Source organism: Halomonas sp. PGE1, from assembly GCF_013000985.1.
In the GTDB taxonomy this organism is placed as follows: Bacteria; Pseudomonadota; Gammaproteobacteria; order Pseudomonadales; family Halomonadaceae; genus Halomonas; species Halomonas alkalicola.
In genome coordinates, this window is record NZ_CP053032.1 from 781,953 (window position 1) to 837,326 (window position 55,374).

Annotated in this window: 55 protein-coding genes and 1 pseudogene (2 of these 56 running past the window's edge); 42 read left to right on the plus strand and 14 right to left on the minus strand. The window is 66.5% G+C overall.

The features are described from left to right. Positions 1–8, minus strand: partial view of a LysR family transcriptional regulator gene (locus HIR79_RS03755; RefSeq protein WP_169957193.1) — the beginning only. It extends 898 nt beyond the left edge of the window; the window shows 8 of its 906 coding nt (coding positions 1–8); the start codon lies at positions 6–8; its stop codon lies beyond the left edge, outside the window. 191 nt (positions 9–199) lie between these two features. Between HIR79_RS03755 and salA the strand changes: the two genes are divergently transcribed. The 5 genes from salA to HIR79_RS03780 all read left to right on the plus strand — a co-directional run bounded on the left by salA (position 200) and on the right by HIR79_RS03780 (position 5,357). Continuing rightward, the gene (salA, locus tag HIR79_RS03760; protein ID WP_169957196.1) at positions 200–1,519 is read left to right on the plus strand and encodes a salicylate 1-monooxygenase; all 1,320 of its coding nucleotides are present in this window, start codon (positions 200–202) and stop codon (positions 1,517–1,519) included. A gap of 352 nt (positions 1,520–1,871) precedes the next feature. Beyond that, positions 1,872–2,906, plus strand: a complete 1,035-nt coding sequence (locus tag HIR79_RS03765; RefSeq protein ID WP_169957199.1) for a TRAP transporter substrate-binding protein — start codon at positions 1,872–1,874, stop codon at positions 2,904–2,906. Between the two features lie 14 nt (positions 2,907–2,920). Continuing rightward, positions 2,921–3,445, plus strand: a complete 525-nt coding sequence (locus tag HIR79_RS03770) for a TRAP transporter small permease (RefSeq protein WP_169957201.1) — start codon at positions 2,921–2,923, stop codon at positions 3,443–3,445. Next, positions 3,438–4,724, plus strand: a complete 1,287-nt coding sequence (locus HIR79_RS03775; RefSeq protein ID WP_169957205.1) for a TRAP transporter large permease — start codon at positions 3,438–3,440, stop codon at positions 4,722–4,724. Before HIR79_RS03770 ends, HIR79_RS03775 begins: the two co-directional genes overlap by 8 nt. A 180-nt stretch (positions 4,725–4,904) precedes the next feature. Continuing rightward, positions 4,905–5,357, plus strand: a complete 453-nt coding sequence (locus HIR79_RS03780) for a hypothetical protein (protein WP_169957208.1) — start codon at positions 4,905–4,907, stop codon at positions 5,355–5,357. Between the two features lie 29 nt (positions 5,358–5,386). Here HIR79_RS03780 and HIR79_RS03785 read toward each other — a convergent pair whose 3' ends face one another. Then, complete coding sequence (locus HIR79_RS03785; protein WP_169957210.1) at positions 5,387–6,313, minus strand: helix-turn-helix domain-containing protein; 927 nt, start codon at positions 6,311–6,313, stop codon at positions 5,387–5,389. Positions 6,314–6,482: 169 nt separating this feature from the next. Here HIR79_RS03785 and pobA point away from each other — a divergent pair, with 169 nt between their 5' ends. Next, a complete protein-coding gene (pobA, locus tag HIR79_RS03790) occupies positions 6,483–7,667 on the plus strand; it encodes a 4-hydroxybenzoate 3-monooxygenase (RefSeq protein WP_169957212.1) in 1,185 nt (394 codons plus the stop codon). Between the two features lie 95 nt (positions 7,668–7,762). On the opposite strand, the gene HIR79_RS03795 is transcribed toward pobA, so the two are convergent. The 4 genes from HIR79_RS03795 to HIR79_RS03810 form a co-directional block, all read right to left on the minus strand. After that, positions 7,763–9,055: a TRAP transporter large permease gene (locus tag HIR79_RS03795; RefSeq protein WP_169957214.1), complete on the minus strand. Its 1,293-nt coding sequence runs from the start codon at positions 9,053–9,055 to the stop codon at positions 7,763–7,765. Beyond that, positions 9,052–9,552, minus strand: coding sequence for a TRAP transporter small permease (locus tag HIR79_RS03800; protein ID WP_169957216.1), 501 nt, complete (start codon positions 9,550–9,552; stop codon positions 9,052–9,054). Before HIR79_RS03800 ends, HIR79_RS03795 begins: the two co-directional genes overlap by 4 nt. 32 nt (positions 9,553–9,584) lie before the next feature. Continuing rightward, positions 9,585–10,613 (minus strand): TRAP transporter substrate-binding protein, encoded by a 1,029-nt coding sequence (locus HIR79_RS03805; protein WP_169957219.1) that lies wholly within the window; start codon positions 10,611–10,613, stop codon positions 9,585–9,587. A gap of 86 nt (positions 10,614–10,699) precedes the next feature. Further along, positions 10,700–11,926 (minus strand): M20 aminoacylase family protein, encoded by a 1,227-nt coding sequence (locus tag HIR79_RS03810; RefSeq protein WP_211620925.1) that lies wholly within the window; start codon positions 11,924–11,926, stop codon positions 10,700–10,702. Between the two features lie 115 nt (positions 11,927–12,041). Here HIR79_RS03810 and HIR79_RS03815 point away from each other — a divergent pair, with 115 nt between their 5' ends. After that, a complete protein-coding gene (locus HIR79_RS03815) occupies positions 12,042–12,947 on the plus strand; it encodes a LysR substrate-binding domain-containing protein (RefSeq protein ID WP_169957222.1) in 906 nt (301 codons plus the stop codon). On the opposite strand, the gene HIR79_RS03820 is transcribed toward HIR79_RS03815, so the two are convergent. Then, a complete protein-coding gene (locus tag HIR79_RS03820) occupies positions 12,938–13,840 on the minus strand; it encodes a LysR family transcriptional regulator (RefSeq protein WP_169957225.1) in 903 nt (300 codons plus the stop codon). The two genes, HIR79_RS03815 and HIR79_RS03820, sit on opposite strands and share 10 nt — an antisense overlap. A gap of 104 nt (positions 13,841–13,944) precedes the next feature. Here HIR79_RS03820 and HIR79_RS03825 point away from each other — a divergent pair, with 104 nt between their 5' ends. The 10 genes from HIR79_RS03825 (at position 13,945) to HIR79_RS03870 (ending at position 22,765) form a co-directional block, all read left to right on the plus strand. Beyond that, complete coding sequence (locus tag HIR79_RS03825) at positions 13,945–15,063, plus strand: muconate/chloromuconate family cycloisomerase (protein ID WP_169957227.1); 1,119 nt, start codon at positions 13,945–13,947, stop codon at positions 15,061–15,063. A 31-nt stretch (positions 15,064–15,094) separates the two neighbouring features. Next, the gene (gene catC / locus HIR79_RS03830; RefSeq protein ID WP_169957230.1) at positions 15,095–15,385 is read left to right on the plus strand and encodes a muconolactone Delta-isomerase; all 291 of its coding nucleotides are present in this window, start codon (positions 15,095–15,097) and stop codon (positions 15,383–15,385) included. Between the two features lie 66 nt (positions 15,386–15,451). After that, on the plus strand, positions 15,452–16,426 hold the full coding sequence (gene catA / locus HIR79_RS03835; protein WP_169957233.1) for a catechol 1,2-dioxygenase: 975 nt from the start codon (positions 15,452–15,454) through the stop codon (positions 16,424–16,426). Between the two features lie 121 nt (positions 16,427–16,547). Then, positions 16,548–17,927, plus strand: coding sequence for a Rieske 2Fe-2S domain-containing protein (locus HIR79_RS03840; RefSeq protein WP_169957237.1), 1,380 nt, complete (start codon positions 16,548–16,550; stop codon positions 17,925–17,927). Positions 17,928–17,941: 14 nt separating this feature from the next. Further along, the gene (benB, locus tag HIR79_RS03845; RefSeq protein WP_169957242.1) at positions 17,942–18,430 is read left to right on the plus strand and encodes a benzoate 1,2-dioxygenase small subunit; all 489 of its coding nucleotides are present in this window, start codon (positions 17,942–17,944) and stop codon (positions 18,428–18,430) included. A gap of 23 nt (positions 18,431–18,453) precedes the next feature. Then, a complete protein-coding gene (gene benC, locus HIR79_RS03850) occupies positions 18,454–19,479 on the plus strand; it encodes a benzoate 1,2-dioxygenase electron transfer component BenC (protein WP_119023254.1) in 1,026 nt (341 codons plus the stop codon). Further along, the gene (benD, locus tag HIR79_RS03855) at positions 19,476–20,273 is read left to right on the plus strand and encodes a benzoate diol dehydrogenase BenD (protein ID WP_119023253.1); all 798 of its coding nucleotides are present in this window, start codon (positions 19,476–19,478) and stop codon (positions 20,271–20,273) included. Before benC ends, benD begins: the two co-directional genes overlap by 4 nt. A 94-nt stretch (positions 20,274–20,367) precedes the next feature. Then, complete coding sequence (locus HIR79_RS03860; RefSeq protein ID WP_086511940.1) at positions 20,368–21,618, plus strand: benzoate/H(+) symporter BenE family transporter; 1,251 nt, start codon at positions 20,368–20,370, stop codon at positions 21,616–21,618. A 257-nt stretch (positions 21,619–21,875) separates the two neighbouring features. Continuing rightward, positions 21,876–22,325: an Hsp20/alpha crystallin family protein gene (locus tag HIR79_RS03865; protein ID WP_119023252.1), complete on the plus strand. Its 450-nt coding sequence runs from the start codon at positions 21,876–21,878 to the stop codon at positions 22,323–22,325. 47 nt (positions 22,326–22,372) lie between these two features. Then, on the plus strand, positions 22,373–22,765 hold the full coding sequence (locus HIR79_RS03870; protein ID WP_119023251.1) for an Hsp20/alpha crystallin family protein: 393 nt from the start codon (positions 22,373–22,375) through the stop codon (positions 22,763–22,765). A gap of 67 nt (positions 22,766–22,832) precedes the next feature. On the opposite strand, the gene HIR79_RS03875 is transcribed toward HIR79_RS03870, so the two are convergent. The 6 genes from HIR79_RS03875 to HIR79_RS03900 all read right to left on the minus strand — a co-directional run bounded on the left by HIR79_RS03875 (position 22,833) and on the right by HIR79_RS03900 (position 29,241). After that, positions 22,833–24,056, minus strand: a complete 1,224-nt coding sequence (locus HIR79_RS03875) for an ABC transporter substrate-binding protein (RefSeq protein ID WP_086511941.1) — start codon at positions 24,054–24,056, stop codon at positions 22,833–22,835. A gap of 31 nt (positions 24,057–24,087) precedes the next feature. Next, entirely contained in the window at positions 24,088–24,711 is a 624-nt protein-coding gene (locus HIR79_RS03880; RefSeq protein ID WP_240407708.1) for a MarR family winged helix-turn-helix transcriptional regulator, read from the minus strand. Beyond that, the gene (gene aliB / locus HIR79_RS03885; RefSeq protein WP_119023250.1) at positions 24,708–25,847 is read right to left on the minus strand and encodes a cyclohexanecarboxyl-CoA dehydrogenase; all 1,140 of its coding nucleotides are present in this window, start codon (positions 25,845–25,847) and stop codon (positions 24,708–24,710) included. The genes HIR79_RS03880 and aliB overlap by 4 nt, the downstream gene beginning before the upstream one ends. Before the next feature lie 112 nt (positions 25,848–25,959). Then, a complete protein-coding gene (locus HIR79_RS03890) occupies positions 25,960–26,751 on the minus strand; it encodes an enoyl-CoA hydratase-related protein (protein ID WP_119023249.1) in 792 nt (263 codons plus the stop codon). Positions 26,752–26,783: 32 nt separating this feature from the next. Continuing rightward, positions 26,784–27,551, minus strand: coding sequence for an SDR family NAD(P)-dependent oxidoreductase (locus tag HIR79_RS03895; protein ID WP_086511944.1), 768 nt, complete (start codon positions 27,549–27,551; stop codon positions 26,784–26,786). A 43-nt stretch (positions 27,552–27,594) separates the two neighbouring features. Further along, a complete protein-coding gene (locus tag HIR79_RS03900; RefSeq protein WP_169957248.1) occupies positions 27,595–29,241 on the minus strand; it encodes an AMP-binding protein in 1,647 nt (548 codons plus the stop codon). A 240-nt stretch (positions 29,242–29,481) separates the two neighbouring features. Here HIR79_RS03900 and HIR79_RS03905 point away from each other — a divergent pair, with 240 nt between their 5' ends. The 24 genes from HIR79_RS03905 (at position 29,482) to HIR79_RS04020 (ending at position 53,591) form a co-directional block, all read left to right on the plus strand. After that, the gene (locus tag HIR79_RS03905) at positions 29,482–30,255 is read left to right on the plus strand and encodes an enoyl-CoA hydratase (protein WP_086511946.1); all 774 of its coding nucleotides are present in this window, start codon (positions 29,482–29,484) and stop codon (positions 30,253–30,255) included. A gap of 44 nt (positions 30,256–30,299) precedes the next feature. Next, the gene (locus tag HIR79_RS03910; RefSeq protein WP_169957253.1) at positions 30,300–31,196 is read left to right on the plus strand and encodes an enoyl-CoA hydratase/isomerase family protein; all 897 of its coding nucleotides are present in this window, start codon (positions 30,300–30,302) and stop codon (positions 31,194–31,196) included. Continuing rightward, the gene (locus tag HIR79_RS03915; RefSeq protein ID WP_086511948.1) at positions 31,193–32,389 is read left to right on the plus strand and encodes an acyl-CoA dehydrogenase family protein; all 1,197 of its coding nucleotides are present in this window, start codon (positions 31,193–31,195) and stop codon (positions 32,387–32,389) included. Before HIR79_RS03910 ends, HIR79_RS03915 begins: the two co-directional genes overlap by 4 nt. A 9-nt stretch (positions 32,390–32,398) precedes the next feature. Then, a complete protein-coding gene (locus HIR79_RS03920; protein ID WP_086511949.1) occupies positions 32,399–33,541 on the plus strand; it encodes an acyl-CoA dehydrogenase family protein in 1,143 nt (380 codons plus the stop codon). Between the two features lie 42 nt (positions 33,542–33,583). Beyond that, positions 33,584–34,765: an acyl-CoA dehydrogenase gene (locus tag HIR79_RS03925; RefSeq protein ID WP_086511950.1), complete on the plus strand. Its 1,182-nt coding sequence runs from the start codon at positions 33,584–33,586 to the stop codon at positions 34,763–34,765. Positions 34,766–34,809: 44 nt separating this feature from the next. Beyond that, the gene (locus HIR79_RS03930) at positions 34,810–35,571 is read left to right on the plus strand and encodes an electron transfer flavoprotein subunit beta/FixA family protein (protein WP_169957256.1); all 762 of its coding nucleotides are present in this window, start codon (positions 34,810–34,812) and stop codon (positions 35,569–35,571) included. A gap of 28 nt (positions 35,572–35,599) precedes the next feature. Further along, a complete protein-coding gene (locus HIR79_RS03935) occupies positions 35,600–36,550 on the plus strand; it encodes an electron transfer flavoprotein subunit alpha/FixB family protein (protein WP_169957258.1) in 951 nt (316 codons plus the stop codon). 11 nt (positions 36,551–36,561) lie between these two features. Then, positions 36,562–38,076: a 3-hydroxyacyl-CoA dehydrogenase gene (locus HIR79_RS03940; RefSeq protein WP_254914262.1), complete on the plus strand. Its 1,515-nt coding sequence runs from the start codon at positions 36,562–36,564 to the stop codon at positions 38,074–38,076. Positions 38,077–38,335: 259 nt separating this feature from the next. Beyond that, on the plus strand, positions 38,336–39,106 hold the full coding sequence (locus HIR79_RS03945; protein WP_169957260.1) for an ABC transporter ATP-binding protein: 771 nt from the start codon (positions 38,336–38,338) through the stop codon (positions 39,104–39,106). Then, positions 39,103–39,849, plus strand: a complete 747-nt coding sequence (locus HIR79_RS03950; RefSeq protein ID WP_086511954.1) for an ABC transporter ATP-binding protein — start codon at positions 39,103–39,105, stop codon at positions 39,847–39,849. Before HIR79_RS03945 ends, HIR79_RS03950 begins: the two co-directional genes overlap by 4 nt. 26 nt (positions 39,850–39,875) lie before the next feature. Then, entirely contained in the window at positions 39,876–40,763 is an 888-nt protein-coding gene (locus HIR79_RS03955) for a branched-chain amino acid ABC transporter permease (RefSeq protein ID WP_086511955.1), read from the plus strand. A 2-nt stretch (positions 40,764–40,765) separates the two neighbouring features. Continuing rightward, a complete protein-coding gene (locus HIR79_RS03960) occupies positions 40,766–41,749 on the plus strand; it encodes a branched-chain amino acid ABC transporter permease (RefSeq protein WP_169957264.1) in 984 nt (327 codons plus the stop codon). Between the two features lie 27 nt (positions 41,750–41,776). Continuing rightward, complete coding sequence (gene pcaF / locus HIR79_RS03965; RefSeq protein WP_169957267.1) at positions 41,777–42,985, plus strand: 3-oxoadipyl-CoA thiolase; 1,209 nt, start codon at positions 41,777–41,779, stop codon at positions 42,983–42,985. Beyond that, positions 42,982–44,040, plus strand: a complete 1,059-nt coding sequence (locus HIR79_RS03970; protein ID WP_211620929.1) for a zinc-binding dehydrogenase — start codon at positions 42,982–42,984, stop codon at positions 44,038–44,040. Before pcaF ends, HIR79_RS03970 begins: the two co-directional genes overlap by 4 nt. 77 nt (positions 44,041–44,117) lie before the next feature. Then, positions 44,118–44,603: a MaoC/PaaZ C-terminal domain-containing protein gene (locus HIR79_RS03975; RefSeq protein WP_169957269.1), complete on the plus strand. Its 486-nt coding sequence runs from the start codon at positions 44,118–44,120 to the stop codon at positions 44,601–44,603. A gap of 512 nt (positions 44,604–45,115) precedes the next feature. Then, on the plus strand, positions 45,116–46,090 hold the full coding sequence (gene catA / locus HIR79_RS03980) for a catechol 1,2-dioxygenase (RefSeq protein ID WP_169957272.1): 975 nt from the start codon (positions 45,116–45,118) through the stop codon (positions 46,088–46,090). Between the two features lie 172 nt (positions 46,091–46,262). Further along, on the plus strand, positions 46,263–47,630 hold the full coding sequence (locus tag HIR79_RS03985; RefSeq protein WP_169957274.1) for a Rieske 2Fe-2S domain-containing protein: 1,368 nt from the start codon (positions 46,263–46,265) through the stop codon (positions 47,628–47,630). 32 nt (positions 47,631–47,662) lie between these two features. Further along, complete coding sequence (benB, locus tag HIR79_RS03990; RefSeq protein WP_169957276.1) at positions 47,663–48,151, plus strand: benzoate 1,2-dioxygenase small subunit; 489 nt, start codon at positions 47,663–47,665, stop codon at positions 48,149–48,151. Positions 48,152–48,271: 120 nt separating this feature from the next. After that, positions 48,272–49,447, plus strand: coding sequence for an ABC transporter substrate-binding protein (locus tag HIR79_RS03995; RefSeq protein WP_169957279.1), 1,176 nt, complete (start codon positions 48,272–48,274; stop codon positions 49,445–49,447). 66 nt (positions 49,448–49,513) lie between these two features. Then, positions 49,514–50,374 (plus strand): branched-chain amino acid ABC transporter permease, encoded by an 861-nt coding sequence (locus tag HIR79_RS04000; protein WP_086511520.1) that lies wholly within the window; start codon positions 49,514–49,516, stop codon positions 50,372–50,374. A gap of 12 nt (positions 50,375–50,386) precedes the next feature. Further along, entirely contained in the window at positions 50,387–51,466 is a 1,080-nt protein-coding gene (locus HIR79_RS04005) for a branched-chain amino acid ABC transporter permease (RefSeq protein ID WP_169957281.1), read from the plus strand. A gap of 3 nt (positions 51,467–51,469) precedes the next feature. Beyond that, a complete protein-coding gene (locus HIR79_RS04010; RefSeq protein WP_169957283.1) occupies positions 51,470–52,249 on the plus strand; it encodes an ABC transporter ATP-binding protein in 780 nt (259 codons plus the stop codon). Then, positions 52,246–53,007 carry an ABC transporter ATP-binding protein gene (locus tag HIR79_RS04015; protein WP_249322245.1) on the plus strand — a complete coding sequence of 254 codons (762 nt, stop codon included), beginning with the start codon at positions 52,246–52,248 and terminating at the stop codon, positions 53,005–53,007. The genes HIR79_RS04010 and HIR79_RS04015 overlap by 4 nt, the downstream gene beginning before the upstream one ends. Positions 53,008–53,039: 32 nt before the next feature. Beyond that, on the plus strand, positions 53,040–53,591 hold the full coding sequence (locus tag HIR79_RS04020; RefSeq protein ID WP_283241851.1) for a benzoate/H(+) symporter BenE family transporter: 552 nt from the start codon (positions 53,040–53,042) through the stop codon (positions 53,589–53,591). On the opposite strand, the gene tnpC is transcribed toward HIR79_RS04020, so the two are convergent. Further along, on the minus strand, positions 53,548–54,996 hold the full coding sequence (tnpC, locus tag HIR79_RS04025; RefSeq protein ID WP_154487592.1) for an IS66 family transposase: 1,449 nt from the start codon (positions 54,994–54,996) through the stop codon (positions 53,548–53,550). The two genes, HIR79_RS04020 and tnpC, sit on opposite strands and share 44 nt — an antisense overlap. A 104-nt stretch (positions 54,997–55,100) precedes the next feature. Between tnpC and HIR79_RS04030 the strand changes: the two are divergent. Continuing rightward, a pseudogene (locus HIR79_RS04030) lies at positions 55,101–55,374 on the plus strand (benzoate/H(+) symporter BenE family transporter) (its annotated part continues 431 nt past the right edge of the window); the annotation flags it as partial.

Genomic DNA, 55,374 nt, shown 5'->3' on the forward strand with positions numbered 1-55,374 from the left:
CGCAGCATGCCCTGCCTCGCCTAATTAACTGTATTCAATGCAATATTACTTCTATTTATTCAGAATATGAAGGTGATTGTGTTGTGTGAATATCGAGGGGGCTCTAGCCTGCGCCTCATCAGCTGACGCCATGCCAATAACGACGTCATTCCAACAACGACGCCATTCCAATAACAGTGTCCCTGACGGAGCTCGCATCATGCCCAATCACACTACTGCGTCCCCCTCTGCTTCTCGCCTGTCCGTCGCCATCATCGGCGGCGGCATCGGCGGCGTGGCCTTCGCCGTGGCCCTCTCCCGCCATGCCGACCTCGACGTGCAGCTCTTCGAGGCGGCGCCGCAGTTTTCCGAGATCGGCGCCGGGGTCTCCTTCGGTCCCAACGCCGTGCGCGCCATCCAGCGGCTCGGCCTCGAGGCGGCCTACCGTCGCATCGCCGATTCCTCGCCGGCACCCTTCGAGGACGTCTGGTTCGAGTGGCGGCGCGGCAGCGACGACGGCTACCTGACCGCCACCCTGGCCCCCGGCTGCGGGCAGTCCTCGGTGCACCGGGCGGATTTCCTGGACGCCATCGTGGCCCAGCTGCCCGCCGGCATCGCCCATTTCGGCAAGCGCTGCGTCGAGGTCACCCAGCAGGGTGATAGCGCCACCGCCCACTTCGCCGACGGCACCTCCTTCACCGCGGATATCCTGATCGGCTTTGACGGCATCAAGTCGGTGGTGCGCGCCAACGTGCTGCCGGCCGAGACCTTCGGCGAGATCGCGCCCTTCTGGAGCGGCACCTACGCCTATCGCGGCATGATCCCCACCGCCCAGCTGGAGGAAGCGCTGGAAGCCAGGGGCGCCGACCGGCGCCTGGCCCTGGTGCCCCAGATGTACCTGGGCCACGACCGCCATATCCTCACCTTCCCGGTCAAGCAGTCGGAGCTGATCAACGTGGTGGCTTTCATCACCGACCGCTCCACCCCCGAGCCGAAACTTCCCGAGGGAGAGGAGTGGGTCCAGGCGGTGACACAGCAGGAGATGCGGGAAGTCTTCGCCGGCTGGGGCGCGGCCTCCCAGGCGATCCTCGCGTGCATTCCCGAGCCAACCCGCTGGGCGCTGCACGAGCTGCCCGAACTGCCGCGCTACCACCGCGGCCGCGTGCTGCTGGTGGGCGATGCCGCCCATGCGCTGGTGCCCCACCAGGGCGCCGGTGCCGGCCAGGCGCTGGAAGACGCCTACGTGCTGGCCAGCCTGCTGGGCGATGAGGCCTGCACCAGAGACAGCGTGGAGCAGGTGCTGGCGGCCTTCGAGGCGGTCCGCCATGCGCGCACCTGCCGGGTGCAGCGCACCTCCCACGAGGCGGGGAACGTCTACGAGTACGCCGGTGAAGGGATCGGTGACGACGAGGCGAGGCTCATCGAGAACCTCGAGACCCGCTTCGACTGGCTCTGGAACCACGATCCCGTGGCGGATGTGGTGGCAGCTCGGAGGCTTCTGGCCGGGGAGAACGCCACGGTGGAGACAGCCGCCGGCTGATGGTGCGGACGCCACCCTCGGGGGTCACGACATCATCCAGCACTTCCCTCACGAGGGCGGCCTCGCCCTTCATGCGTTTCCCCCTCTCGGCCCGGAGCACGCCAGCGTGCCCGGGCTTTCTTCGGCGTGCCGTCAGGAAAGTTGTGAATAGTCCAACTTTCCAGCTGCTTTGTCCTGATTCGTGGCGAGGAGGGATGGGGCCGGCCGGTGATGGCGTGCTGCCGCCTCTGCCATAGACCAATGTCCATTGTTCAGGCCTTCGGGAGTGGGGTAGCTTTGCACGTATCCGAACTCGTATTCGGATGCCGAACTTTCGATAAGTCCATTACAACGACACCCCCGGAGGCTCCCCATGAACCGCACCCTGTCACGCTGCCTGCTCGCCGCTTCCATTGCGGGCCTGACCGCGGCCTCCGCCGCCCAGGCATCCACCACCCTGCGCATGTCGCACTTCTGGCCCGACGGCTCCGGCATCAACCAGGAGATCTTCCAGGCCTGGGCCGAGACCATCGAGGAGCAGTCCGGCGGCGAGCTGCGCGTCGAGAACTTCCCCTCCCAGACCTTGACCCGCGCCGATCAGGCCTATCAGGGGGCGGTCAACGGCATCTCCGACATCGCCATCACCGCCCAGGGCTATACCGCCGGGCGCTTCCCACTCTCCCAGATCGTCGAGCTGCCCGGGGTCTCCGACACCGCAAGCCAGGGCGCCTGCATCCTGCAGAGCCTCTATGACGACGGCCATATCGCCGGCGAGTACGACGACACCCGGGTGCTGTTCATGTTCACCACCGGCCCCGGTTACCTGCACACCGCGGATCACGACATCCAGTCGCCGGACGACCTCGCCGGCCTGCGCATCCGTCGCCCCACCGCGGTGGCCGGCGAGATGCTCGAGCGCCTCGGCGCCCAGCCGGTGGGCATGCCGGCCCCGGACATCTACACCTCCCTGCAGCGCGGCGTGATCGACGGCCTGAGCTTCCCCTGGGAGGGCATGAAGGTCTTCCGCCTCAACGAGCTGGCCAACTACCACACCCAGGTGCCATTCTACTCGCTGATCTTCGTCGCCACCATGAGCCAGCGCAGTTTCGACCGCCTGAGCCCCGAGCAGCAGGCGGTGATCGAGGCCAACAGCGGCATGCAATGGAGCGAGGTGGCGGGCCGGGTCTTCGACGGCCTGGACGAGGCCGGCAAGCAGGAGGCCGAGGAGGCCGGTCACACCATCCGAGTGATCGACAATCCCCTCGAGCACGATGACTGGGCCGGCCCCCTCAAGGAGGGGATCGAGAACTACCTGAGCGAACTCGAGGGGCGCGGCCTGGATAACGCCCGCGAGATCTACGAGGCGGCCATGGCGGCGCGCGACGCCTGCCCGGCCGAGCAGAGCTGAGCGAGAGCGATTTCATGCAAGCCTTGTCGTTCGTGAGCCGCCTGCTGGCACGCCTGTGCCTGGTGGTGGCGGGGCTGGCGCTGCTGGCCATGATGGGCGTGACCATCGCCGATGTGCTGCTGCGCCTGGTGTTTCGCCTCTCCGGGGGCGCCCTCAACTGGAGCGTGGTCGGCAGCGTCGAGCTGGTGCGCTACCTGCTGATGTTTTCGCTGCTGGCGGCCATGGCGGCCAGCGTCGAGCGTTCCCAGGTGGTGGTGGAGGCCTTCAGCCACGGCCTCTCCCCGGTGTGGAAGGAGCGCCTGGGCGGGCTCTTCCTGGCTGGCTTCGTGGTGCTGGGTGCGGTGATGGCGATCGGTCTCTGGCAGGAGGCCGGCGTGGCCGCCCTGCGCGGCCAGGTCACCCAGGACCTGCGCCTGCCCATGGCCCCCATCTACCAGTTCGGCGCGCTGCTGTGTGGCCTGCTGGCGCTGCGCAGCTTGCTGCACGCCCTGCTGGGCGCGCTCTTCGCCACCGATGCAGGGGGTGTCCATCATGAGTAGCGAGATGATCGGCGGCATCGGCCTGATCGGGCTGCTGCTGCTGCTGGTGCTGCGCGTGCCGGTGGCGCTGGCCATGCTGACCGTCGGGGTGGTGGGCTTCGCCCAGGTGATCTCCTGGGGCGCTGCCCTCTCCATGGTCAAGTCGGTGCCGGTGGACGTGCTCTCCAGCTACAACTTCAGCGCCATTCCCATGTTCATCTTCATGGGGGTGCTGGCCGCCCACTCCGGCATGGCGGGCATGCTGTTCAATTCCACCCGCACCATCTGCGGCGGCTGGAAGGGGGGCATGGCCATCGCCACCGTGGGCTCCTGCGGGGTCTTCTCGGCGATCTCCGGCTCATCGCTGGCCACCGCCAGCACCATGACCCGGGTGGCACTGCCGGAGATGGAGAGGCACGGCTACAAGCGCTCGCTGGCCACCGGTACCCTGGCCGCCGGCGGCACCCTGGGGATCATGATTCCGCCCAGCATCGCCCTCCTGATCTACGCGGTGATCACCGAGCAGTCGGTGGGCGACATGTTCGCGGCGGGCATCATCCCGGGGCTGATGGGGCTGGTCTTCTACGCCCTGACGGTGAGCGTGGTGATGCGGATCTGGCCCGACATGGCGGTACCGGGGGAGCCAACGTCGCTCGGCGAGAAGCTGCGCTCGATATCCGGGCTGGTGCCCTTCCTGGTCGTGTTCGTGATCATCATCGCCGGGATCTACCAGGGGATGTTCACCCCCACCGAGGGGGCCAGCGTCGGCGCCTTCTCCACCCTGCTCTATGCCCTCTACAAGGGCATGCGCCTGAAGGGGCTCTGGCAGAGCGCCCAGGAGACCCTGGCGCTCTCGGCAGTGGTCTTCTTCATGCTGGTGGGGGCCGAGACCCTGGGCTACTTCATCTCGGTATCGCGGATCTCCTTCACCATCAGCGCCTTCCTGGGCGGCCTGGATGTGCCGACCATGGTGGTCCTGCTGCTGATCCTGCTCATGTACTTCGTGCTCGGCATGTTCATGGACTCCATCGCCATGCTGGTGATCACGGTGCCGGTCGTCTTCCCGATCATCACCATGTTGGGCATCGATCCGATCTGGTTCGGCATCCTCACCGTGCTGACCGTGGAGCTGGGGCTGGTGACGCCACCCGTCGGCATGAACGTCTTCGTGATCAAGGCCATGGCGCCCCATGTGACGCTGGGCGAGATCTACCGGGGGGTAACGCCCTTCATCGTCGCCGACCTGCTGCGCCTGGTGCTGCTGATTGCCTTCCCCGTGCTCACCCTGTGGATGCTCTAGCCGACGAGGCGCCCCATCAGCAGAAGGCCCTGCCATGTGCAGGGCCTTTTCCATCGGGATAACCCTAGGGTTATGACCCCGCGCGAAAACCTCAATTGCCGCCCGCTCGCTCCTTCGCCACTCTGGGGGCATGCTCCTCGGCCGCTCGTCCTGGTCGAGCCACGACACTGGAGGTGCCGCATGCATGACCAAGCCCCGATGATTCCCCACTCTTCCCGTTCCTGGCTGCAGCGCCTGGGCGGCGTCTTCTTCGATGCCTCGATGCCGCGGCTGGTGCAGGAGCTGCGCCGCGAGGCGGGACCGACCTTCCAGGCCATGGTCCGTGACCTGAATACGCCCATGGCGCCGGCCTTCGAGCGCGAGGTGGCGCGTACCCTCAACCGAGGGGGCAGCGAGGACCTGATTCCCGTCGAGACCCTGATGCCGACGATGATGGAGCGCTTCGGCCTGTCGGTCGAGGATTTTGGCCCCGAGGAGAGCGTACATCTCCAGGAGCTGCAGCATGTCTGCAACCGCTGTCCGGTAGCAAGCCAGTGCTGGCGCGCCCTGCGCGCCGGCACCGGATGGGAGAAGTGTCGCAGCTTCTGCCCCAACGCCACGGCCTTCGAGAAGAGGGCGGCGGCTGCCGCCTGAACGAGCCGCCGCCGTCGACTCGCCCCCGCTCAGCTCGCCTGGTCGGGGGCGTCTTGTCTCTGGGCCTCGGTGGCATGCTGGCGCAGCCGGAAGTCACGTGGCGAGAACCCGGTGTTGCGCTTGAAGAAGCGGGTGAAGTAGGCCGGCTCCGAGAAGCCCAGGGAGTCGGCGATCTGGCTGATGGTCATGTTGGTGTAGGTGAGCTGGCGCTTGGCCTCCAGCAGCAGGCGCTCGTGGAGCAGCTGCAGGGCGCTGCGGTCGGCTAGGCGGCGGCACAGGGAGTTGAGGTGGGCGCTGCTCATGCCCAGCTGGGCGGCGAACTGCTCGACGCTCGGCTGGCGGCGAAACTGGGCCTCGATCAGTGCCTGGTAGTTCTCCAGATGCTGGTGGCCCCGGTCGTGATGGTGGTCAGAGGCCTTGAGACTCTGCCCGGCGGCGACCTGCAGGCGCGCCAGCTCCACCACCAGCGCCTGGATCAATGCCTCCAGCAGACGCGCCCGCCCGGGGGCCGGCTGGCGGTACTCCTCGTCGATCTGGGCCACCAGGGTGGCGATGCGGCGTTTGCTGTCGGGGTCGCGCAGCGCATGGAAGCCGGCGTGCTGCAGCAGGGTGCCGGCACTGCTGGCCGTCTCGGCCAGATGCTCCACCAGTGGTCTCGCCAGGGTGATGATGTGGCCGTCCACATCGGGAGAGAAGCGGAAGCCGTGAATGCTCATGCTCGGCACCACGATGACCAGCGGCCCCTCGAGCGGATGAAGGCTTCCCTCCAGCTCGAGGTCGACCCGGCCGCGGCTGATATGCAGCAGGTGAACCAGGTCGGCGTGGCGGTGGGGGCGAATATGCCAGTCATGCAGGGCGCTGCGCTCCGGGATCGACTCGCAGTGAAGCAGGTCCGGGGTCGGCCAGTGGTGCGTCTCGCCGTAGAGCTTGAAGACGGGAATGGTGCCGGTGGTCATGGGGGCTCCTCTCGGCTACGACCAAGGTCGAGTGCGCAGGCGTGGATAGTCCAAGTGATGAAGTGGATCATGCCTTATATCGGCGGCCGTTTCATTGAAAAATACAATTCATCAAGCGAACACTTGTGCGCAATGCCCCTGGTATCACAGACAACAACGGAGTCCCCTCATGAAGACACAGGTAGCCATCATCGGTGCGGGCCCCTCGGGCCTGCTGCTCGGCCAGCTGCTGAGCCGTCAGGGCATCGACAACGTCATCCTCGAGCGCAAGAGCGGCGAGTACGTGCTGAGCCGCATTCGCGCCGGCGTGCTGGAGCAGGGCATGGTCGACCTGCTGCGCGAGGCCGGGGTCGATGAGCGCATGAACGCCGAGGGCCTGCCCCATGATGGCTTCGAGCTGGCCTTCGACAACCGCCGGGTGCGGGTGGACCTGGCCGGCCTGACCGGCGGCAGCAAGGTCATGGTCTACGGCCAGACCGAGGTGACCCGCGACCTGATGGCGGCTCGCGAGGCGAGCGGCGGCACCACTATCTACGAGGCGGACAACGTCCAGCTCCACGACCTGGAGAGCGAGGCGCCCTGGGTCACCTTCGAGAAGGACGGCGAGACGGTGCGCCTCGACTGCGACTACGTGGCCGGCTGCGACGGCTTCCACGGCGTTTCGCGCAAGTCGATCCCCGAGGGCCGCATCAAGGAGTTCGAGAAGGTCTACCCCTTCGGCTGGCTGGGGATTCTCTCCGACACCCCGCCGGTGGCCGACGAGCTGATCTATGCCCGCCACGAACGTGGCTTCAGCCTCTGCAGCATGCGTTCCGAGACCCGCAGCCGCTACTACATCCAGGTGTCTCTGGACGAGAAGGTAGAGGACTGGTCCGACGAGCGCTTCTGGGAGGAGCTCAAGCGCCGCCTGCCCGACGACGTGGCCGCCAAGCTGGTCACCGGCCCCTCCATCGAGAAGAGCATCGCGCCGCTGCGCAGCTTCGTGGTCGAGCCGATGCAGTACGGCCGCCTCTTCCTGGTCGGCGACGCCGCGCATATCGTGCCGCCTACCGGCGCCAAGGGGCTCAACCTCGCCGCCAGCGACGTCAACACCCTCTATCGGCTGATGGTGAAGGTCTTCCAGGAGGGGCGCACCGATCTGATCCCCAACTACTCGCGCACCTGCCTCAAGCGGATCTGGAAGGCCGAGCGCTTCTCCTGGTGGATGACCACCATGCTGCACAAGTTCTCCGAGGAGGAGGACTTCGCCACCCGCATGCAGCAGGCCGAGCTCGACTACGTGACCGGCTCCGAGGCGGGGCTGACCACCATCGCCGAGAACTACGTGGGCCTGCCCTACGAATCTCTGGAGTAGCGCGGTAGCCGCACTTGAATTCCCTGCCCAGTCACAGCGACGGCCACCATAGTGGCCGTCGCTGTGTTCTTCTCTTGCCTCGCGGCGCGTCGTTGCTATCGCATCATCTGGACCAGGACCAGGGAGATGGCGGGGAAGGCGATCAGCAGCCCCAGCCGGACCAGGTCCGCGCCGATGAAGGGCACCAGCCCCTTGTAGATGCTGACCAGCGGGACATGGGGCAGGCTCGCCTTGATCACGAAGACGTTCATGCCGATAGGGGGCGTGATCAGCGCGATCTCCGTGACCACCACCACGATGATCCCGAACCACACCAGGTCGAAGCCGCCGGCGGCCAGGGTGGGGACGAACAGCGGGACGCAGATCAGGATGATGGAGAGCGAATCCATCACGCAGCCCAGCACCAGGAATACCAGCAGGATCATCAGCAGCGTCTGGTAGGGCCCCAGGCCCATGCCCTCGATCGCCTGGCGGATGCCTTCGCCCAGCCCGGAGAAGGAGATCAGGTGGGTGAAGAGCATCGCGCCGAACAGCACCGCATAGAGCATCACCGAGGTCGCCGCGGTCTCGACGAAGATGCGGCGCAGATGCCGGAGCCCGATGCGCCGCTGCAGCAGGGCGATGATCAGGGCGAAGCCGGCCCCCATGCCTCCCGCTTCGGTGGGTGTGAAGAGCCCCACATAGATCCCGCCGATGACCATCACGAAGAGCAGGGCGAAGGGCCAGACGCCGCGCAGCGAGGCGAGCTTCTCCTTGAGGGGCACGGCCTCTCCCCGGGGGGCGCTCTCGGGGCGCCAGCGGGCGACCAGCCAGACCACGACCAGGTAGAGACCCAGCCCCAGCAGGCCCGGCAGCACGCCGGCGATGAACAGGTGTCCGATATTGGTCTGGGTGAGGATGCCGTAGATGATCAGGATGATGGAGGGCGGGATCAGGATGCCGAGCGAGCCGCCCGCGGCGATGGTCGCCGAGGCGAAGGAGTCCGAGTAGCCGTAGCGCTTCATGCTCGGGTAGGCCACCTTGGACATGGTGGCGGCCGTTGCCAGGCTGGAGCCGGAGACGGCGCTGAAGCCGGCACAGGTCATCATGGTCGACAGCGCCAGGCCACCACGGGTCGAGCCCAGGAAGGCGTAGGCGGCGCGGAACAGGTCGTCGGCGATGCCGGAGCGGGCCAGGACGTTGCCCATCAGCACGAACATGGGCACCACGGCCATCTCGTAGGAGAACACCGCCTGGGTGATGGTCAGTGAGACCATGGAGCGTGTCACGTCCCAGCTGATCATGAAGGTGAGTCCGCCGATCGAGACGGCCATCAGCGCGAAGGCCAGCGGTACGCGCAGGAAGGCGAGCATCAGCACGCCGAGCAGGGAGACGATGCCGATCATCATGATGCATTCCCTTCCTGATCGTGGACGGAGCCCGCGGGGCTGAAGAGAGAGGCGGGCAAGAGCGAGGCCAGCCCTGCCAGGCAGGCGGTCAAGGACATGAAGGCATACATGTAGCTGCGCGGAATGTAGAGCGCCTGACTCGCCTCCTGGATCAGCACGGCCTGCCGGGCGGCCAGCAGGTACTGCCAGGCGATCAGGAAGAGGATGGCGGCCACGCCGATCGAGACCAGCGCATGCCACCAGCGCAGGCGAGGCGAGGAGAGCCAGCGGTCAAACAGGTCGACGACCAGATGGCCGCGGTCGGCGGTCACCAGCGGCAGGCCGCAGAAGATGATGATCACCATCAGGTGCTCGGTGATGTCGTGGGCGCCATAGATGGGGGTGCCGAACAGCCGGCGCCCCAGCACGTCGCAGAAGGTGAGAGCCACGATGGCAAGCAGTGCCGTGATCAGCACTGCCTCCACCCCCAGCCTCACGCGGTTGAGCGTGTGTCGCATGGGAATCTCCTGCCCCGCAGGGGCTGGCCGGGTTATTCGCTATCCAGGGCCTGATAGCGGCTCTCGTAGAAGTCGACGATGGCCATGGGGTCGTCATAGCCCATCTTGGCCATGTCCTCCGCCCAGGAGGCCAGCATCGCCTCGCGCATCTCGCGGGTCTTCTCGAGCAGCGCCTCGGTGGGCTCGTGGAACTGATTGCCGAGCTCCCTGAGCTGTGCCTCTGCGGACTGCGTCTGGTCATTGAACCGTTCACCCCAGTGACGCGAGAGGTGCTCTCCGGAGACGCTCATGATGGCCGCCTGGTCCGCCTCGGAGAGGCTGTTCCACTTGCGCTCATTCATGCCGATGAAGAAGCTGGCATCGTAGAAGCCGCCCGGGAACAGGGTGTGATGCCCCAGCTGGCTCTCCAGCCGGAAGCCGATCACCGACTCCAGCGGATGCAGCGAGCCATCGACCACGCCACTTTCGAGCATCTCGTAGGCGCGGGTCGCCGGCGCCGCCACGGGCACTGCGCCGAAGCTCTCGAGCAGCTCGCGCTGGATGGGGCCGCCCATGCGCAGCTTCTGATTGCGCAGGTCCTCGGGTGCCACCATTGGGCGGCTGCCGTGGTGCAGGGACCCACCGCCAAACAGGCCGGCACCCAGCAGCTTCACGCCCTGGAAAGCCGAGTCATCCACCAGATGCTCCTGCAGGGTCTCCCACAGGGCGACCGATGAGGCGACGGCGTTGGAACCGGTCAGGGGCAGTTCCGCAAACCACAGCGACTTGAAGCGAATCGGCTCGTAGGTGAAGTTGCCCCAGGTGATATCCGCCACGCCCATGCGTGCCAGTTCCCAGTGCTGCTCGGGCGAGCCGACGGCGCTCGGCAGCATCCGGATGCGAACCCGTCCCTCGGTCGCCTCCTCGACCTGCTCGGCCCAGGCGCCGAGGATCTCCGTGCTGACGAAGTGATTGGGCGGTACCCAGTTGGAGAGGGTCAGGGTGGTCTGGGCATGGCCGATGCCGCTGCCAAGGGTAAGGGCGATACCGACGGCCAGAGCGGTCTTCTTCGGGTGAGTCATGGGGAGTCTCCAGTCTTGTTGTTGTCCCGACTCGTTGTGATCCCGAGTCGGGTGCGGGGGGCAGCGATAGCCTGGCGCCATGGGGCTCAGGCAGGCTGAGGAACCTCAGAGAAATAACGTGATACCAGGCCGACCCAGAAGGCGGCGGCCGGTGTCAGGCACTCGTCATTGAAGTCGTAGTGGGGGTTGTGCACGCTGCAGGGGCCGAGATGCACCCCCTGCTCATAGCCGTTGTCGCCGTTGCCCACCATCAGATAGCAGCCGGGTACCCGCTCGAGGAAGAAGGCGCAATCCTCGCTGGCGGTAAGAGGTGCGGCGGGGCTCTCGACCCGCTCCTCGCCGAACAGCGCCCGGGCGGTATCGACGGCCAGCCGGGTCTCGGCGGGGGCGTTGATCAGCACCGGATAGCCGCGCTCGTACACCACCTCGCAGCGGCAGTCGAAGGCCTCGGCCTGGGACTGGGCGACGGCGCGGATGCGCCGCTCCAGGGTGTCGCGCACCTCGGGGTCCAGGGTCCTGACGCTCAGTTCGAGCTCGGCGCTTCCGGGGATGATGTTGTAGGAGTTACCCGCCTGCAGGCGGCCCACGCTGATCACCGATGCCAGGTTGGGGTCCACGTTGCGCCCCACGATGCTCTGCAGGGCCAGCACGGTGGCGGCGGCGGGCAGGGTCGGGTCCAAGGCCAGCTGTGGCATGGCACCGTGCCCGCCCTTGCCGACGAAGGTGAGCGTGACCTTGTCCGAGGAGGCCAGGAAGGCGCCCTCGCGGAAATAGAAGTGGCCGGTGGGCTTGCCGGGGTAGTTGTGCAGGGCGAAGAGGGCGTCACAGGGGAAGCGCTCGAAGAGGCCCTCCTCGATCATGCGCCGGGCGCCGCCGCCGCCCCCCAGCTCTTCGGCGGGCTGGAAGATCAGGGTCAGGGTGCCATTGCCCGGCAGGCCATTCGCGCGATGCAGGCGCGCCAGGGCCTCGGCGGCACCCAGCAGGATGGCGGTATGGCCGTCGTGACCGCAGGCGTGCATCTTGCCCGCGACTCGGCTGGCCCAGGGCAGGCCGGTCTCTTCATGGATGGGCAGGGCGTCCATGTCCGCCCGCAGCGCGAGTCGGGGGCCTGGGCCGTCGCCCCAGCGCAGCACGCCGACCACGCCGGTGTCGGCGATGCCGGTATGCACCTCGTAGCCCCACTCGGCCAGCCGCTCCGCCACCAGGCGGCCGGTGGCGATCTCCTCGAAGCCGAGCTCGGGGTATTGATGGATCTGGTGACGCCAGGCCTTCATGCTGTCGAAGTCCGGCTGAATCTTCAGGGGGGCTGTCATGAACTGCACCGTTCAGCGTTATTGTAATGTTGATAAATTGGATGCTGGCAGTGCTCCGGGACAACGTAAAGACGACATAATCTGCTTGGTGACAACCTGAGGTGTTCGTCTCGTCATGAAGGATCATCAACTCAAGGCCTTGGTGCAGGTGGCCGAGCAAGGGTCGATTCGCGGCGCCGCCAGGGCACTGCATCTGAGCCAGAGCGCCCTGACCAAGGCGTTGCGGGAACTGGAGGCCGATCTCGGGGCCGAGCTGCTGGTGCGCAGCTTCAAGGGGGTGGAGTTCACGCCGGCCGGCCAGGCGCTGCTGTCGCGGGCACGTCTGGCCCTCGCCACGCTGGACAAGGCCAGAGACGAGATTCGTTGGCTGAGAGGAGGCGCCGGCACTCAGGTCACTGCCGGCGTGACGCCGGCCATCGCCGCCACGGTCCTGCCCGGGGTGCTCAAGGCGTTCCAGCAGGAGCAGCCGGAGGCGAGCCTGACGCTGGTGGAAGGGATGCTGACCAACGTCTTGCCCGGGCTGATGGAAGGGCGGATCGACTTTGCGATCGCCGCCGCGGAACCGGAGGGGTTGCCCTACGAGATTGCCTTCGAGCCGCTGGCCCGGCTCCGGGTCGAGCCGGCCGCCAGGGTCGGCCATCCCCTGCTGGGAGCGACCTCCTGGTCACAGTTGGCCGACGCCCGCTGGGTGCTCAACCTCGCGACGGGCAGCATGGCGCATCAGCTGGTCAGCTGGCTCGATCGTCAGCGCATTCAGCTGTCGCACCCCGTAGTGAAGTGTGATTCCCCCGCGCTCATGACCGAGATGATGCGCCGCACCGACCTGATCGGCTTCGGCCCCCGCATCCTGTTCCAGGATCCCCTTTTCGGCCAGGGGCTGGCCTGCTTCGAGTCGCTCCCCCCGGTCCCTCTCAACACGCTGGGGTTGCTGCGGCTCAAGGGGGTGCCGTTGAACTCCGGGGCCCAGCGGCTGGTGACGCTGTTTCATCGCTACATCGCCGCGCTGCCCCCTCAGGGATAGCGCCCGCTGCGGCGGTTCCCCACCAGCACCTCGAGGATGGCGTTGGCCTCCTGCATGATCGGGGAGGGCTTCTCGCCGCGGCGGCGGCTGCAGATCACCGGGGAGGTGAGCGAGCGGTCCGCCAGGTAGATGTAGCTGATGCCGTCGCGGCGCAACCGGCGCACCTGCTCCGGCACCAGGGTGATGCCGATCTCCGAGGCCACCAGGCTCAGCGCCGTCTGCAGCTCGTTGGCCTCCTGGACCACCTCCACCTTGAGCCCCTGGCGGCGGAACATGCCCAGCATGATATCGGCCATGCTGGGGCGCGGCTTGGCGGGGAAGAGGATCAGCGGGTAGCGGGCGAGTTCGGCCAGGGTGGGCGTGGTGCCTTCCAGGGGGTGGCCGCAGGGCACCGCGGCCATGATCGGCTCGTCGAACAGCACCTCCTGCTCCACTTCCGGGTCGTCGATCCGGAGACGCCCGAAGCCCATGTCGATGCGTCCGGCCTTGAGGGCCTGGATCTGCTGCACCGTGGTCAGCTCGGCCAGACCCAATTCGACATTATCCTTTTGTCGTAAATCGCGCACCAGCAGCGGCAGCTGCCCGTAGAACACCGATGCCACGAAGCCGATGCCGAACATGACGCGCTTGCTGCGGGCCATGCGGCGGGTGGACTCCAGGGTGGCGTCCACCTTCTCGAGGATCTGCAGGGCATGCTGCTGGAAGAACTTGCCGGTGGCCGTCAGGCGCAGGCCGCGCGGTCCCCGCTCGAACAGCTCGGCCCCCACCTCCTGCTCCAACTGCTTGATCTGCCTGGATAAAGGCGGCTGCGACATGTGCAGCCGCTCGGCCGCACTGGTGAAGTTGAGCTCCTCCGCGACCACACAGAAGTACCTCAGATGGCGCAGTTCCATGATACCTCCTGGGTATGGAAGGGCACCCAAACAATATTGGTTCCGTCTTCCCGCTGCAATCAGACTGCCATGCAATCACCATACTGCCCGCATCGGGAGCCCCCATGAGCGCCACTATCCAGTCCATCGAGACGCTGCTGGTCGACCTGCCGACCATCCGTCCCCACAAGCTCTCCATGACCACCATGGCCTGCCAGACCATGGTCATCGTGCGGATGCGCCACAGCGACGGCATCGAGGGCCTGGGTGAGGGCACCACCATCGGCGGCCTGGCCTACGGCCCCGAGAGCCCCGAGAGCATCAAGTGCAACATCGACGCCTACCTGGCGCCGCTGCTGATCGGCCAGCCCTCCGGCAACGGCAACGCCCTGCGCGCCCTGCTCAACCGCCACGCCCGCGGCAACATGATCGCCAAGTCGGCGCTGGAGACCGCGCTGCTCGACGCCCAGGGCAAGCGCCTGGGCCTCTCCGTGGCCGAGCTGCTGGGCGGCGCCCGCCAGACCCACCTGCCGGTGCTCTGGACCCTGGCCAGCGGTGATACCGCCAAGGACATCGAGGAGGCGCAGCTGCGTCTCGAGCAGCGCCGCCACGGCGACTTCAAGCTGAAGATCGGCGCCAACCCGGTGAAGCAGGACGTGCGCCATGTGGCCGCCATCAAGGAGGCCCTGGGCGACCGCGCCAGCGTGCGCGTCGATGTCAACCAGGCCTGGGACGAGTCCACCGCCGTCTACGGCATCCAGGCCCTGCAGGACGCCGGCATCGAGCTGATCGAGCAGGCCATCCCCGCCCGTGAGCACGCCGGCCTGATCCGCCTGGCCGACCGCTTCAACGTGCCGATGCTGGCCGACGAGGCGGTGCAGGATGCCCGCGACGGCCTCGACCTGGCCCGCGGCGGCTTCAGCGGCGCCTTCGCCCTCAAGATCGCCAAGTCCGGCGGCCTGCAGGGGGTGCTGGAGCTGGCCCACGTGGCCCAGGCCGCGGGCATTGGCCTCTACGGCGGCACCCTGCTGGAGGGCACCATCGGCACCGCCGCCTCCCTGCACGCCTGGGCGACCCTGCCCGAGATGGCCTGGGGCACCGAGATGTTCGGCCCGCTGCTGCTCAAGGACGACATCGTCGTCGAGCCGCTCCACTACCGCGAGTTCGGGGTGGATCTGCCGGCCGGCCCGGGTCTCGGCATCACCCTCGACGAAGACAAGCTGGCGCACTACGCGCGCAAGTAAGCCCACGACACGACAACCGGAGGATCGAGCCATGCTGTTTCAGGTGGAAATGACCGTCAAGCTGCCCCCGTCCATGCCGGCCGAGCAGGCCGCCGAGATCAAGGCCACCGAGAAGGCCTACGCCCAGGGGCTGCAGCGCTCCGGCAAGTGGCGCCACCTGTGGCGCGTGGCCGGCAGCTACGCCAACGTCAGCATCTTCGACGTCGAGGACAACGCCGAGCTGCAGGAGATCATCTCCAACCTGCCCCTCTTCCCCTACATGGAGATCAGCGTCAAGCCGCTGTGTCGCCACCCGTCCTCCATCCGCGAGGACGACTCCTGAGTCACGGATGAATCACGCCAGCCCCGCCCCGGCGGAAGCAAAGAGATAAAGCAGAGGATACTTATCATGACCGTGAAGATTTTCGATACCCCCGAAGTCCAGGATTTCCTGAAGACCGTCGCCGGCTTCGACCAGGAAGGCGGCAACGAGCGCGCGAAGCAGATCATGCACCGCCTGCTCTCCGACCTGTTCAAGCTGATCGACGACTTCGACGTCACCCCCGAGGAGTACTGGTCCGCCGTCAGCCTGCTCAACGCCCTGGGCGGCCAGACCCAGTTCGGCCTGCTCTCGCCGGGGCTGGGCTTCGACCACTACCTGGACATGCGCCAGGACGCCATCGACGCCGAGGCCAAGCGCGTCGGCGGCACCCCGCGCACCATCGAGGGCCCGCTGTATGTCGCTGGCGCCCCGGAAGCCGAGGGCTTCGCGCGCATGGACGACGGGAAGGACCAGGACGGCGAGACCATGTGGCTGACCGGCCAGGTGCGTGACGTCGACGGCACCCCGATCGCCGGCGCCAAGGTCGAGATCTGGCACGCCAACTCCAAGGGCGGCTACTCCTTCTTCGACCCGAGCCAGTCCGAGTACAACCTGCGTCGCACCATCGTCACCGACGCGGAAGGCCGCTACACCGCGCGCAGCATCATCCCGTCCGGCTACGGCGTGCCGGAAGGCGCCCCCACCGACGTGGTGCTGAAGTCCCTGGGCCGTCACGGCGAGCGTCCGGCGCACATCCACTACTTCGTCTCCGCGCCGAACCACCTGCACCTGACCACCCAGATCAACCTGGCGGGCGACCCCTACACCTATGACGACTTCGCCTTCGCCACCCGCGAGGAGCTGGTGGTGCCGGCCGAGCGCATCGAGGATGCGGGCGTGATCGCCAAGCGCGAGCTGGACGGCCCCTTCTCCGAGGTGGTGTTCGACGTCGAGCTGGCCAAGACCGATGTGGCCGAGCTGCAGACCCGTCACGCCCGCCCGCGCGCCAAGGAAGACGAGCAGGACCAGCACAGCCAGCTGGCCGGCACCGCCAAGGTCTGAGCCCCATCTCCTGACCCCTGACATTCCGCCAGGAGCGCCGGGGGCAGGCCGAAGGAAAAAATCGACCCGCCCCCGGAACCGCTCCGAAGATAGATACGACAAGACATCGAGGACCTGGACCATGACCAGCAAACTTGACCAGCTCGAAGCGCGCGTCCGCGGCGCCGTCGTCGACGACGCCGAGAAGGGCATCTTCCGCTGCCACCGCAGCATGTTCACCGACCCGGCCTTCTTCGAACTCGAGATGAAGCACGTCTTCGAAGGCAACTGGCTGTTCCTGGCCCACGAGAGCCAGATTGCCGAGCCGGGCGACTACATGACCGTGACCATGGGCCGTCAGCCGGTGGTCATCACCCGCGACAAGGCAGGCGAGCTGCACGCCCTGATCAACGCCTGTGCCCACCGCGGCGCCACCCTGTGCCGCCGCAAGCGCGGCAACAAGGGCACCTTCACCTGCCCCTTCCACGGCTGGACCTTCAAGAACGACGGCAAGCTGCTCAAGGCCAAGAACGAGAAGGTGGGTGCCTACCCGGACAGCTTCAAGCAGGACGGCTCCCATGACCTCAAGCGCGTGCCGCGCTTCGAGAGCTACAAGGGCTTCCTGTTCGGCAGCCTGAGCGAGGACGTCAAGCCGCTGGACGAGTACCTGGGCGAGACCACCAAGATCATCGACAACATCGTCGACCAGGCGCCGGAAGGGCTGGAAGTGCTGCGCGGCACCTCCTCCTACACCTTCAAGGGCAACTGGAAGCTGCAGGCCGAGAACGGCGCCGACGGCTACCACGTCAGCACCGTGCACTGGAACTACGCCTCCACCATGGATCGCCGCAACTACGAGGCGGGCGGCACCAAGGCGGTGGACGCCGACGGCTGGTCGAAGAGCCAGGGCGGCTTCTACTCCTACGAGAACGGCCACATGCTGCTGTGGACCCGCCTGCTCAACCCCGAGGTGCGTCCGGTCTACCAGAACCGCGAGTGGATCGAGGAGCAGTTCGGCGCGGCGCGTGCCGACTCCATCGTCAACCAGACCCGTAACCTCTGCCTCTACCCCAACGTCTACCTGATGGACCAGTTCTCCACGCAGATCCGCGTGCTGCGCCCGATCAGCGTCGACGAGACCGAGGTCACCATCTACTGCTTCGCGCCCAAGGGCGAGTCTGCCGAGAACCGGCGCGTGCGCATCCGCCAGTACGAGGACTTCTTCAACGTCTCCGGCATGGGTACCCCGGACGACCTCGAGGAGTTCCGCGGCTGTCAGGACGGCTACCACGGCGCCCTGGCCGAGTGGAACGACCTCTCCCGCGGGGCCAAGCAGTGGATCGACGGCGCCGACGACAACGCCCGTGCCATCGACATGCAGCCGCTGCTCAGCGGCGCCTCGCCGGAAGATGAAGGCCTCTACGTGCTGCACCACAAGCACTGGGTCGAGGAGATGCTGCGCGCCATCGAGAAGGAACGCAGCCGGTTTATTCCAACTGAGCTCGCCACCGCATCGGTCTGAAGGGGAGAAGAGACATGAGCCTTAGCTATCAAGAGATCCAGGCCTTCCTGTACCGCGAGGCGCGCCTGCTCGACGACCGTGAGTGGGACGAGTGGCTGACCTGCTACAGCCAGGACGTCGAGTTCTGGATGCCGGCGTGGGACGACGACGACCAGCTGACCCGCGACCCGCACAGCGAGATCTCGCTGATCTACTACCCGAGCCGCGAGGGTCTGGAGGACCGGGTCTACCGGATCAAGACCGAGCGCTCGGGGGCGAGCACGCCGGAGCCGCGCACCACCCACCAGATCACCAACATCGAGGTGCTCAAGGAGGAGGGGGACACGCTGTCACTGCGCTTCAACTGGCAGACCCTGAACCATCGCTACAAGGAGACCCAGACCTTCTTCGGGACCTCCCTCTACACCCTGGACGTGTCGGGCGAGTCGCCGCTGATCACCCGCAAGGTAGTGCAACTCAATAACGACTATATCCACCAGGTCATCGATATCTATCACATCTGATCTGGTGCCGGAGGAGAACGACCATGAGCTACACCATTGCCCTCAACTTCGAGGATGGCGTCACCCGCTTCATCGGCTGCAAGGAAGGTGAAACGGTTCTCGATGCCGCCTACCGCCAGAAGGTCAACCTGCCGATGGACTGCTCCGACGGCGTCTGTGGCACCTGCAAGGGACACTGCGAGCAGGGCGAGTTCGACATGGGCGACGAGTACATCGAAGAGGCGCTCTCCGACGAGGAGGCCGCCGAAGGCATGGTGCTGACCTGCCAGATGGTGCCGTCTTCCGACTGCGTCATCCAGGTCCCCGTGGCCTCCACCCTGTGCAAGACCGAGGTGGGCAAGGTCGAGGGCACGGTAGCCGCGGTCGAGCAGCTCTCCGAAGACAGCATCGAGCTGGTGGTGGATCTGGATGACGGCGCCGAGATCGCCTTCCTGCCCGGCCAGTACGTGCATATCGACGTGCCGGGCACCGAGGTGCATCGCTCCTACTCGTTCAGCTCCCTGCCGGGCGAGCAGCGCGCCACCTTCCTGATCCGCAACATCCCGAACGGGGTGATGAGCGGCTACCTCGGCGAGCGGGCAGCGTCAGGCGATCGCCTGACCCTGACCGGCCCGCTGGGCAGCTTCTACATCCGCGAGGTGACCCGCCCGGTGCTGATGCTGGCCGGTGGCACGGGCCTCGCGCCCTTCCTCTCCATGCTTTCACAGCTGGTGGAGAAGGGCTGCGAGGCGCCGATTCACCTGATCTACGGCGTCAACAAGGATGATCACCTGGTCAAGGTGGACGCCCTGGACGAGTTCGCCGCCAAGCTGCCCAGCTTCTCCTACGCCACCGTGGTGGTGGACGAGGCCAGCGAGCATCCCCGCAAGGGCTACGTGACCCATCACATGGACGCCGAGGTGATGCACGACGGTGACGTCGACGTCTACCTGTGCGGCCCGCCGCCCATGGTCGATGCCGTGCTCAAGCACTTCGACGCCCAGGGCATCGTGCCGCAGAGCTTCCACTACGAGAAGTTCACCCCCAACGAGGCGGGAGCGAAGGCATGAGCCGGCGTTTCGAGGGCTCTCGTTTTCAGGACCGGGTGATGGTGATCACCGGGGCCGCCCAGGGCATCGGCAAGCGGGTCGCCGAGCGCGCCGGCGCCGAGGGTGCCCGCCTGGCCCTGGTGGACCGCGCCGACCTGATCCATGAGGTGGTGGCCGAGCTGACCGAGCAGGGCGTCGAGGCGATCGCGCTGCAGGCCGACCTGGAGACCTGGGCAGGCGCCGCCGAGGTGATGGCGAAGAGCGTCGAGCGCTTCGGTCGCATCGATATCCTGATCAACAACGTGGGCGGGGCGATCAACTTCAAGCCGTTCACCGAGTTCAGCGAGAGCGAGATCGCCGCCGAGGTGACCCGCTCGCTGATGCCGACCCTGTGGTGCTGCCGCGCCGTGCTGCCCACCATGGTGGAGCAGGGCGGTGGCGTCATCGTCAACGTCTCCTCGGTGGCGACTCGCGGCATCCACCGGATCCCCTACTCGGCGGCCAAGGGCGGCGTCAATGCGCTGACCGAGTCCCTGGCCTTCGAGTATGCTGAGCACGGCATCCGCGTGGCGGCCGCTGGGATCGGGGGCACCGAGGCGCCGCCGCGGAAGATCTCCCGCGGTACCCCGGAGCCCCGCAACGCGACCGAGAAGGCCTGGTTCCAGGCGCACATCGACCAGACCAAGCAGAGCTGTCTGATGAAGCGCTACGGCACCCTGGACGAGATGGCGGCGCCGATCCTGTTCCTGGCCTCGGACGAGGCGAGCTACATCACCGGCAGCGTGCTGCCGGTGGGTGGCGGCGACCAGGGCTAGTTCGTACGCGCCGATTCGGTCATCACCGGATCGGCGCGTTTCGTTCAACGCCCATGCCCATACCAACGATAACAACCCTCCCCTGGAGCTCACCGTGAAGCACATCGAGAAGGGCGTGAGCCTGAGGCACGCGCCAAGCGACTTCCTCCGCGACATGAACGTCGACAACGTCAGTACCGGACTTGTCGCGGGTATCCTGGGGCTCAGCGTCGGCGTCGTGCACATCAGTGCCGGCACCGCCGCCGGGCTCGACTCCTCCTTCATCATGATCTGGGTCATCAGCTACCTGATGATCAACGGCCTCTTCGGCATCTTCATGCCAGCCTACTACCGGCTGCCGATGCCCATGGCCAACTCCATTCCCGGTGCGTTGATGTTCGCAGCGGTGATTCCCGTGGTCGGCCTGGAGGCCGCGCTCGGGGCGACCCTGATCGCCGGGGCCATCTCCCTGGTGGCTGGCCTGGCCGGCGTCATGGGCATCGTCATGCGCCTGATGCCCATGCCCATCGTCATGGGCATGGTGGCGGGGATGCTGCTGAGCTTCGGCCTCAACATGGTGCGGCCACTTGAGAATGCCATCGTGCCGGCGGCCATCATGATCCTGGCCTTCTTCCTCTCGGCGCGGCTGCTGCGCAAGGTGCCGCCGTTGATCGTCTCCATGCTGGCGGGTGTCATCTACCTGATGGCCACCGGAGTGGACCTCTCCGGTATCCAGGCGACGATCCGCTTCCCCGAGTTCATCATGCCCCAGTTCACCCTGAACGCCTTCCTGGCCTACGGCCTGCCGCTGGCGATCATCCTGGTGGGCATGGAGACCCCGGCGGGCGTCGGCCTGATCAAGGGCATGGGCTACAAGGAAGTGCCGGCCAACGGCATCACCGCCGTGGGCGGCATCGGCACCATGGTCTCGGCCTTCTTCAACCTGCACAGCACCTGCATCGCCGCCCCCATGACCGGCATCTGTGCCTCGCCGGAGGCGGGCACCCATGAGAAGCGCTGGGTCGCCGCGGTGGTGGCCGGTGCAATCTTCGTGGTGGCCGCCCCCTTCTACGGCTATGTGGTGAGCCTGCTGGAGGCCACGCCGCGCTACTTCATCGCCATCATCGCGGGCCTGGCCCTGATGCGCGTGATCACCTCGGCCATGGCGATCGCCTTCTCCGGCAAGAAACACGAGATGGGGGCGCTGTTCGCCTTCCTGATCGCCGCCTCCGGCATCCAGATCCTGGGCATCGGCGCCACCTTCTGGGCCCTGGTGCTGGGCGTGGTGGTCTCGCTGATCTTCGAGACCAAGGACTTCGAGTTCGCCAGCAACGCCCATCCCCTGAAGAAGCAGCCGACCGACTGAGCCAGCCCGGCGCCGGTGACCCCACCGGCGCCCGACACGCTATCCTCCTTGGCCCGTATCCGCTTCGGCGATACGGGCCCTTTTTCGTTGCCTGGCGGGTGGGGATCGCCTCACCGCCGGCGCCGTTCGAGACATCGTCTCAAAGGCCTTGAAACCGGATCAACCGCACCTATCTTGCAGGTCATGGGGCCCTGTCAGCCGCGCGCCGCTCGGCCCCGTCCCGTCATCTGGCAGTTGAAGAGAAGGAGGTGTTCGATATGTTCGGAGATCTCAGGGGCCTGGATCCGGCCCGCGCCCAGGGCATGGAGTGGGTTCGCCAGCTGTTCGACGAGATGTTCCCCGGCGGGGGAGCGGCCGATATCCGCTCGGTGCCGTCCGGCAGCTTTCCGCTGATCAACGTCGGGCGCACCGACGAGGCGGTGCGCGTCTACGTCTTCGCGCCGGGGCTCGGGGCCGAGGACCTGGAGGTGAGCCTGCAGGACAACGTGCTCACCGTGGCCGGTCGCCGTGAGGCGCCCACGGGCGATCAAACGCGCACGCGCTTCCGCCAGGAGCGCTTCCATGGCGACTTCCGGCGAGCGGTGGCGCTGCCCGAGGGGCTCGACATCGATCGGGCCGAGGCGCGTTTCCAGGATGGCGTGTGCGAGATCGTGCTGCCCAAGCGCGATGAGCTCAAGCCGCGGCGCATCGAGGTGCAGGCGGCCTGAGGCCGCCCCGCGAGTACCGCGTTTCGAGACCGAAGGAGGTGAGAAAGATGAACGAGATCACCCGTCACGACGCCGACTCCCCCCGCTCTGCCGGGGAGAAGCGCCGGGAGGAGGCGCTGCTGCCGGCGGTGGATATCCACGAGGAGAACGACGCCGTGCATATCATCGCCGACATGCCCGGCGTGACCCGCGACTCGCTGGTCATCGAGGTAGATAATGGCGTGCTCACCCTGGAAGGCGAGGTGGCGATCCCGATGCCCGAGGGGCTGAGCCCGCTCTACGCCGAGGTGCGCGCCCAGCGCTACGCGAGGCGCTTCACCCTCAGCCACGAGATCGACAGCGAGGCGATCAGCGCACGGATCGACAGTGGTGTCGTCCACCTGACGTTGCCGCGGCGCGACACGCACCGTCGGCGGCGCATCGAGGTGCAGGCGGCCTGAGCCGTACTCGTCCAAAACGCAAGGGGGCGCGGCCGGCTGGCCGCGCCCCCTGTGTTGCCTGCTTGCCTCAGGGGTTGATCAGTGGGCAGCGACTCTTCTCCAAGGACTGGAAGGCCTGCTCCCCTGGGATGGTGCGCAGCACGCGGTAGAGGTCCCACTCGCCTTCGGAGTCCTCGGGCGACTTCACCTCCACCAGATACATGTCATAGACCATGCGGCCATCCTCGCGAATCACGCCATTGGTAGTGTAGATGTCGTTGACCGGGTTCTCGCCCATCCAGGCTCGCACGGTGCCTGCGTCATCGCTGCCGGTGGCCTCGATGGCGTTGAGGTAGTGCATAGTGCTGGAGTAGACTCCGGCCTGCACCATGGTGGGCATTCTGCCCATGCGCTCGTAGAAGCGCTGGGCCCACTCCCTTGCCTCGTCGTTCATGTCCCAGTACCAGCCGGTGGTCAGCTGCATGCCTTGGGTGGTCTCGAGCCCCAGAGCATGAATGTCGTTTAGGAACACCATCAGTCCGGCCAGCGTCTGGCCGGACTCCACTAGTCCGAATTGCCCGGCGGTGCTAATGGCATTGACGGTGTCGGCGCCGGCATTGGCCACGCCAACGATTTGTGCGCCAGAACCCTGGGCCTGCAGGATGAAGGAGGAGAAATCTTGGTTATTGAGCGGGTGGCGCACCGTGCCGACGACCTCGCCGCCCATTTCAGTGACCACGTTGGAGACTTCCTCTTCCAGTGAGTGGCCGAAGGCATAGTCGGCGGAGAGGATGAACCAGCGTTTGCCGCCCTCCTCGACGATGGCTCGGGCCGTACCGTTGGACATGGCATGAGTGTCATAGACCCACTGGATATGGTTTGGGCTACAGTGTTCATTGGTGATGCCAAGTGCGGCAGAGCCGGAGCTCAGGGCGATGCGGTCATGCTCGGCAATCAGGCGGGTGACGGCGATGGTCACCGATGAGGCGACCAGTCCTGCTACCATGTCGATATTTCTCTGATCAATCCACTCGCGCACGATGCTGGCGCCCACGTCGGCGCTGTTGCGGTCGTCGGCGCTGAATATCTCAATGGGGGCGCCGTGGATGCTGCTACCATGGTCCTCTACGGCCATTTGCAGCGCCTCCAGCCCGCCGGGGCCAGCCAGGTCGCGGTAAGGACCGGACATGTCGACGAGATAGCCAATGCGGATAGCGCCATCGCTGATTTCGGCCTGGGCAGTACCGGCGGCGAGCGCCATGGCCAGGCCCAGCAGGCCGCTCTTGAGAGTGAATTGGCGTTTTACGGACATACAATTTCTCCTTCCTCGTCGCATGACGAGGCTATTTGTTATTGGCATTGTAGGGTCGTGCGTCGTGCGTCGTGATCGGGTATGTTTGGGGTCTTGTTGGATCAGCTTTCTTCTCGCTCGGCGTTGGGGCGTCCTGCATGTTGATGGCCTCCAGCTCCTTCTGGAACTTGTTCAGATAGTGCAACAGGCTCACCGTCTCGTCGAAGGTGAAGTTGGCGAGCCCCTGGGCATAGAACTCATGGATCTTCGGTTGTAGGCTCTCCCAGAAGGCGCGGCCTTTATCGGTGAGCAGGATCAGCCGGGCGCGCTTGTCGTCGGGGTGGGGGATGCGCTTGACGTGGTCGTCCCGCTCCAGCCGCTTGAGCACGCCGTCGAGACTTTGACGGCTGACGATCAGGTACTCCGTGAGCTGATTGAAGGAGATGCCGTCCTCGTAGCCCTTGCGCGACAGGGCGCCCAGCACGGCCCACTGGACCGTGGTGAGGCCGACCTGGCCGACTGTCTGCTTCTGCAGGATGTTGCTGGCCTGGAAGAGACGGAAGAACAGCCGGTTGGCCACACTCTTGTCATCCTGAATCGCCATCGATGGCACTCCTTGGTCGAGTCGCGCCGCCGGGCGGTAATCAGGGCGTCCGGTCGCGATGAGGCTGGTCATCTGGGCACCGCCTGGCGAGCGATGATGTTCTTCATGATCTGGGCAGTACCGTCGCCGATCTGCAGGCCCAGCACGTCGCGCATGCGCTGCGAGAAGGGCATGTCCTCGCCCCAGCCGGTATGACCGTGGGCCAGCATGCACTGCTTGATTACATCGAAGGCAAGCTTGGGGCCCCACCACTTGTTCATGGCCGCCTCGCTGGTGTGTGGCAGTTTGTTGTCCTTCAGCCACAGCGCGTAGTAGCACTGCAGACGGGCGGCCTGAACGTAGGTCTGGCACTCCGCTAGCGGATGGGTCAGCCCCTGGAAGGCCGCCAGCGGTTGGCCGAAGGCCTCGCGCTCGGTGAGCCACTGCCAAGTTTCGTCAAGCGACTGCTGGGCCACCGCCAGGCACTGCAGGCCGATCAGCGCGCGGCTGTAGTCGAAGCCCTGCATCACCTGCTTGAAGCCCTGACCCTCGTCACCAAGCATGTGATCGGCCGGTACCGCGACATTGTTGAAGAAAATCGAGCCCCGGCCAATGGCGCGCTGGCCGGAATCCTCGAAACGGCTGGTGGTGATGCCAGGGAGGTCCATGGGTACCAGGAAGGCGCTGATGCCGCTGGCGCGCTGCTCCTGGGTGCCGGTGCGGGCGAAGACCACCGCCACGTCGGCCTGGTCGGCCATGGAGATGGAGGTCTTCTCGCCGTTGAGCACGAAGTGGCCGCCGTCGCGGGTCGCCTTCAGCTTCAGGTTGGCGGCGTCACTGCCGCCGTGGGGCTCGGTCAAGGCGATGCAGCAGATCTTCTTGCCTGAGGTGATGCCTGAGAGCCACTCCCGGGCCAGCTCGGGGCGGGCATGGTGGGCGATAATCTGGCCGTTTAGCGAGGCGAGTAGCGGCAGGTAGCCGACGTTGAAGTCGCCGCGGGCGATCTCCTCGACGATGATGCCGTTGGTTACGCAGTCCAGGCCGCTGCCGCCATACTCCTCGGGTAGCTCGCCGCCCAGGCAGCCCATCTCGCCCAGCATCTTGACGATCTCGCGCTCGATGAGCGCCTCTTCCTCGCGCTTCCGATAGCGGGGGGCCAGCCTGTCGGCGGACAGCTTGGCCACGCTCTCGCGAATCGCGTCCTGCTGCTCGGTAAAGGCAAAGTTCATGACCGTTTCCATCCTCTCTGGGGAGGCCGCCGGCCCGCTGGGGCGGCGGCAACTTGTCGTCAGTGCCCTTGATCAGCGCCTTGGGGCATCAGGCGTTGTAGAACTTGCGGAGCTAGAATTTTCGAAAATCCGGCTTGCGCTTCTCCTTGAAGGCCGCGACCCCCTCCTTGGACTCGTCGGTCGCGTAGTAGAGGCTCAGCGCTTGCATGCCCATGGCGCCAATGCCGGCAATGTTCTCGCTGTCGGCGTTAAAAGAGCGCTTGGCAATGGAGAGGGCGGTGGGGCTCTTCTCGAGGATCTCGTCGCACCACTGACGTACCTCCTCGTCGAGCTTGTCGGCGGGCACTACCGCGTTGCATAACCCCCACTCCAGCGCCTGGGCGGCGCTGTACTTGCGGCACAGGTACCAGATCTCACGGGCGCGCTTCTCGCCGATCACCCGCGCCATGTACGCGGTGCCGAAGCCAGGGTCCACCGAGCCCACCTTGGGGCCCACCTGGCCGAACACGGCGTTCTCCGAGGCGATGGTCAGGTCGCACACCAGCGCCAGCACGTGGCCGCCGCCAATGGCGAAGCCCTGCACTCGGGCGATCACCGGCTTGGGCACCTGGCGGATCAGCGTCTGCAGCTCCTCTACCGGCAGGCCGATGATGCCGCGGCCATCGTACTGACCTTCGTGGGCACTTTGGTCACCGCCGGTGCAGAACGCCTTATCGCCGGCTCCGGCCAGCACGATAACACCGACCGACTTGTCCCAACCGGCGCAATTGAAAGCATCGAGTAGCTCCATGCAGGTCTGGCCACGGAAAGCGTTGTAGCGCTCCGGGCGGTTAATGGTAATGGTCGCCACGCCATCGTTGACGTCATAGAGAATGTCTTCGTAATTCGGTGCCTGCAGTGTCATAAAAAATTTCCTTTTATTAAATAGTGTGGGGTTCATCCCGACATCGTGAGGCCGCCGGAAACGCTAATGACTTGTCCGGTGATAAAGTCGGCATCGTCGCTGGCAAGCAGGGCAATGATTCCGGGGTAGTCCTCGGGTTGGCCGATGCGACGCATGGGCACGGCGTTACGGAAAGCCTCGAGGAGCTTCTCTGGGTCGCGGGCGGTATCAGCCACACTCTTGAGCAGGGCGGTATCGGTGGGGCCGGGGCAGACCACGTTGAGGGTGACGTTCTTGCTGGCCAGTTCGCGGGCCAGAGTCTTGCTCAGGCCCAGCATGCCGGCCTTGCAGGCGGCGTAGACCGCCTCGCCGGAGGAGCCGACCCGGGCGGCGTCGGAAGCGACATTGATCACCTTCCCGCCGCCGGCCTCGACCATCTTCGGCAGCACCACGTGGTGCATATTGAGCGCACCGGTCAGGTTGACGGCGATCAGCGACTCCCACATTGCCGGCTCGGTCTTGAGGAACGGCATGAAGCGATCGAAGCCGGCATTGTTGATCAGTACCGAGGGCACGCCGAGCTCGGCCTCGATGCGTTCGACCGTGTCGACGATTGCGGCGTAGTCGGTGATGTCGGTGCCATAGGCGCGGGCCTGGCCGCCGGCTTCGGCGATTACCTCAACGGTGCGGCGGGCGGCGTCGAGATCACGATCGAGCACCGCCACCTTGCTGCCTTCCTCGGCGAAGCGTCGACACACCGCGCGGCCGATGCCGCCGCCACCGCCGGTAACGATGATGATCTTGTCTTGGAGTCCTCTCATGCAGCTCTCTCTCGTTGCGGATTGGGTAAAAGGTAGCCTCGCGTCATACCAAGCCCTGGGCGGCCTGCTCGCGCAGCTTGAATTTCTGAATCTTGCCCGAAGGCGTGCGCGGCAGCTCGTCGAGCACCACAAGGAACTCCGGCTGGTACTGTCGCGTCACCTTGCGCTCGTTCAGAAAGGCGCAGACCTCCTCAAGGGTCAGCGACTGATGCCCCTCCTTGAGGGCTACGTAGGCACATAGCCGCTCGCCTAGGCGTTCATCGGGTTTGCCCACCAGGGCCACGGCCTGGATCGCCGGATGTTGGTAAAGCGCGTTCTCGATATCGACGATGGGGATATTCTCGCCGCCGCGGATCACCACGTCCTTGGAACGCCCGGTAATGCGCACGTAGCCCTGCTCGTCGAGGCGCGCCAGGTCGCCGGTGGGAAACCAGCCCTCGTCATCCACTCCGTAGAGCTCCGGCTGCTTGAAGTAGCCGACAAAGAGGCTGGCGCCGCGCATGTAGAGGGAGCCCTCCTGGCCGGGGGGCAGGGGATTGCCCTCCATGTCGGTGACCTTGAGCTCGATATAGGGCAGCGGCGCGCCGTCGGTATGCACGGCACGCTTGGGGTCGTCCTCGGGCAGGGTGGTAGTCACCGCGCCGTTCTCGGTCATGCCCCAAGCGGAAATGATCCGCGTAGGCAGGTTGCGTGCGGCCTTTTCCACCAGGGGGCTGGGGATCGGTGCACCGGCGGACAGGAAGAGCGTCAGCGACTGCAGGTCCGGGCCGTGCTCGATGGCCTGCTCGGCGATATCGGCCAGGAAGGGGGTCGCACCGAGCATCAGGCTGGCCCGTTCGGCACGGATGATGGCCACGGCCTCTTCCGGCAGCCAGGTGTCCTGCAGAACGGCGGTGCTCTTGAGGTAGATGGGCAGCAGCAGGCCGTAGAGGAAGCCCAACTGGTGGGCCAGCGGAGAGGGCATGAAAATGGTGTCCGCCTCACCCAAGGACAGGCGTTCCGCCATAGGGCGGATATTGCTGAGCAGGGTGTTGGAGGTGTGCATCACTCCCTTCGGTTTCCCGGTGGTGCCGGAGGTGTAGAGGATTTGCACCACGTCGTCCCCGGAGGGGCGGCGCTCCTGAAACAGGGCGGCAGTGTCGATCTCGGTTTCCCAGGCGCGCTCCAGCAGCACCCGTTCGAAGCTGTCCTCCCCCTCGCTACCGATCACCAGAATATGCGCCAGCTTCGGTAGCGAGCGCTTGAGCTCATGGGCCATGGCGCCGTGGTCGAACTTGCGGAAGGTCTGTGGAACCACCAGCACCTTGCTCTCGGCCATGCCCAGCATGAACTCGAGCTCATGCTCGCGGAAGATCGGCATCAGCGGGTTGAGCACGGCGCCGATGCGCACGCAGGCGAGATGCAGCGCGGTCATCTGCCACCAGTTGGGCAGCTGGCAGGAGACGATATCGCCCTTTCTTACCCCCAGCTCAACCAGCCCCACTGCGATGCGAGTAACCTTCTCGTTCAGCTCGCGGTAGCTCAGTTCGACGCGGCTGCCGTCTGCCATGCGGTAGGTGATGATGGCGGCCTTCTCCCCGGCGGAGGTCACCGCCTCGTCCAGGTAGTCTGCAATGATCTTGTCGTTCCAGGCACCTAGCTCGACCATGGATTGCCTGCGCCCGGGCGTCAGATTCGTATGGATTGGCATGTAAGCTCCTGAAAATAAATTGTTTTTGGTCAATCTTTGTTTAAGAAAAGGCGCTGCCATCGCCGTACGCCTTGAGGAAAGCTAGATCACGATAAAAAATATGTCAATACATTGTCTTTTATTTTGGGGCTGGCTAGACTCGAGTCCAGATCGGGCCGTGTCCGGACCGAGTGATGCGACAACACGCTGTCATGAATCGCGCCGGGGAGCCCTTCCGGCCATGGCACTCTGGAGGCATCCATGTACGAGAATCTGCAGGTCGAGCGCACGGGCGCCGTCGGTGTGATTACTCTCTACCGACCCGACGCCCACAACGCCTTGAACGGAGCGCTGATGCGCGAGCTGGGCTGTGCGCTGCGCGCCTTCGAACAGGACGACGCCATCGGCGCCATGGTCATCACCGGCGGGGAGCGGGTCTTCGCCGCCGGGGCTGACATCAAGGAGATCCAGTCGCTGACCTTCTCCGAGACCTATCTCTCGGACCTCATCACCAGTGACTGGGAAGAGGTGACCCGCTGCCGTAAGCCGGTGATCGCTGCGGTGGCCGGGATGGCCCTGGGCGGCGGCTGCGAGCTGGCCATGATGTGCGACCTGATAATCGCCGCCGACACGGCCCGCTTCGGCCAGCCCGAGATCAAGGTGGGCACTCTGCCTGGCGCCGGCGGCACCCAGCGGCTGACCCGCGCCATCGGCAAGGCCAAGGCCATGGACCTGTGCCTGACCGGGCGCCTGATGGCGGCCGACGAGGCCGAGCGCAGCGGCCTGGTGAGCCGGGTGGTGCCGGCGGAGCGGCTGCTGGACGAGGCGATGACCGCGGCGGCCCAGGTCGCCTCGATGTCGGCGGTGGCGGTGCGGCTCAACAAGGAGGCCGTCGAGCGGGCCCAGGAGACAACGCTGGCCGAGGGCGTGCGCTTCGAGCGCCGGCTGCTGCACGCCAGCTTCGCCACCGAGGACCAGAAGGAGGGCATGCAGGCCTTCATCGAGAAACGCCCGCCGGTCTGGCGGCATCGCTGAGCCCCCTGGCTCGGCCGACAACAACCACCGGGAGAGAACACGCCATGTGCAACCCCGTCACCCTGACCCGACACGGAAACTGCGGCCTGATCACGCTCTTCAGCCCGCCGGTGAATGCCCTGAGCCAGGCCGTCCGGTCGGGGCTCGTGGCGGCCCTGGATGCTGCCCTGGAGGACCCCCAGGTGGCGTGGATCCTGCTGCAGTCCGGCGGGCGCTGCTTCTCCGCCGGGGCCGATATCAAGGAGTTCGGCAAGCCGCCCCAGTCTCCGGTGCTGCCCGAGGTGATCGATGCCATCGAGCGCTCTCCCAAGCCCGTGGTGGCCTGGCTCCACGGCGTCTCCCTGGGGGGCGGACTGGAGTTGGCCATGGCCTGCCACTACCGCCTCGCCGCGCCCGATGCGCGCTTCGGCCTCCCTGAGGTCAAGCTGGGGCTGATTCCCGGCGCCGGCGGCACCCAGCGCCTGCCGCGCCTCATCGGGCTGGAGGCGGCCCTCGAGATGATCCTCTCCGGGGAGCCCATCGGTACCCGACAGGCCCATGAACTGGGGCTGGTGGATGGCGTGGCCGACCAGGGGCATACCCCCGAGGCGGCGCGCCTCGCCATGGCGGCGGAGCTGGCCGGACAGGGCGTGCGCCCCACGCGGGAGCGTGAGCTCGTCGCTACCGGGCAGGCGCCGCTCGCGTGGCTGGCCGCCCAGCGCGAGTCGCTGGCGCTGCCCGCTTCGGGGGATCTCGCCCCCCTCAAGGCCGTCGAGGCCCTGGAGGCGGCCATGACCCACCCCTTCGACAAGGCGCTCGCCCGCGAGCGCGAGCTCTTCCTGGAGTGCCTGGCCTCACCCCAGCGCCAGGCCAAGGTCGAAGCCTTCCTGGCTCGCGGCCGCGACAGCCGCTCCCTCAACGCAGGCGGCGGCGGAGACACCACAAGAGGGACCACCGCATGAATATCCATTTCAGCGAACAGGAGCTGGCCTTCCGCGATGAGGTCAGGGCCTTCCTGGCGGCCGAGCTGCCCGCCGATATCGCCGCCAAGGTGCGGCTCGGCAAGAAGCTCACCAAGCAGGATCATCAGCGCTGGCAGGCGATCCTTCACCGCCGCGGCTGGTACGCCGCCAACTGGCCGGTAGAGCACGGCGGCACAGGCTGGAGCGTGGTGGAGAAGCATATCTTCGAGGAGGAGTGCGCGGCAGCGGGTGCGCCGCGGCTGATCTCCTTCGGTGTCAACATGGTGGCGCCGGTGATCATCCGGTTCGGCACCCCCGAGCAGAAGGCCCACTACCTGCCGCGCATCCTCGACGGCACGGACTGGTGGTGCCAGGGCTACTCCGAGCCCGGCGCCGGCTCCGACCTGGCCGCGGTGAAGACCCGGGCGGTGCGCGAGGGCGACCACTACATCGTCAATGGGCAGAAGACCTGGACCACCCTGGGCCAGCACGCCAACTGGATCTTCTGCCTGGTGCGCACCGACCCGGAGGCCAAGCCCCAGGCGGGCATCTCCTTCCTGCTGATCGACATGGAGAGCCCCGGCATCTCGGTGCGGCCGATCATCACCCTGGACGGCGCCCATGAGGTCAACGAGGTGTTCTTCGACAACGTCCGGGTGCCGGTGGCGAACCTGGTCGGTCAAGAGAACGACGGCTGGACCTGCGCCAAGTACCTGCTGACCCACGAGCGCACCGGCCAGGCCGGCATCGGCATCTCCAAGGCGGCCCTGGCCCACCTCAAGGAGGTCGCCCGCCAGGAGGTGATCGACGGTCGCCCGGCTCTTGAGGACCCGCTGCTGCGACAGCGCATCGCCGAGGTGGAGATGCGCCTGATGGCGGTGGAGATGAGCACCCTGCGCATCCTCGCCCGGGCTCAGGCAGGCGGTGTGCCAGGCGCGGAGAGCTCGATCCTCAAGATCACCGGCTCCGAGATCCGCCAGGCGATCAGCGATCTCGCCCGCCGGGTGCTGGGGCCCCACGCCCTGCCCTTCCTGGCCGAAGAGATGCAGCTCGAGCATGACGGCGAGCCGCTGCACGCTGACTACAGCGTGGCGCCAGCCGCCCAGTACCTGAACCTGCGCAAGCTGTCGATTTACGGCGGCTCCAACGAGATCCAGAAGAACATCCTGGCGAAGGCCCAGCTGGGCTTATAGGAGACCACCATGGACTTTTCCTTCAGTGACGAGCAGCAGATGCTGCAGGACATGCTGGCCCGGCTGGTCAGGGAGCACTACGGCTTCGAGCAGCGCGACCAGGTGCAGCGCAGTGCGCCGGGCTTCAGCGAGTCCTTCCAGGCCCAGCTGGCCGAGCTTGGCGTGCTGGCGGTGCCCATCGACGAGGCCTACGGCGGCATGAGCGGCAGCGGCGTCGAGAACCTGGTAGTGATGCAGGAGCTCGGCCGCGGCCTCTGCCTGGAGCCCTACCTGGAGTCGCAGATCCTCGGCGGCGGCCTGGTGCAGGCGCTGGGCAGCGAGGCCCAGCGCGAGGCCCTGCTGCCGGCCCTGGCCGCCGGCGAACTGCGGCTCGCGGTGGCCAGCGAGGAGCCGCGCACCCACTATCGGCCCGAGTGGACCGAGACCCGCGCCGAGCGCGTTGCCGACGGCTGGCGGCTCTCGGGCCGCAAGTCGGTGGTGATCGGCGGCCAGGCCGCCCACAAGGTGCTGGTGCTGGCGCGCACGGCGGGCGAGCCCGGCGAGCGCGACGGCCTCTCGCTGTTCCTGGTCGACCCGGCCGCCGAGGGCGTGCAGCGCCGTGTCTATCCCACCATGGCGGGCCCCTGGGCCTGCGACCTCACCCTCGATGGCGTGATGCTGGCCGATGACGCCCTGCTGGGCGCAGCCGGTGGCGCCTTCAAGGCCCTGGACCACCAGCTGGGGCGCGCCATGGCGGCCCAGTGCGCCGAGGCGGTGGGCAGCATGCAGCAGGCCTGCGAGCTGACCCTGGACTACCTCAAGACCCGCCAGCAGTTCGGCAAGCCTATCGGCCGCTTCCAGGTGCTCCAGCACCGCATGGTGGACATGACCACCGAGCTGGAGCTGGCCACCTCCATGACCATCCTCGCCGCCTGCGTGGCCGACGCGCCGGCAAGCCTCGAGCGCAGCCGACAGCTGATCGCCGCCCAGCACGTGGTCAAGCGCGCGGCCCAGTTCATCGCCGAAGAGGCGATCCAGCTCCACGGCGGTATCGGCATGACCTGGGAGTACAGCCTCGCCCATCATGCCCGCCATCTGGTGATGCTCGGCCACCGCTTCGGCGATGACGACCGTCACCTCAAGGCCTACGCCGACCTTCTCGAGGCCAGCTGACGCTGGTCTGCGCCCCTAACGACAACGACAGGAACCTTCGCCGTGTCCCAGAACCCCGCTTTCCATTGGCAAGACCCGCTGCTCCTCGACCAGCAGCTCACCGAAGAGGAGCGCATGGTGCAGCAGAGCGCTGCCCAGTTCGCCGCCGACAAGCTCGCCCCCCGCGTGCTGGAGGCCTTCCGCCACGAGCAGACCGACCCGGCCATCTTCCGCGAGATGGGCGAGACCGGCCTGCTCGGCGCCACCATCCCCGAGCAGTATGGCGGTAGCGGCCTCAACTACGTCTGCTACGGGCTGATTGCCCGGGAGATCGAGCGCGTGGACTCCGGCTACCGCTCCATGATGAGCGTGCAGTCCTCCCTGGTGATGGTGCCGATCAACGCATTCGGCAACGAGGCCACCAGGCAGAAGTACCTGCCCAAGCTCGCCAGCGGCGAGTGGATCGGCTGCTTCGGCCTCACCGAGCCCAACCACGGCTCCGACCCCGGCGCCATGGTGACCCGCGCCCGCCGGGTCGACGGCGGCTATCGCCTCACCGGCAGCAAGATGTGGATCACCAACAGCCCCATCGCCGATGTCTTCGTGGTGTGGGCCAAGGACGACGAGGGCGATATCCGCGGCTTCGTGCTGGAGAAGGGCTGGGAGGGGCTCTCCGCCCCGGCGATCCACGGCAAGGTGGGGCTGCGCGCCTCGATCACCGGCGAGATCGTCATGGACAGCGTCTTCGTGCCCGAGGAGAACATGTTCCCCGAGGTGCGCGGCCTCAAGGGTCCCTTCACCTGTCTCAACTCGGCGCGCTACGGCATCAGTTGGGGGGCGCTGGGTGCCGCCGAGGACTGCTGGCACACCGCGCGCCAGTACACCCTGGACCGTCAGCAGTTCGGTCGGCCGCTGGCCGCCAACCAGCTGATCCAGAAGAAGCTGGCCGACATGCAGACCGATATCTGCCTGGCCCTGCAGGGCTGCCTGCGGCTGGGGCGCATGAAGGACGAGGGCACCGCCGCGGTGGAGATCACCTCGATCATGAAGCGCAACAGCTGCGGCAAGGCGCTGGATATCGCCCGCCTGGCCCGCGACATGCTGGGGGGCAACGGGATCAGCGACGAGTTCGGGGTGGCGCGCCACCTGGTCAACCTCGAGGTGGTGAACACCTACGAGGGCACCCACGACGTTCACGCCCTGATTCTGGGTCGGGCGCAGACCGGCCTCCAGGCCTTCTGCTGAGCCCCGGCTCGGCGCACCCAACAACAAGCTACGGGAGATACGCCATGAAAGTCCTCGTCGCGGTCAAGCGCGTCATCGACTACAACGTCAAGATCCGGGTCAAGCCGGACAATTCCGACGTCGACCTCACCAACGTCAAGATGGCCATGAACCCCTTCTGCGAGATCGCCGTGGAAGAGGCGGTGCGCCTGAAGGAGAAGGGCGTGGCGACCGAGGTCGTCGCCGTGACCATTGGCCCCAAGGCCGCCCAGGAGCAGCTGCGCACCGCCCTGGCGCTGGGCGCTGACCGCGCCGTGCACGTCGAGACCGACGAGCGCGTCGAGTCGCTCGGCGCCGCCAAGGCGCTGGCCAAGCTGGTGGAAGAGGAGCAGCCGGGCCTGGTGATCCTTGGCAAGCAGGCCATCGACACTGACAACAACCAGACCGGCCAGATGCTGGCGGCCCTCACCGGCCTGCCCCAGGGCACCTTCGCCTCCGAGGTGAACATCAGCGGCGACGGGGGAGATAAAAAGCTTCAGGTGACCCGCGAGGTCGACGGCGGCCTGCAGACCGTCGAGCTGACCCTGCCCGCCATCGTCACTACCGACCTGCGCCTGAACGAGCCGCGCTACGCCAAGCTGCCGGACATCATGAAGGCCAAGAAGAAGCCGCTTTCCGTCACGACCCCGGCGGAGCTGGGCATCTCGGTCGCCAGCCGGGTCAAGCTGCTCAAGGTCGAGCCGCCGGCCGAGCGCCAGGGCGGCATCAAGGTGGGCTCCGTGGACGAGCTGGTCGATAAACTCAAGAACGAAGCCAAGGTGCTTTGATAACAGTGCTTTGATAGGAGCTGATCTCATGAGCATTCTGGTACTCGCGGAACATCACGACGGCGCCCTGGCCGGCGCCACCGCCCATGTGGTGGCGGCCGCCCAGGCCATCGGCGGCGATATCGACGTGCTGGTGGTTGGCGAGAATGTGGCCGCCATCGCCCAGGCCGCGGCCAAGCTGGACGGCGTCTCCCGCGTGCGCGTGGCCGACCACGCCGCCTACGCCCACCTGCTGGCCGAGCCCACCGCGGCGCTGATCAACGAGCTGGTCGGCGACTACACCCACCTGCTGGCCGCGGCCTCCACCACCGGCAAGAATGTGCTGCCCCGCGTCGCGGCCCTCAGGGACGTGGCGCAGATCTCCGAGATCATCGCGGTGGTGTCTCCGGATACCTTCAAGCGCCCGATCTTCGCCGGCAACGCCATCGCCACGGTGCAGAGCGAGGACATCCTCAAGGTGATCACCGTGCGCACCACCGGCTTCGATGCCTGCCCTGATAGAGGGACCGAGGGTGGCAGCGCCGCCGTCGAGGCGGTGGACCTGTCCTTCACGAAAGGGGCCGACAACGCCCAGTCCACCTTCGTCAAGGAGGAGCTGGCCAAGTCCGACCGTCCCGAGCTGGGTGCCGCCAAGGTGGTGATCTCCGGCGGCCGCGGCATGGGCAGCGGCGAGAACTTCACGCTGCTCGACGCCATCGCCGACAAGCTTGGCGCGGCCATCGGCGCCTCTCGTGCCGCGGTGGACGCCGGCTTCGTGCCCAATGACATGCAGGTGGGCCAGACCGGCAAGATCGTGGCGCCCGAGCTCTACATCGCCGTGGGCATCTCGGGGGCCATCCAGCACCTGGCCGGCATGAAGGACTCCAAGGTGATCGTCGCCATCAACAAGGACGAGGAGGCGCCGATCTTCCAGGTGGCCGATTACGGATTAGTTGGCGACCTGTTTGAGGTCCTGCCCGAGCTGGAAAGCAAACTCTGAGGAGGTGAGGCGTGGCGGAATCAGCCAAGGAGAGGATCGGCGTCGTCGGCAGCGGCGTGATGGGGCGAGGTATCGTCCAGCTGTTTGCTGTGGCGGGCCATCAGGTGTGGCTGCATGACAGTCGCGAAGGGGCCATCGAGGAAGCCCTGAGATTCATTGGCGAGCTGCTGGAGCGCTCGGTGGCCAAGGGGCGCCTCTCGGCGGAAGAGCGGGAGGCGACGCTTGCCCGTATCCGCCCCAGCGATGGCCTGGCCGGGCTCGCCGAGTGCGACCTGGTGATCGAGGCGATCGTTGAGAACCTGGAGGCCAAGCAGGCGCTGCTGCGCCAGCTGGAAGAGGTGGTCTCCCATGAGGCGATACTGGCCAGCAATACCTCTTCGCTGTCGGTGACGCGCCTCGCCAGCGCCTGCCGCCACCCCGAGCGGGTGGCGGGCTACCACTTCTTCAACCCCGTGCCGCTGATGAAGATCGTCGAGGTGGTGCGTGGTGAGCTGACCCGCCCCGAGGTAATCGCGCGGCTCGAGCGGCTGGCCCGGGAAGCCGGCCACTTCCCGGCGCTGACCCCGGACACTCCCGGGTTTCTGGTCAACCACGCCGGGCGCGCCTACGTTCCCGAAGCACTGCGCCTGCTGGACGAGGGGATCGCCACGCCGGCGCAGATCGACCGCATCCTCTGCCTCTCTCTGGGGTTCCGCATGGGGCCCTTCGAGCTGCTCGACCTCATCGGCCTCGATGTGAGCCATGCGGTGATGGAGTCGATCTACCGTCAGTTCTATGACGACCCCTACTACACGCCCTCCTGGCAGGTGCCGCGGCGCATCGCCGCCGGCCTACTGGGGCGCAAGGCCGGTCAGGGCTTCTATCGCTACGAAGAGGGCAAGCGGATCGAACCGGAGGTGACGCCACCGCCGGCGGTCCCCGTCACGCGCCCCTTCTGGCTGGATCGCCGGGAGCCCGGGTGGCGTGAGCGCATCGCCCGCCTGGCCGAGGAGGCCGGCTCGCGGCTGGAGGAGGGCGCGACCCCTTCGGCGGAGGCCATCTGCCTGGTGACGCCCATTGGGGAGACGGTGAGCGAGACCATCGCCGAGCGGGGCCTGCCGGCCGAGCGCACCCTGGCGCTGGAGACCCTGGCCGGCTTCGACGCCTGTCGGGTGCTGATGCGCCACCCCGCCATCGACGAGGAGGTGCTGGCCCAGGCGAGCGCGGCCCTCGGCGCCGATGGGGTGCCGGTGGAGGTGATCCACGACTCGCCGGGCTTCGTGGCCCAGCGCATCCTCGCCTTCATGGTCAATATCGGCAGCGAGATCGTGCGCCGCGGCGTGGCCGAGCCGGCCACCCTCGACCGTGCCGTCAAGCTGGCGCTGGGCTACCCGCAGGGCCCGCTGGCCTTCGGCGAGCGCTTCGGGCCCCAGACCTTCGCCCGGGTGCTCGGCTGTCTCCACGACCACTATGGCGAGCCACGCTACCGTGTCAGCCCCTGGCTGAAGCAGCGCATCGCGCTGGGGTTGCCCCTGGTCGTCGAGTAGAGGCGAGGAGCAGGGCAAGGAACCGGCTCTCCCGGGGAGCGTCGTCCGGGGGCTTGGACAGGCATCACTCTGCGTCTGCCGGAGGGGTGCCTGCCGCCCATTAAAGACAATATATTGTCATTTATCATGAATTGGCGCGCTTGATATCCGGCTATATCGAGGTGGTTAAAAAATTATATGTCTACACATTGATATATTTTCGGGCGGTCCTACACTCGACAGACAATCCTGCCGAACTTCAGACAATCACAAAGGTGGCATGATGGGCAGTGCAATACTCGAGGTACGCAACCTGACCAAGGAATTCCGCGGCTTCACCGCCGTGGACGATGTCAACCTGCAGGTCCAGGAGGGGCATATCCACGCCCTGATCGGCCCCAACGGGGCGGGCAAGACCACGGTCTTCAACCTGCTCACCAAGTTCCTGCCGCCCACCCGGGGCGAGATCCTCTACCGCGGCAAGCCGATCACCGGCATGAAGGCCAACGAGATCGCCCGCCTGGGCCTGGTGCGCTCCTTCCAGATCTCCGCGGTGTTCGGTCACATGACCGCGATGGAGAACGTGCGCGTGGCCCTGCAGCGGCCCATGGGCACCTCCTTCCACTTCTGGAAGTCCGAACGCACCCTCGACCACCTCAACGACCGCGCCATCGAGCTGCTCGAGGAGGTGGGCCTGCGCGAGTACGCCGACGTGCTCACCGTGGAGATGCCCTACGGGCGCAAGCGGGCGCTGGAGGTGGCCACCACCCTGGCCATGGATCCCACCATGATGCTGCTCGACGAGCCGACCCAGGGCATGGGCGCCGAGGACGTCGACCGCATCGTCGAGCTGATCCGCCGGGTGGCCCGCGGGCGCACCGTGCTGATGGTGGAGCACAACCTCAGCGTGGTCAGCCGGCTGTGCGATCGCATCACCGTGCTGGCGCGCGGCGCGGTGCTGGCCGAGGGCGACTACGCCACGGTCTCCGCCGACCCGCGGGTCAAGGAGGCCTACATGGGCAGTGACGCGGAAGAGGAGGCCAGCGCATGAACCAGCCAGCCGAGAGCCTGATGGAGTACCAGGACCGCGACGGCGCCGAGATGCTGCGCGTCCGCGACCTGCACGCCTTCTACGGCGAGTCGCACATCCTCCACGGCGTCGACTTCGACGTGAAGCGCGGCGAGCTGGTGACGCTGCTGGGGCGCAACGGCGCCGGGCGCAGCACCACCCTCAAGGCGATCATGAACATGGTCGGCCGGCGCACCGGCTCGATCATGATCAACGGCACCGAGACGCTGGGCATGGCGGCCCACCGCATCCCGCGGCTGGGGATCGGCTACTGCCCCGAGGAGCGCGGGATCTTCGCCAGCCTCGACGTCGAGGAGAACCTGCTGCTGCCGCCCACGGTGCGCTCCGGCGGGATGTCCATCGACGAGATCTACGAGATGTTCCCCAACCTCTACGAGCGGCGGCGCAGCCAGGGCACGCGGCTCTCCGGGGGCGAGCAGCAGATGCTGGCCATGGCGCGGATCCTGCGCACCGGGGCGCGGCTGCTGCTGCTCGACGAGATCACCGAGGGGCTGGCACCGGTCATCGTCCAGGCGCTGGGCCAGGTGCTGGTCAAGCTCAAGGAACGCGGCATGACCATCGTGCTGGTGGAGCAGAACTTCCGCTTTGCAGCACCCCTGGCCGACCGCCACTTCGTGATGGACCACGGCCTCATCGTCGAGGAGATCTCGGCGGCCGAGCTGCCGAGCAAGCGCGAGCATCTGCACACCCTGCTGGGCGTGTGAGCCGGGTCTAACAGGAGACTTTCGACATGACGATGATATTCGGGGTGCCGCTGGCGGTGTTCATGGGGCAGCTGCTGCTGGGCCTGATCAACGGCGCCTTCTATGCCCTGCTGAGCCTGGGCCTGGCGGTGATCTTCGGCCTGCTGAAGATCGTCAACTTCGCCCACGGTGCCATGTACATGCTGGGGGCCTTCGCCGCCCTGCTGGGGATGCGCTACCTGGGCATCAACTACTGGGCGGCGCTGCTGCTCGCGCCGCTGGTGGTGGGCCTGTTCGGCATGCTGCTCGAGCGGATCATGCTGCGGCGCATCGCCCACCTGGACCACCTCTACGGCCTGCTGCTGACCTTCGGCCTGGCGCTGATCTTCGAGGGCACCCTGGTCAACTTCTTCGGCGTCTCCGGGGCCCGCTACCCGACCCCCGAGGCGCTGCAGGGTGGCTTCCAGACGGGCTTCATGTTCCTGCCCACCTATCGTGCCTGGGTGCTGGTGGCGGCCATCGTGGTGTGCTTCTTCACCTGGTACATGATCGAGCGCACCCGGCTCGGCGCCTACCTGCGTGCCGGCACCGAGAACCCGGCGCTGATGCAGGCCTTCGGCGTCAACGTGCCGCTGCTGATCACCCTGACCTACGGCTTCGGCGTGGCGCTGGCCGCCTTCGCCGGGGTGCTGGCCGCGCCGCTCTACCCGGTGTCGCCCACCATGGGCTCCAACCTGTTGATCGTGGTCTTCGCCGTGGTGGTGATCGGCGGCATGGGCTCGATCCTCGGCGCCGTGCTCACCGGCCTGGGCATGGGCCTGATCGAGGGCCTGACCAAGGTGTACTACCCCGAGGCGGCCAACACCGTGATCTTCCTGGTGATGATCCTGGTGCTGCTGACCCGACCCGCCGGCCTGTTCGGCAAGGAGGCATGACCATGTCCGCAACCCAGACCCTGACGCCGTCCATGAAGCGCCAGCGCCGTGCCGACATGCGCCGCAACGTCTTCTACCTGGTGCTGATCGGCATCGGCCTGGTGGCGCCCTTCGTGGCCTACCCGGTGTTCCTGATGAAGGTGCTGTGCTTTGCGCTGTTCGCCTGCGCCTTCAACCTGCTGCTCGGCTACGCGGGGCTGCTCTCCTTCGGGCACGCGGCCTTCCTGGCCACTGGCGGCTACATCACCGGCTACCTGCTGGCCAGCTACCCGGCGCTCACGCCGGAGCTGGGCATCATCGCCGGGACCCTGGCCGCCGTGGCGCTCGGTGCGGTGTTCGGCGCCCTGTCGATCCGCCGCCAGGGGATCTACTTTGCGATGGTGACCCTGGCGCTGGCCCAGCTGGTGTTCTTCGTCTACGTCCAGTCGCCCTTCACCGGCGGCGAGGACGGCCTGCACGGGGTACCACGGGGCGACCTGTTCGGCGTGATCAGCCTGCGCAACAACCTGGCGATGTACTACTTCGTGTTCGCCATCTTCCTGTTCGGCTTCGCGGTCATCCAGCGCGCCGTGCACTCGCCCTATGGCCAGGTGCTCAAGGCGATCCGCGAGAACGAGCCGCGGGCGATCTCGCTGGGCTACAACGTCGACGCCTACAAGCTGGTGGCCTTCATCCTCTCCGCGGGGCTTGCCGGCCTGGCTGGTTCCACCAAGACGGTGGTGTTCCAGCTGGCCTCGCTGACCGACGCCCACTGGCACATGTCCGGCGAGGTGATCCTGATGACCCTGCTGGGCGGGGTGGGCACCCTGTTCGGCCCGGTGGTGGGGGCAGGCATCGTGGTCAGCCTGCAGCACCTGCTGGCCCAGTCGCCACTGGGCAACTGGGTGGGGCCGATCCTCGGGGTGATCTTCGTGATCTGCGTGCTGAGCTTCCGCAGCGGCATCGTCGGCGAGATCCTCAAGTCCTACAGCAAGAACTTTAAATAAACCGCCGAAAATAACTTGGAGCTAGTTATGAATAGTGTCTACCTCTGTCATCCACGCCGCAGCGGTATCGGCCGCTTCGGCGGCACCCTCTCGAGCGTGCGCCCCGACGACCTGGCGGCCACCATCTTCAAGGCGGTGCTGGCCGAGACGCCGAATCTCGACCCTGCCGCCATCGAAGAGGTCTTCATGGGTTGCGCCAACCAGGCCGGCGAGGACAACCGCAACGTGGCGCGCATGTCGCTGCTGCTGGCGGGCATGCCGGTATCCATCCCCGGCACCACCCTGAACCGCCTGTGCGGCTCCGGCATGGACGCGGTGGGCACCGCCTTCCGCGCCATCAAGGCCGGCGAGATGGAGCTGGCGCTGGCCGGCGGCGTGGAGTCGATGTCTCGGGCTCCCTACGTGATGGGCAAGGCCGACGGTGCCTTCTCCCGGGGCCAGCAGATCGAGGACACCACCATCGGCTGGCGCCTGATCAACCCACTGATGAAGAAGGCTCATGGCGTCGAGTCCATGCCGGAGACCGCCGAGAACCTGGCCGAGCAGTTCGCCATCTCCCGCGAGGACCAGGACGCCTTCGCCCTGCGCTCCCAGCAGAAGGCCGCCGCCGCCCAGGCCGCCGGTCGCTTCGCCTGTGAGATCACCGCCATCGAGATCCCGCGCCGCAAGCAGGAACCGCTGCGCTTCGACCAGGACGAGCACCTGCGCGCGACGACGCTCGAGAAGCTCGCCGGGCTACCGACGCCGTTCCGGGAAGGTGGCAGCGTCACCGCCGGCAACGCCTCCGGGGTCAACGACGGCGCCGCCGCCATGCTGGTGGCCAGTGCCGCCGCGGTGGAGCAGCACGGCCTCACCCCCATGGCGAGGATCCTCGGCATGGCCACCGCCGGCGTCGAGCCGCGCATCATGGGCATCGGCCCGGTGCCCGCGGTGCAGAAGCTGCTCGCGCGCACCGGCGTGTTGCTGGACGAGATCGACGTGATTGAGCTCAACGAGGCCTTCGCCGCCCAGGCGCTGGCCTGCCTGCGCGAGCTGGGGATCGCCGGCGACGACCCCCGGGTCAACCCCAACGGTGGCGCCATCGCGCTGGGCCACCCGCTGGGCATGTCCGGCGCCCGCCTGCTGCTGACCGCGGCCCATGAGCTGCAGAAGAGCGGCAAGCGCTACGCCCTGTGCACCATGTGTGTGGGCGTGGGCCAGGGCATTGCCACGCTGCTGGAGAGGACGGACTCGTGAACGAGAGCATGCAGGAGACCATGAAGACCGTCGTGATTACCGGCCACGGTGGCAACGAGGTGGTCGAGGTCAGGCAGGGCGAACGGCCCCGGCGACGGCCGGGCGAGGCGCTGGTGCGCCTGGAGGCGGGCACTCTCAACCAGGTCGACCTCTACATGCGCAACAGCGGTGCGGGCATCACCCATGAGCTGCCGTTGGTGATGGGGCTGGACGGCGCCGGCGTGGTGGAGGAGGTCGAGGAGGGCGAGACGCGCCTGGCGGCGGGCCAGCGGGTGGTGGTGTTTCCCAACCTGACCTGCGGGCGGTGCGAGTTCTGCCAGCGGGGCGACGACGTGCTCTGCACCCGCATGCAGCTGATGGGCGAGCATGTGGACGGCACCTTCGCCCAGTGGCTCAGCGTGCCGGTGGAGAACCTCTTCCCCATGCCGGCGCACCTGGACTTCGTGCAGGCCGCGGCCCTGGGGGTCAACTACCTCACCGCCTGGCGGATGCTCTTCACCCGGGCGCAGCTGAAGCCCTGGGAGACCGTGCTGGTGTTCGGGGTGGGCGGTGGCGTGTCGCTGGCCGCCATGCAGCTGGCCGCCAGCATCGGCGCCAGGGTGATCGTGACCTCCCGGGAGGACGAGAAGCTTCAGCGGGCCCTGACGCTGGGCGCCAACGAGGCGATCAACGGCAGGAGCGAGGAGGTGGCCCGGCGCGTCATGGCGCTTACCGACGGCCGCGGCGTGGACGTGGTGGTCGAGAACGTTGGCGAGGCCGTCTGGGCCTCGGCCATGAAGTCGCTGGTGCGCGGCGGGCGCCTGGTGACCTGCGGGGCGACCTCGGGGGACCAGCCTCCGGCTGACCTGAAGCGTCTCTTCATCCGCCAGCTGCAGATCATCGGCTCCACCAGCGGCAACGCCGCGGAGTTCCGAGAGCTGCTCGCCTATGTGGAGCGCCACGGGATCACCCCCGTCATCGACAGCGTCTATCCGCTGGAGGCCATTCACGAGGCGCTGGATCGCCTCGAGTCGGGGAGTCGGATGGGCAAGGTGGGGCTGGAGATGGGGCACTGACCCCCGCGGGCACCACGCCAGAGACCGCCCTGCTTTCCACCCCAAGCCTGCCCACCCCCTGACCACCGGAGGCCGCGATGAGCGCTACCCTGACGACCCTCGACAACATTCCCTACGACGAGTTGAAGGAGGGCGATGCCGCCACCTTCACCCGTACCCTGACCCGCGACGAGCTGGTGCTGTTCGCGGCCGTTTCCGGCGACGTGAACCCCCTGCACCTGGATGCCGACTTCGCCGCGGCGACCCTGTTCAAGGAGCGTATCGCCCACGGCATGTGGAGCGGCTCGCTGATCTCCGGGGCGCTCGCCACCGTGATGCCCGGCCCCGGCACCATCTACCTGGAGCAGAGCCTGGCCTTCAAGCGTCCGGTCAGGCTGGGCGACACCCTGAGCATCACGCTGACCGTGCTCAGAAAGGAGCCCCGGAACCGCGTGGTGCTTGGCTGCCAGGTCTGCAATCAGCGCGGCGAGCAGGTGGTCGTCGGGGAGGCGAAGGTGATCGCTCCCACTGAGAAGCTCTCGTTGCCGAGGCCGAGCCTGCCGGCCATCTCCATCGCGAGCTGAGCCCCTCTATCTCTCTCGGTCGATCGCGCGCGATCGGCGGCTTGGCGACGGACAACCCCGTCGCCTTTTTTGTCGGCGTCATCGCCCATTATGCTTTTGTCGCACCTTCCCTCCTCCGCAGGGTTGATGGAGCGTGACTTCTCCCCGCGCCGGTGCTGCCGGAGCGCCGCCAATCCCTTGATTTGAGGCCGTCGCGCCATCGGCCATGCCGACCCCGCCGCAGAGCGGCGGCGGCCCGGCGCCGTCGAGCCCGCGGTTCCCTTGGATAATTCACTGGAAAATCATGGACTTTTTGTCGCCATTCTGGACGGGGAAGGGCGAGATTGGGCAGGCCGCGCCGATACCCCAGGGGTATGGCGGGGTACCCATTCGATATTGGTTGGGACTTGCGGCGAGGGCCAGAATCACCTCGACATCCAGTAAAAGTGGACGCCAGAGCCACCCACACCATGGCCTTGCACTCCCCCTGACGCAGCGCAGGGCACAACGACAACGACGAGGAGACGACCAGCATGACCGTGAAGATTTTCGATACCCCCGAAGTCCAGGATTTCCTGAAGACCGTCGCCGGCTTCGACCAGGAAGGTGGCAACGAGCGCGCCAAGCAGATCATGCACCGCCTGCTCTCCGACCTGTTCAAGCTGATCGACGACTTCGACGTCACCCCCGAGGAGTACTGGTCCGCCGTCAGCCTGCTCAACGCCCTGGGCAGTCAGACCCAGTTCGGCCTGCTCTCGCCGGGCCTGGGCTTCGACCACTACCTGGACATGCGCCAGGACGCCATCGACGCCGAGGCCAAGCGCGTCGGCGGCACCCCGCGCACCATCGAGGGCCCGCTGTATGTGGCCGGCGCCCCGGAAGCCGAAGGCTTCGCGCGCATGGACGACGGGAAGGATCAGGACGGCGAGACCATGTGGCTGACCGGCCAGGTGCGCGACGTCGACGGCACCCCGATCGCCGGCGCCAAGGTCGAGATCTGGCACGCCAACTCCAAGGGCGGCTACTCCTTCTTCGACCCGACCCAGTCCGAGTACAACCTGCGTCGCACCATCGTCACCGATGCGGAAGGCCGCTACACCGCGCGCAGCATCATCCCGTCCGGCTACGGCGTGCCGGAAGGCGCCCCCACCGACGTGGTGCTGAAGTCCCTGGGCCGTCACGGCGAGCGTCCGGCGCACATCCACTACTTCATCTCCGCGCCGGGCCACCAGCACCTGACCACCCAGATCAACCTGGCGGGTGACCCCTACACCTTTGATGACTTCGCCTTCGCCACCCGCGAGGAGCTGGTGGTGCCGGCCGAGCGCATCGAGGCCCAGGACGTGATCGCCCAGCGCGAGCTGGACGGCCCCTTCTCCGAGGTGGTGTTCGATATCGAGCTGGCCAAGACCGACGTGGCCGAGCTGCAGACCCGTCACGCCCGTCCGCGCGCCAAGGAAGACGAGCAGGACGCCGCCAGCAAGCTGGCCGGCACCGCCAAGGTCTGAGCACCAGCCCCTGACCCCCGCGTCGGCCTCGGCCGACGCACCCCCCAGATTCGCAGAATGCATGTCTCGCCATGGCGGCTCGCCGCCATGGGTTGGGGGAGCCTTGGCTCCCGCCAGGACGAGACATGCCTGACCCAGACAGCGTCTCTCACGAGACCCAGGAGTTCCGATCATGACCAGCAAGCTTGATCAACTCGAAGCGCGCGTCCGCGGCGCCGTCGTCGACGACGCCGAGCAGGGCATCTTCCGCTGCCACCGCAGCATGTTCACCGACCCGGCCTTCTTCGAGCTCGAGATGAAGCACGTCTTCGAAGGCAACTGGCTGTTTCTGGCCCACGAGAGCCAGATCAGTGAGCCGGGCGACTACATGACCGTCACCATGGGCCGCCAGCCCGTCGTCATCACCCGGGACAAGCAGGGCGAGCTGCACGCCCTGATCAACGCCTGTGCCCACCGCGGCGCCACCCTGTGCCGCCGCAAGCGCGGCAACAAGGGCACCTTCACCTGCCCCTTCCACGGCTGGACCTTCAAGAACGACGGCAAGCTGCTCAAGGCCAAGAACGAGAAGGTGGGCGCCTACCCGGACGGCTTCAAGCAGGAGGGCTCTCACGACCTCAAGCGCGTGCCGCGCTTCGAGAGCTACAAGGGCTTCCTGTTCGGCAGCCTGAGCGAGGACGTTCAGCCCCTCGACGACTATCTCGGGGAAACGAAGAAGATCATCGACAACATCGTCGACCAGGCGCCGGAAGGCCTGGAAGTGCTGCGCGGCACCTCCTCCTACACCTTCAAGGGCAACTGGAAGCTGCAGGCCGAGAACGGCGCCGACGGCTACCACGTCAGCACCGTGCACTGGAACTACGCCTCCACCATGGACCGCCGCAACTACGAGGCCGGCGGCACCAAGGCGGTGGACGCCGACGGCTGGTCGAAGAGCCAGGGCGGCTTCTACTCCTTTGATAACGGTCACATGCTGCTGTGGACCCGCCTGCTTAACCCCGAGGTGCGTCCGGTCTACCAGCAGAAGGAGTGGATTGAGAAGGAGTTCGGCGAGGCGCGGGCCGACTCCATCGTTAACCAGACCCGTAACCTCTGCCTCTACCCCAACGTCTACCTGATGGATCAGTTCTCCACGCAGATCCGTGTGCTGCGCCCGATCAGCGTCGACAAGACCGAGGTGACCATCTACTGCTTCGCGCCCAAGGGCGAGTCCGCCGAGAACCGTCGCGTGCGCATCCGCCAGTACGAGGACTTCTTCAACGTCTCCGGCATGGGGACGCCGGACGACCTCGAGGAGTTCCGCGGCTGCCAGGACGGCTACCACGGCGCCCTGGCCGAGTGGAACGACCTCTCCCGCGGGGCCAAGCAGTGGATCGAAGGCGCCGACGACAACGCCAAGGCAATCGGCATGCAGCCGCTGCTCAGCGGCGCCTCGCCGGAAGACGAAGGCCTCTACGTGCTGCACCACAAGCACTGGGTCGAGGAGATGCTGCGCGCCATCGACAAGGAACGCAGCCAGTTTATCGCCACCCAGACCGCCTGAGTCCGGCCCGTACCGAGAAGGGGAGAAGAGAGATGAGCCTTAGCTACCAAGAGATCCAGGCCTTCCTGTACCGCGAGGCGCGCCTGCTCGACGACCGCGAGTGGGACGAGTGGCTGACCTGCTACAGCAAGGACGTCGAGTTCTGGATGCCGGCGTGGGACGACGACGACCAGCTGACCCGGGACCCGCACAGCGAGATCTCGCTGATCTACTACCCGAGCCGTGAGGGTCTCGAGGACCGGGTCTACCGGATCAAGACCGAGCGCTCAGGGGCGAGCACGCCGGAGCCGCGCACCACCCACCAGATCACCAACATCGAGGTGCTCAAGGAGGAGGGCGGCAAGGTGGAGCTGCGCTTCAACTGGCAGACCCTGAACCACCGCTACAAGGAGACCCAGACCTTCTTCGGGACCTCCTTCTATACGCTGGACGTGTCGGGCGAGTCACCGCTGATCACCCGCAAGGTAGTGCAACTCAATAACGACTATATCCACCAGGTCATCGATATCTATCACATCTGAGATATCTACCACGTCTGAGAGGGACGATGGCTGTGCGGCACGGACGCCGCCTCAATAACAAGCGACTCAGTAACAAGCAAAGGCTCCAAGCCTTCACCTCTGATCATCCGGAAAACCACAATGAAAACCACCTTCAAGAAGTGCGCCCTGACCTCCCTGATCGCCGCCGGCATGGCCGTGGGCAGCGCCGCCTACGCCAGCGAAAACGGCGCCGTCAAGCTCGGGCTGATGCTGCCCTATACCGGCACCTACAGCGCCCTGGGCGAGGCGATCACCAACGGCCTGGAACTGGCCATCGCCCAGCATGGCGACCAGCTCGGCGGCCGCGATGTCCAGTACGTGAAGCTCGACTCCGAGGCCAACCCCTCGCGGGCACCCCAGAACATGAGCCGCCTGGTGCGCGGCGACAACGTCGACTTCGTGATCGGCCCGGTGCACTCCGGCGTGGCCATGGGCATGCTGCGGGTGGCCCAGCAGACCGGCGCCATCACCATCATTCCCAATGCCGGGCTCGGCGCCGCCACCAACGAACTGTGCATGCCCAACGTCTTCCGCACCTCCTTCAGCATGTGGCAGGTCAGCTACCCCATGGGCAAGGTGGCCTACGAGATGGGCCATCGCCGCGTCGTGACCATCACCTGGGACTACGCTGGCGGCAAGGAAGACCTGGCGGGCTTCGAGGAGGCCTTCACCGAGGCCGGCGGCGAGATCGTGCGCCAGATCCTGGTGCCCTTCCCGAGCACCGAGTTCCAGAGCTACCTGGCCCAGATCGCAAGCGACAGGCCCGATGCGGTCTACACCTTCTTCGCCGGGGGCGGCGGCGTGAGCTTCGTGCGCGACTACGACGCGGCCGGGCTCAATGACTCCATTCCGCTGCTCGGCTCCGGCTTCCTGACCGACGGCAACCTGGCCGCCATCGGCGAGGCGGGGGAGGGCGTCATGACCACCCTGCACTACGCCGAGACCCTGGATACCCCCCAGAACCGCGCCTTCGTCGAGGCCTATCAGGAGGCTTACGGCCAGATGCCCGACACCTATGCGGTGCAGGGCTACGACACCGGCATGATGCTGGTCCAGGCCATGGAGGCCGTGGGGGGTGACACCTCCGACCGCGAGCGGCTGATCCAGGCGCTGGCCAATGTCCAGCTGGACAGCCCGCGGGGGCCGCTGAGTTTCTCCGCCTCCCACCACCCCATCCAGAACGTCTACCTGCGCGAGATCCGCAACGGCAAGCATGAGGTCGTCGGCATCGCCCACGAGAACCTCGAGGTGCCGGACGAAGCCTGCCGCATGTAACGGCTGCCTCTTGGATAACGGGGCGGGCGTCGCTCGCCCCTTCATCGCGACTCTTGGAGGGGTCCCATGGATCTCGCATTCTTCGGCGTGCAGCTGCTCAACGGGCTTCAGTACGGCCTGCTGCTGTTCCTGATCGCCAGCGGCCTCACGCTCATCTTCGGCATCATGGGCATCATCAACCTGGCCCATGGCGCCATGTACATGATCGGCGCCTACCTGGTCTACGACCTGACCTTTCGCCTCGGCAACTTCTGGCTGGCGATCCTGGTGGCGATCCCCATCGCCATCGCGCTGGGCCTGATCATCGAGCGGCTCTTTCTCGATACGCTCTACAAGCGTGACCACCTCTACCAGGTGTTGCTGACCTTCGGCCTGATCCTGGTGCTCAACGAGATGCAGCGCATCATCTGGGGGGGCGACGTGCACAGCGTGCCGATCCCGGAGCTCTTCAGCGGGCGCATCCAGCTCACCGACAACCTGCAGTATTCGCACTACCGGCTCTTCGTGATGGGCGTCTGCCTGGCACTGGCCGGGGTGATCTACTGGGTCATCCGCCATACCCGGCTCGGCATCATCATCCGCGCCGGTGCGGTCAATCGCGACATGGTGGAGGGGCTCGGCATCAATGTGCGCACCCTCTTCACCCTGATCTTCAGCGTGGGGGTGGCGCTCACCGCCTTCGCCGGGATGATCGCCGCGCCGCTCACCTCCATCGCCCCGGGCATGGGGGACAGCATCCTGATCACCTGCTTCGTGGTGGTGGTCATCGGGGGCATCGGTTCGATCAAGGGCGCCTTCTGGGGTGCGATCCTGATCGGCATGGCCGAGACCTTCGGCTCGGTCCTGATTCCCAGTCTGGCCAGCATGGTCATCTACCTGATCATGGCCGCCGTGCTGCTGGTCAAGCCACGCGGGCTGTTTGCCTGAGGGAGAATTGAGATGTTGCATCGCTATCCCAAGCGGGTCGTCATCATCATGCTGGTGATGACCGCCTTCGTTGCCCTCTTTCCGCTGTGGGGGCCCGCCGTCTTCGGCGCCCAGAGCGACTTCATGATGGAAAAGATGACCCTGATGCTGATCCTGGCGCTGTTCGCCATGAGCCTGGATCTGCTGGTGGGGATCGTCGGGCTGGTCAGCCTCGGCCACGCCCTGTTCTTCGGCCTCGGCGCCTACACTCTGGCGCTGGCCAGCCCCGCCTTCAGCCCCGCCGCCATCTGGTGGATGATGCCGCTGGTGATGCTGATCTCGGCCGTGGCCGCGCTGGTGGTGGGTTTCCTGGTGATCCGCACCAAGGGCATCTTCTTCATCATGACCACCCTGGCCTTCGGCCAGATGCTCTACTACTTCGTCAACACCTCGCGGCATACCGGGGGCACCGACGGGGTCTTCATCATGTTCCGGCCCAGCGTGGAGATCGGCGGCACCGTGCTGCTCGACCTCGACAACCCGCTGACCTTCTTCTATGTCTGCCTGGCCATGGTGGTGGCGGGCTACCTCTTCCTGCGCTGGCTGACGCGCTCCTTCTATGGCCAGGTGCTCGACGGCATCCATGACAACGAGCACCGCATGGAGGCGCTGGGCTATGCCACCAGCCACTACAAGCTGGTCGCCTTCGTGATCTCCGGGGTGATGGCCTCCATCGCCGGCATGCTGGCGGCCATGCAGTACGGCTTCGCCAACCCGGCCCAGCTCGGCTGGCACACCTCAGGCGAGGTGCTGATGATGCTGATCCTGGGCGGCATGGGCACCATCTTCGGCCCCATCCTCGGCGCCTTCGCCTACGAGATCCTGCAGCACACCTTCGAGCACATGACCACTCACTGGCCGATCCTGATGGGCATCACCATCATCCTCGCCGTGCTGGTGCTGCCCCGCGGCATCGCCGGGCTGATCATCGATCCGCCCAGCCGCGAGTCGCTGGCCAAGTCGCCGCTGCTCAAGTGGCTGAAGCGTGAGCCGACCGCCACGCCACCCGAGACGGCCAAGCCTGCCGTGTCTGCCACCAGCAAGGAGGGTTGAGCCATGAGTGCCACGACACATCACGACGTCCTGCTTGAGACCCGGGGCCTGACCCGCCGCTTCGGCGGCCTGGTGGCGGTCAACGACGTCGACTTCACGCTCCTCCAGGGCGAGATTCACGCCATCCTCGGCCCCAACGGGGCGGGCAAGAGCACCCTGATAAACCTGCTCTCCGGCGAGTTCCCGCCCTCCGAAGGCGAGATCCTCTTCCAGGGGCAGCCGATCCAGGGCAGGAAGGCGCGCCAGATCGCCCGGATGGGCATCGGCCGCAGCCACCAGAAGACCAACATCTTCCCGCGCCTCACCTGCCTGCAAAACTGCCAGCTGGCGGCGCGTATCCACCTGGGCGGCGTCTTCGGCAGCTGGCGCTCGCGCCATCGGGCCCTCGAGGTGGACCAGCGCGCCCAGGAGGTGCTGGAGACCTGCCAACTTACGCATCGCGCCCATACCCCGGCCTCGGCCATGAGCTACGGCGAGCAGCGCCAACTGCAGATCGCCATGGTGCTGGCCACCGCGCCCAAGCTGATGCTGCTCGACGAGCCCATGGCCGGCATGGGCCGCGAGGAGACGGCCCAGGTCACCGAGCTGCTCAAGGGGCTCTCGGATCGCTACCCGCTGGTGCTGATCGAGCACGACATGGACTCGGTGTTCCGCCTGGCCGACCGCATCACCGTGATGGTCGACGGCTGCGTGCTGGAGACCGGGCCCACCGCCCAGATCCGGGCCAGTGAACGGGTGCGGGATGTCTACCTTGGCCGTCACCATGAGGAGTCCGCCGCATGAGCGCTCTATCCATGACCAATCCGCGGGCTTCCGCCTCGGGGGCTTCGGCCCCGCTGATCGATGCGCGGGGCCTGCACACCTACTACGGCGAGAGCCATGTCCTGCATGGCGTCGACCTGCGCCTGATGCCCGGCGAGACCCTGAGCCTGATGGGGCGCAACGGCATGGGCAAGACCACCACCCTGAAGTCGATCCTCGGCTTCGTGCCGCCGCGAGAGGGGGAGGTCAGCATCAAGGGCAAGCCCACCGCCAGGCGGCGCCCGTGGCAGCTGATCCGCCAGGGCATCGGCTATGTGCCCGAGGGGCGCGGCATCTTCCCCGGCATCAGTGTGCGCGAGCACCTGATCATGGCGGCGCGCCCCAACGAGCGCGGCGAATCGCCGTGGACCCTCGAGCGGGTGCTGGATACCTTCCCGCGGCTCGGCCAGCGCATCAATCACGACGGCTCCTTCCTCTCCGGGGGCGAGCAGCAGATGCTCTCCATCGGCCGGGCGCTGACCACCAACCCCGACATGGTCATCCTGGACGAGGCCACCGAGGGCCTGGCGCCGCTGATCCGTGACGAGATCTGGAAGATCATCCGCGAGATCAAGGCCTCCGGCATCGCCAGCATCATCGTCGACAAGAACATCGACAACCTGCTGGAGGTGGCCGACAAGCACCTGCTGCTGGTCAAGGGCGAGGTGGTCTACAGCGGTGATTCCCAGGGGCTCAGGGAGGATCCGTCGATACTCGACACTCATCTGGGCGTCGCCTGACGCCTAACCTGCTACACAACACGGAGCCAATGATGCAACTACACAAGGACTGGTCGATCCCCGCCGTCACGGCGGGCTTCGTGGCGGTGCTGATCTCCTACGCGGGGCCCCTGGCGATCTTCTTCCAGGCCGCCCAGAGCGCGGAGATCTCGACCGCCATGATGACCTCCTGGGTCTGGGCGATCTCCATCGGCGCCGCCGCCTCCGGGATCCTGCTCAGCCTGTGGCTGAAGGTGCCGGTGGTGACGGCCTGGTCGGCACCGGGGACGGCGCTGCTGGTCACCCTGTTCCCGAGCCTGTCGCTCAATGAGGCGGTAGGGGCCTACCTCACCGCCGCGGCGATCATCTTTGTGGTGGGCATCACCGGCTCCTTCGACCGCATCGTTCAGGCGATCCCGCCGGGCATTGCCAGCGCCATGATGGCGGGCATCCTGTTCCAGTTCGGCGTGGGGGTCTTCGTCTCTCTGGAGTCGGTGCCGGCGCTCGCCGTCGGCATGGTGATCGCCTACCTGGCGTTCAAGCGGCTCACCCCGCGTGTAACTATTCAGCACCGGTTGGCTGAGTCGGGGCTTCTTGCTGCATGAAGGCTGGCACCTCCCCCGCAAACAGTTGCTCCAGTGCGGTATGCGCCGCTACCCCTTGCTTGACGGCGGTCGAGAGAAAGCTACGCATGCGGCAGAAGATCTCAGCACCCTCCCAGGAGCGGAAACAGCCCGAGATTTTCTGCTGGACCTTGGTCATTCGCAGATCGCGCTCCCCCTGGTTGTTGGTGAAGGGAGCGGCAGGGTCGTCGAGGAAGCGCAACACGTCGTCCTCGTACGCCTGGAGGCGTTCCAGGAGGTTGCGCGGCTTGGTGCGCTTGGCCCGGCCTCGCGTTCCAGGTGGCGGTTTCACCGGCGGGGGGCACTCGGCGTCCCCTTTCGCCAGGCAATCTCGATAGCGCTGCCGCCAGGCTCGGGTCTCATCGGCCGAGAGGCAGCCGTCGGCCACCTCCACGGCGCGATGCATCTCCAACAACAGGTCATGCAAGGCCTTGGCCCATGCCTGGCCATCGTTCTCCCAGGCCGCTGTCAGCTCCCGAAGGTGGTGCGCATTACAGAGCGCGTGCCGGCAATCCGGATAGCGGTAGTAGGGCTTCCAGTGATCATGCACCAGCACGCCACGCACGAAGGGCAATACGCCGATGGCGTCCATCGCTTCCTGGCCGCGCTTGGGGTGCGGGGCCAACCAGGTCAGGGCCTCGTTGGAGGCGCTGTGTAGCCAGTAGCGTTTGCCACCGACCTGCATTCCGGTTTCATCGGCATGGACGGTGGCTGCTTCACGTAGCGCCGGGATCACCCACTCGGCGAACGCCTCGGCCCGCTGGTAGGCCTCCTGGTTGAAGGCGAACAGGGTGCCGGTGCTCAGCGACAGGCCGCACTGCGAGGTGAGCAACTCGCGGATACGCGCATAGGGCAACAGCTGATACTGGGAGAGATAGACGACATGCGCCTTGAGGCGAGGGCCATACTGGATGGGGCGAGTCACGCCCTCGGGGAATGGCGCCACGTAGCGTTGCCCCTGATCATCTTCGAGGACCTCAGCCTGATATTCGGTGACCACGGCCTGGATTACGATGTCCTGCACTTGGCGCGTTTCGACGCCGACCGGGCGGTAAGAACGCCCCTTGGGGAGTTGCCGACGATCGACACGGAGCTTGACCACCTCGTCGGGGTCCGTCACCGGCGCCAACGTCTTACCCTCATGCCCTGGCTGTCCGCCGGGGCGCCGCTCGCCTTTGGCGCGCGAGCGGCGCTGGCGATTGGGATCCTGGGACGGTGGCTTGCTGCTGTTGCGGCTACTGGTGGCCAGGCGATCGGCCATGAGCTTGACCAGCAGCATCAGCACATCGATGGCGGCACGCAGCGACGGCGAGACCGTCTGGTCTTCCTTGAGCTGCTGCCGGACCCGCTCCAGGGCCTCGTCGACGTTGATATCGCTGATGGTCATATCACCGCATAGGTGTGCCGAATGATGCTGTGCACTATGCCAGAAAAATCAGCTGGTTGGCGATATCCCATCCGCAGCCACCTGAATAGTTACCCCCGCGTTACAGCCTGATCTTGCTGCTGATCGTCGGCGTGGCGCTGGCCGTGGTGCTGGAGGGCGCGAGCCTGCAGGGCGTGTCGGTGAGGATGGCCGAGCCGCAGTTCATCCGCCCCGAGTGGACCTGGAACGCCACCCTGAGCCTGGCGATCCCGCTGGTGCTGGTCAGCCTCACCGGGCAGTTCCTGCCGGGCATGGCGATCCTGCGCACCTCGGGCTACAGCACGCCGGCCAAGCCCATCGTCACCGTGACCAGCCTGACCTCCTTCGCGACGGCCTTCT

Excerpts from the sequence above, each read along its gene's own strand:
- pcaF (WP_169957267.1), top strand. The coding sequence starts at position 41,777 with ATGAATAGTGTCTACCTCTGTCATCCACGCCGCAGCGGTATCGGCCGC.
- HIR79_RS03995 (WP_169957279.1), top strand. The coding sequence starts at position 48,272 with ATGAAAACCACCTTCAAGAAGTGCGCCCTGACCTCCCTGATCGCCGCC.
- HIR79_RS03800 (WP_169957216.1), bottom strand. The coding sequence starts at position 9,552 with ATGCGACACACGCTCAACCGCGTGAGGCTGGGGGTGGAGGCAGTGCTG.
- HIR79_RS03930 (WP_169957256.1), top strand. The coding sequence starts at position 34,810 with ATGAAAGTCCTCGTCGCGGTCAAGCGCGTCATCGACTACAACGTCAAG.
- pobA (WP_169957212.1), top strand. The coding sequence starts at position 6,483 with ATGAAGACACAGGTAGCCATCATCGGTGCGGGCCCCTCGGGCCTGCTG.
- HIR79_RS03880 (WP_240407708.1), bottom strand. The coding sequence starts at position 24,711 with ATGACCAGCCTCATCGCGACCGGACGCCCTGATTACCGCCCGGCGGCG.
- HIR79_RS03805 (WP_169957219.1), bottom strand. The coding sequence starts at position 10,613 with ATGACTCACCCGAAGAAGACCGCTCTGGCCGTCGGTATCGCCCTTACC.
- HIR79_RS03920 (WP_086511949.1), top strand. The coding sequence starts at position 32,399 with ATGGACTTTTCCTTCAGTGACGAGCAGCAGATGCTGCAGGACATGCTG.
- catA (WP_169957233.1), top strand. The coding sequence starts at position 15,452 with ATGACCGTGAAGATTTTCGATACCCCCGAAGTCCAGGATTTCCTGAAG.
- HIR79_RS03825 (WP_169957227.1), top strand. The coding sequence starts at position 13,945 with ATGAGCGCCACTATCCAGTCCATCGAGACGCTGCTGGTCGACCTGCCG.
- HIR79_RS03810 (WP_211620925.1), bottom strand. The coding sequence starts at position 11,926 with ATGACAGCCCCCCTGAAGATTCAGCCGGACTTCGACAGCATGAAGGCC.
- HIR79_RS03895 (WP_086511944.1), bottom strand. The coding sequence starts at position 27,551 with ATGAGAGGACTCCAAGACAAGATCATCATCGTTACCGGCGGTGGCGGC.
- HIR79_RS03950 (WP_086511954.1), top strand. The coding sequence starts at position 39,103 with ATGAACCAGCCAGCCGAGAGCCTGATGGAGTACCAGGACCGCGACGGC.
- HIR79_RS03785 (WP_169957210.1), bottom strand. The coding sequence starts at position 6,313 with ATGACCACCGGCACCATTCCCGTCTTCAAGCTCTACGGCGAGACGCAC.
- HIR79_RS03770 (WP_169957201.1), top strand. The coding sequence starts at position 2,921 with ATGCAAGCCTTGTCGTTCGTGAGCCGCCTGCTGGCACGCCTGTGCCTG.
- HIR79_RS03910 (WP_169957253.1), top strand. The coding sequence starts at position 30,300 with ATGTGCAACCCCGTCACCCTGACCCGACACGGAAACTGCGGCCTGATC.
- aliB (WP_119023250.1), bottom strand. The coding sequence starts at position 25,847 with ATGAACTTTGCCTTTACCGAGCAGCAGGACGCGATTCGCGAGAGCGTG.
- catA (WP_169957272.1), top strand. The coding sequence starts at position 45,116 with ATGACCGTGAAGATTTTCGATACCCCCGAAGTCCAGGATTTCCTGAAG.
- HIR79_RS03820 (WP_169957225.1), bottom strand. The coding sequence starts at position 13,840 with ATGGAACTGCGCCATCTGAGGTACTTCTGTGTGGTCGCGGAGGAGCTC.
- HIR79_RS03985 (WP_169957274.1), top strand. The coding sequence starts at position 46,263 with ATGACCAGCAAGCTTGATCAACTCGAAGCGCGCGTCCGCGGCGCCGTC.
- HIR79_RS04015 (WP_249322245.1), top strand. The coding sequence starts at position 52,246 with ATGAGCGCTCTATCCATGACCAATCCGCGGGCTTCCGCCTCGGGGGCT.
- HIR79_RS03915 (WP_086511948.1), top strand. The coding sequence starts at position 31,193 with ATGAATATCCATTTCAGCGAACAGGAGCTGGCCTTCCGCGATGAGGTC.
- HIR79_RS03775 (WP_169957205.1), top strand. The coding sequence starts at position 3,438 with ATGAGTAGCGAGATGATCGGCGGCATCGGCCTGATCGGGCTGCTGCTG.
- HIR79_RS03765 (WP_169957199.1), top strand. The coding sequence starts at position 1,872 with ATGAACCGCACCCTGTCACGCTGCCTGCTCGCCGCTTCCATTGCGGGC.
- HIR79_RS04020 (WP_283241851.1), top strand. The coding sequence starts at position 53,040 with ATGCAACTACACAAGGACTGGTCGATCCCCGCCGTCACGGCGGGCTTC.
- HIR79_RS03815 (WP_169957222.1), top strand. The coding sequence starts at position 12,042 with ATGAAGGATCATCAACTCAAGGCCTTGGTGCAGGTGGCCGAGCAAGGG.
- benD (WP_119023253.1), top strand. The coding sequence starts at position 19,476 with ATGAGCCGGCGTTTCGAGGGCTCTCGTTTTCAGGACCGGGTGATGGTG.
- HIR79_RS03955 (WP_086511955.1), top strand. The coding sequence starts at position 39,876 with ATGACGATGATATTCGGGGTGCCGCTGGCGGTGTTCATGGGGCAGCTG.
- HIR79_RS03900 (WP_169957248.1), bottom strand. The coding sequence starts at position 29,241 with ATGCCAATCCATACGAATCTGACGCCCGGGCGCAGGCAATCCATGGTC.
- HIR79_RS03975 (WP_169957269.1), top strand. The coding sequence starts at position 44,118 with ATGAGCGCTACCCTGACGACCCTCGACAACATTCCCTACGACGAGTTG.
- benB (WP_169957276.1), top strand. The coding sequence starts at position 47,663 with ATGAGCCTTAGCTACCAAGAGATCCAGGCCTTCCTGTACCGCGAGGCG.
- benB (WP_169957242.1), top strand. The coding sequence starts at position 17,942 with ATGAGCCTTAGCTATCAAGAGATCCAGGCCTTCCTGTACCGCGAGGCG.
- HIR79_RS03935 (WP_169957258.1), top strand. The coding sequence starts at position 35,600 with ATGAGCATTCTGGTACTCGCGGAACATCACGACGGCGCCCTGGCCGGC.
- catC (WP_169957230.1), top strand. The coding sequence starts at position 15,095 with ATGCTGTTTCAGGTGGAAATGACCGTCAAGCTGCCCCCGTCCATGCCG.
- tnpC (WP_154487592.1), bottom strand. The coding sequence starts at position 54,996 with ATGACCATCAGCGATATCAACGTCGACGAGGCCCTGGAGCGGGTCCGG.
- salA (WP_169957196.1), top strand. The coding sequence starts at position 200 with ATGCCCAATCACACTACTGCGTCCCCCTCTGCTTCTCGCCTGTCCGTC.
- HIR79_RS03905 (WP_086511946.1), top strand. The coding sequence starts at position 29,482 with ATGTACGAGAATCTGCAGGTCGAGCGCACGGGCGCCGTCGGTGTGATT.
- HIR79_RS04005 (WP_169957281.1), top strand. The coding sequence starts at position 50,387 with ATGTTGCATCGCTATCCCAAGCGGGTCGTCATCATCATGCTGGTGATG.
- HIR79_RS03960 (WP_169957264.1), top strand. The coding sequence starts at position 40,766 with ATGTCCGCAACCCAGACCCTGACGCCGTCCATGAAGCGCCAGCGCCGT.
- HIR79_RS03840 (WP_169957237.1), top strand. The coding sequence starts at position 16,548 with ATGACCAGCAAACTTGACCAGCTCGAAGCGCGCGTCCGCGGCGCCGTC.
- HIR79_RS03865 (WP_119023252.1), top strand. The coding sequence starts at position 21,876 with ATGTTCGGAGATCTCAGGGGCCTGGATCCGGCCCGCGCCCAGGGCATG.
- benC (WP_119023254.1), top strand. The coding sequence starts at position 18,454 with ATGAGCTACACCATTGCCCTCAACTTCGAGGATGGCGTCACCCGCTTC.
- HIR79_RS03945 (WP_169957260.1), top strand. The coding sequence starts at position 38,336 with ATGATGGGCAGTGCAATACTCGAGGTACGCAACCTGACCAAGGAATTC.
- HIR79_RS03780 (WP_169957208.1), top strand. The coding sequence starts at position 4,905 with ATGCATGACCAAGCCCCGATGATTCCCCACTCTTCCCGTTCCTGGCTG.
- HIR79_RS03870 (WP_119023251.1), top strand. The coding sequence starts at position 22,373 with ATGAACGAGATCACCCGTCACGACGCCGACTCCCCCCGCTCTGCCGGG.
- HIR79_RS03890 (WP_119023249.1), bottom strand. The coding sequence starts at position 26,751 with ATGACACTGCAGGCACCGAATTACGAAGACATTCTCTATGACGTCAAC.
- HIR79_RS04000 (WP_086511520.1), top strand. The coding sequence starts at position 49,514 with ATGGATCTCGCATTCTTCGGCGTGCAGCTGCTCAACGGGCTTCAGTAC.
- HIR79_RS03875 (WP_086511941.1), bottom strand. The coding sequence starts at position 24,056 with ATGTCCGTAAAACGCCAATTCACTCTCAAGAGCGGCCTGCTGGGCCTG.
- HIR79_RS04010 (WP_169957283.1), top strand. The coding sequence starts at position 51,470 with ATGAGTGCCACGACACATCACGACGTCCTGCTTGAGACCCGGGGCCTG.
- HIR79_RS03795 (WP_169957214.1), bottom strand. The coding sequence starts at position 9,055 with ATGATGATCGGCATCGTCTCCCTGCTCGGCGTGCTGATGCTCGCCTTC.